General features: G+C 70.3%; 61 protein-coding genes (2 of these 61 cut by a window edge). 33 read left to right on the top strand and 28 right to left on the bottom strand.

The window, feature by feature from the left end:
- Window positions 1–5, top strand: the 3' end of a protein-coding gene (gene msrB, locus ACIPY8_RS19195; protein ID WP_400821606.1) for a peptide-methionine (R)-S-oxide reductase MsrB. 487 nt of this gene lie to the left of the window's left edge; only the last 5 of its 492 coding nucleotides appear in the window; its start codon lies off the left edge, out of view; its stop codon occupies window positions 3–5.
- Window positions 2–544, top strand: coding sequence for a peptide-methionine (S)-S-oxide reductase MsrA (gene msrA, locus ACIPY8_RS19190; RefSeq protein ID WP_400821605.1), 543 nt, complete (start codon window positions 2–4; stop codon window positions 542–544). The genes msrB and msrA overlap by 4 nt, the downstream gene beginning before the upstream one ends.
- Window positions 545–587: 43 nt before the next feature.
- Here the strand turns inward: msrA and ACIPY8_RS19185 are convergent, their stop codons facing one another.
- From ACIPY8_RS19185 to cycA, 13 genes are all read right to left on the bottom strand, one after another.
- Window positions 588–1397, bottom strand: coding sequence for an alpha/beta fold hydrolase (locus tag ACIPY8_RS19185; protein WP_400821603.1), 810 nt, complete (start codon window positions 1395–1397; stop codon window positions 588–590).
- 126 nt (window positions 1398–1523) lie between these two features.
- Complete coding sequence (locus tag ACIPY8_RS19180) at window positions 1524–2972, bottom strand: catalase (protein ID WP_400821602.1); 1449 nt, start codon at window positions 2970–2972, stop codon at window positions 1524–1526.
- 68 nt (window positions 2973–3040) lie between these two features.
- Window positions 3041–3460: a Fur family transcriptional regulator gene (locus tag ACIPY8_RS19175; RefSeq protein WP_400821601.1), complete on the bottom strand. Its 420-nt coding sequence runs from the start codon at window positions 3458–3460 to the stop codon at window positions 3041–3043.
- Between the two features lie 105 nt (window positions 3461–3565).
- A complete protein-coding gene (locus tag ACIPY8_RS19170) occupies window positions 3566–4531 on the bottom strand; it encodes a squalene cyclase (RefSeq protein WP_400821599.1) in 966 nt (321 codons plus the stop codon).
- Between the two features lie 42 nt (window positions 4532–4573).
- On the bottom strand, window positions 4574–5230 hold the full coding sequence (locus tag ACIPY8_RS19165) for a histidine phosphatase family protein (protein WP_400821597.1): 657 nt from the start codon (window positions 5228–5230) through the stop codon (window positions 4574–4576).
- A gap of 100 nt (window positions 5231–5330) precedes the next feature.
- On the bottom strand, window positions 5331–7373 hold the full coding sequence (locus tag ACIPY8_RS19160) for a hypothetical protein (protein WP_400821595.1): 2043 nt from the start codon (window positions 7371–7373) through the stop codon (window positions 5331–5333).
- Window positions 7370–8347, bottom strand: a complete 978-nt coding sequence (locus tag ACIPY8_RS19155) for a glycoside hydrolase family 130 protein (RefSeq protein WP_400821594.1) — start codon at window positions 8345–8347, stop codon at window positions 7370–7372. The genes ACIPY8_RS19160 and ACIPY8_RS19155 overlap by 4 nt, the downstream gene beginning before the upstream one ends.
- A gap of 50 nt (window positions 8348–8397) precedes the next feature.
- The gene (locus ACIPY8_RS19150) at window positions 8398–9240 is read right to left on the bottom strand and encodes a carbohydrate ABC transporter permease (RefSeq protein WP_400821592.1); all 843 of its coding nucleotides are present in this window, start codon (window positions 9238–9240) and stop codon (window positions 8398–8400) included.
- Window positions 9237–10199 carry a carbohydrate ABC transporter permease gene (locus tag ACIPY8_RS19145; RefSeq protein WP_400821590.1) on the bottom strand — a complete coding sequence of 321 codons (963 nt, stop codon included), beginning with the start codon at window positions 10197–10199 and terminating at the stop codon, window positions 9237–9239. Before ACIPY8_RS19145 ends, ACIPY8_RS19150 begins: the two co-directional genes overlap by 4 nt.
- A gap of 19 nt (window positions 10200–10218) precedes the next feature.
- A complete protein-coding gene (locus ACIPY8_RS19140) occupies window positions 10219–11484 on the bottom strand; it encodes an extracellular solute-binding protein (RefSeq protein ID WP_400821588.1) in 1266 nt (421 codons plus the stop codon).
- 55 nt (window positions 11485–11539) lie between these two features.
- Window positions 11540–12532, bottom strand: a complete 993-nt coding sequence (locus ACIPY8_RS19135) for a LacI family DNA-binding transcriptional regulator (RefSeq protein ID WP_400821587.1) — start codon at window positions 12530–12532, stop codon at window positions 11540–11542.
- Between the two features lie 213 nt (window positions 12533–12745).
- Entirely contained in the window at window positions 12746–13675 is a 930-nt protein-coding gene (locus tag ACIPY8_RS19130) for a J domain-containing protein (protein WP_400821585.1), read from the bottom strand.
- 62 nt (window positions 13676–13737) lie between these two features.
- Window positions 13738–15198 (bottom strand): D-serine/D-alanine/glycine transporter, encoded by a 1461-nt coding sequence (gene cycA / locus ACIPY8_RS19125; RefSeq protein ID WP_400821583.1) that lies wholly within the window; start codon window positions 15196–15198, stop codon window positions 13738–13740.
- 197 nt (window positions 15199–15395) lie between these two features.
- Here cycA and ACIPY8_RS19120 point away from each other — a divergent pair, with 197 nt between their 5' ends.
- Window positions 15396–16874, top strand: a complete 1479-nt coding sequence (locus ACIPY8_RS19120) for an MATE family efflux transporter (protein WP_400821582.1) — start codon at window positions 15396–15398, stop codon at window positions 16872–16874.
- A gap of 163 nt (window positions 16875–17037) precedes the next feature.
- Entirely contained in the window at window positions 17038–17391 is a 354-nt protein-coding gene (locus ACIPY8_RS19115; protein WP_400821581.1) for a hypothetical protein, read from the top strand.
- A 101-nt stretch (window positions 17392–17492) separates the two neighbouring features.
- Here the strand turns inward: ACIPY8_RS19115 and ACIPY8_RS19110 are convergent, their stop codons facing one another.
- The gene (locus tag ACIPY8_RS19110; RefSeq protein ID WP_400821580.1) at window positions 17493–17957 is read right to left on the bottom strand and encodes an Lrp/AsnC family transcriptional regulator; all 465 of its coding nucleotides are present in this window, start codon (window positions 17955–17957) and stop codon (window positions 17493–17495) included.
- A 112-nt stretch (window positions 17958–18069) separates the two neighbouring features.
- Here ACIPY8_RS19110 and ACIPY8_RS19105 point away from each other — a divergent pair, with 112 nt between their 5' ends.
- Window positions 18070–19326: a trans-sulfuration enzyme family protein gene (locus ACIPY8_RS19105; RefSeq protein ID WP_400821578.1), complete on the top strand. Its 1257-nt coding sequence runs from the start codon at window positions 18070–18072 to the stop codon at window positions 19324–19326.
- On the opposite strand, the gene ACIPY8_RS19100 is transcribed toward ACIPY8_RS19105, so the two are convergent.
- Window positions 19260–19736 carry an acyl-CoA thioesterase gene (locus tag ACIPY8_RS19100; protein ID WP_400821576.1) on the bottom strand — a complete coding sequence of 159 codons (477 nt, stop codon included), beginning with the start codon at window positions 19734–19736 and terminating at the stop codon, window positions 19260–19262. The genes ACIPY8_RS19105 and ACIPY8_RS19100 overlap by 67 nt on opposite strands.
- A gap of 57 nt (window positions 19737–19793) precedes the next feature.
- On the opposite strand from ACIPY8_RS19100, the gene ACIPY8_RS19095 reads away from it, so the two are divergent.
- The 3 genes from ACIPY8_RS19095 (at window position 19794) to ACIPY8_RS19085 (ending at window position 21628) form a co-directional block, all read left to right on the top strand.
- Entirely contained in the window at window positions 19794–20345 is a 552-nt protein-coding gene (locus ACIPY8_RS19095; protein WP_400821575.1) for a CbrC family protein, read from the top strand.
- A 78-nt stretch (window positions 20346–20423) separates the two neighbouring features.
- Window positions 20424–21038, top strand: a complete 615-nt coding sequence (locus ACIPY8_RS19090) for a ClpP family protease (protein WP_400821574.1) — start codon at window positions 20424–20426, stop codon at window positions 21036–21038.
- A complete protein-coding gene (locus tag ACIPY8_RS19085; RefSeq protein WP_400821573.1) occupies window positions 21035–21628 on the top strand; it encodes a ClpP family protease in 594 nt (197 codons plus the stop codon). The genes ACIPY8_RS19090 and ACIPY8_RS19085 overlap by 4 nt, the downstream gene beginning before the upstream one ends.
- 103 nt (window positions 21629–21731) lie before the next feature.
- Here ACIPY8_RS19085 and ACIPY8_RS19080 read toward each other — a convergent pair whose 3' ends face one another.
- The 3 genes from ACIPY8_RS19080 to ribA form a co-directional block, all read right to left on the bottom strand.
- Window positions 21732–22088 (bottom strand): helix-turn-helix domain-containing protein, encoded by a 357-nt coding sequence (locus tag ACIPY8_RS19080; RefSeq protein WP_400821572.1) that lies wholly within the window; start codon window positions 22086–22088, stop codon window positions 21732–21734.
- A gap of 85 nt (window positions 22089–22173) precedes the next feature.
- Entirely contained in the window at window positions 22174–22632 is a 459-nt protein-coding gene (locus ACIPY8_RS19075) for a MarR family winged helix-turn-helix transcriptional regulator (protein ID WP_400821570.1), read from the bottom strand.
- Window positions 22632–23294 (bottom strand): GTP cyclohydrolase II, encoded by a 663-nt coding sequence (gene ribA / locus ACIPY8_RS19070; RefSeq protein WP_400821569.1) that lies wholly within the window; start codon window positions 23292–23294, stop codon window positions 22632–22634. The genes ACIPY8_RS19075 and ribA overlap by 1 nt, the downstream gene beginning before the upstream one ends.
- Before the next feature lie 129 nt (window positions 23295–23423).
- On the opposite strand from ribA, the gene ACIPY8_RS19065 reads away from it, so the two are divergent.
- Window positions 23424–24260: a sulfurtransferase gene (locus tag ACIPY8_RS19065; RefSeq protein ID WP_400821567.1), complete on the top strand. Its 837-nt coding sequence runs from the start codon at window positions 23424–23426 to the stop codon at window positions 24258–24260.
- Between the two features lie 12 nt (window positions 24261–24272).
- Here the strand turns inward: ACIPY8_RS19065 and ACIPY8_RS19060 are convergent, their stop codons facing one another.
- Window positions 24273–25079 carry a hypothetical protein gene (locus ACIPY8_RS19060; RefSeq protein WP_400821565.1) on the bottom strand — a complete coding sequence of 269 codons (807 nt, stop codon included), beginning with the start codon at window positions 25077–25079 and terminating at the stop codon, window positions 24273–24275.
- A 429-nt stretch (window positions 25080–25508) separates the two neighbouring features.
- Here ACIPY8_RS19060 and ACIPY8_RS19055 point away from each other — a divergent pair, with 429 nt between their 5' ends.
- Genes ACIPY8_RS19055 through ACIPY8_RS19045 form a run of 3 tightly spaced genes read left to right on the top strand, consistent with a single transcriptional unit; the run spans window position 25509 to window position 27985 of the window.
- Window positions 25509–26147: an acyl-CoA synthetase gene (locus tag ACIPY8_RS19055; RefSeq protein ID WP_400821563.1), complete on the top strand. Its 639-nt coding sequence runs from the start codon at window positions 25509–25511 to the stop codon at window positions 26145–26147.
- Window positions 26144–26497, top strand: a complete 354-nt coding sequence (locus ACIPY8_RS19050) for a hypothetical protein (protein WP_400821562.1) — start codon at window positions 26144–26146, stop codon at window positions 26495–26497. The genes ACIPY8_RS19055 and ACIPY8_RS19050 overlap by 4 nt, the downstream gene beginning before the upstream one ends.
- 48 nt (window positions 26498–26545) lie before the next feature.
- Window positions 26546–27985, top strand: a complete 1440-nt coding sequence (locus ACIPY8_RS19045) for an MFS transporter (protein WP_400821560.1) — start codon at window positions 26546–26548, stop codon at window positions 27983–27985.
- A 3-nt stretch (window positions 27986–27988) separates the two neighbouring features.
- Here ACIPY8_RS19045 and ACIPY8_RS19040 read toward each other — a convergent pair whose 3' ends face one another.
- Genes ACIPY8_RS19040 through ACIPY8_RS19030 form a run of 3 tightly spaced genes read right to left on the bottom strand, consistent with a single transcriptional unit; the run spans window position 27989 to window position 30194 of the window.
- Window positions 27989–28279 carry a hypothetical protein gene (locus tag ACIPY8_RS19040; RefSeq protein WP_400821559.1) on the bottom strand — a complete coding sequence of 97 codons (291 nt, stop codon included), beginning with the start codon at window positions 28277–28279 and terminating at the stop codon, window positions 27989–27991.
- Window positions 28276–29658, bottom strand: a complete 1383-nt coding sequence (gene purB / locus ACIPY8_RS19035) for an adenylosuccinate lyase (RefSeq protein ID WP_400821612.1) — start codon at window positions 29656–29658, stop codon at window positions 28276–28278. Before purB ends, ACIPY8_RS19040 begins: the two co-directional genes overlap by 4 nt.
- A complete protein-coding gene (locus tag ACIPY8_RS19030) occupies window positions 29655–30194 on the bottom strand; it encodes a low molecular weight protein-tyrosine-phosphatase (RefSeq protein ID WP_400821557.1) in 540 nt (179 codons plus the stop codon). The genes purB and ACIPY8_RS19030 overlap by 4 nt, the downstream gene beginning before the upstream one ends.
- Before the next feature lie 42 nt (window positions 30195–30236).
- On the opposite strand from ACIPY8_RS19030, the gene ACIPY8_RS19025 reads away from it, so the two are divergent.
- The gene (locus tag ACIPY8_RS19025) at window positions 30237–30614 is read left to right on the top strand and encodes a hypothetical protein (RefSeq protein ID WP_400821555.1); all 378 of its coding nucleotides are present in this window, start codon (window positions 30237–30239) and stop codon (window positions 30612–30614) included.
- Window positions 30611–31897: a hypothetical protein gene (locus ACIPY8_RS19020; RefSeq protein WP_400821553.1), complete on the top strand. Its 1287-nt coding sequence runs from the start codon at window positions 30611–30613 to the stop codon at window positions 31895–31897. Before ACIPY8_RS19025 ends, ACIPY8_RS19020 begins: the two co-directional genes overlap by 4 nt.
- 19 nt (window positions 31898–31916) lie before the next feature.
- Here the strand turns inward: ACIPY8_RS19020 and ACIPY8_RS19015 are convergent, their stop codons facing one another.
- The 3 genes from ACIPY8_RS19015 to ACIPY8_RS19005 are packed head-to-tail and all read right to left on the bottom strand — an operon-like array spanning window position 31917 to window position 32947.
- Complete coding sequence (locus ACIPY8_RS19015; protein ID WP_400821552.1) at window positions 31917–32321, bottom strand: phage holin family protein; 405 nt, start codon at window positions 32319–32321, stop codon at window positions 31917–31919.
- Between the two features lie 60 nt (window positions 32322–32381).
- Window positions 32382–32744 (bottom strand): type II toxin-antitoxin system death-on-curing family toxin, encoded by a 363-nt coding sequence (locus ACIPY8_RS19010; RefSeq protein ID WP_400821550.1) that lies wholly within the window; start codon window positions 32742–32744, stop codon window positions 32382–32384.
- Window positions 32741–32947, bottom strand: a complete 207-nt coding sequence (locus tag ACIPY8_RS19005; RefSeq protein WP_400821548.1) for a ribbon-helix-helix protein, CopG family — start codon at window positions 32945–32947, stop codon at window positions 32741–32743. The genes ACIPY8_RS19010 and ACIPY8_RS19005 overlap by 4 nt, the downstream gene beginning before the upstream one ends.
- A 79-nt stretch (window positions 32948–33026) precedes the next feature.
- Between ACIPY8_RS19005 and ACIPY8_RS19000 the strand changes: the two genes are divergently transcribed.
- The 4 genes from ACIPY8_RS19000 to ACIPY8_RS18985 all read left to right on the top strand — a co-directional run bounded on the left by ACIPY8_RS19000 (window position 33027) and on the right by ACIPY8_RS18985 (window position 37680).
- A complete protein-coding gene (locus ACIPY8_RS19000; RefSeq protein ID WP_400821546.1) occupies window positions 33027–34094 on the top strand; it encodes a histidinol-phosphate transaminase in 1068 nt (355 codons plus the stop codon).
- A 106-nt stretch (window positions 34095–34200) separates the two neighbouring features.
- Entirely contained in the window at window positions 34201–35328 is a 1128-nt protein-coding gene (locus ACIPY8_RS18995) for a thiamine pyrophosphate-dependent dehydrogenase E1 component subunit alpha (protein WP_400821544.1), read from the top strand.
- Window positions 35325–36305, top strand: coding sequence for an alpha-ketoacid dehydrogenase subunit beta (locus ACIPY8_RS18990; protein WP_400821543.1), 981 nt, complete (start codon window positions 35325–35327; stop codon window positions 36303–36305). Before ACIPY8_RS18995 ends, ACIPY8_RS18990 begins: the two co-directional genes overlap by 4 nt.
- A gap of 22 nt (window positions 36306–36327) precedes the next feature.
- On the top strand, window positions 36328–37680 hold the full coding sequence (locus ACIPY8_RS18985) for a dihydrolipoamide acetyltransferase family protein (protein ID WP_400821542.1): 1353 nt from the start codon (window positions 36328–36330) through the stop codon (window positions 37678–37680).
- 24 nt (window positions 37681–37704) lie between these two features.
- Here the strand turns inward: ACIPY8_RS18985 and ACIPY8_RS18980 are convergent, their stop codons facing one another.
- A complete protein-coding gene (locus ACIPY8_RS18980) occupies window positions 37705–38244 on the bottom strand; it encodes a 2'-5' RNA ligase family protein (protein ID WP_400821540.1) in 540 nt (179 codons plus the stop codon).
- A gap of 58 nt (window positions 38245–38302) precedes the next feature.
- Here ACIPY8_RS18980 and ACIPY8_RS18975 point away from each other — a divergent pair, with 58 nt between their 5' ends.
- Entirely contained in the window at window positions 38303–39172 is an 870-nt protein-coding gene (locus ACIPY8_RS18975) for a LysR family transcriptional regulator (RefSeq protein ID WP_400821538.1), read from the top strand.
- 7 nt (window positions 39173–39179) lie between these two features.
- On the opposite strand, the gene ACIPY8_RS18970 is transcribed toward ACIPY8_RS18975, so the two are convergent.
- Window positions 39180–40604, bottom strand: coding sequence for an LCP family protein (locus tag ACIPY8_RS18970; protein ID WP_400821536.1), 1425 nt, complete (start codon window positions 40602–40604; stop codon window positions 39180–39182).
- 100 nt (window positions 40605–40704) lie between these two features.
- Window positions 40705–41925, bottom strand: coding sequence for an ROK family protein (locus tag ACIPY8_RS18965; protein ID WP_400821534.1), 1221 nt, complete (start codon window positions 41923–41925; stop codon window positions 40705–40707).
- Between the two features lie 101 nt (window positions 41926–42026).
- On the opposite strand from ACIPY8_RS18965, the gene ACIPY8_RS18960 reads away from it, so the two are divergent.
- The 14 genes from ACIPY8_RS18960 to rpmG all read left to right on the top strand — a co-directional run.
- Window positions 42027–43352, top strand: a complete 1326-nt coding sequence (locus ACIPY8_RS18960) for an ABC transporter substrate-binding protein (protein ID WP_400821533.1) — start codon at window positions 42027–42029, stop codon at window positions 43350–43352.
- Window positions 43349–44329 (top strand): carbohydrate ABC transporter permease, encoded by a 981-nt coding sequence (locus tag ACIPY8_RS18955; RefSeq protein ID WP_400821531.1) that lies wholly within the window; start codon window positions 43349–43351, stop codon window positions 44327–44329. Before ACIPY8_RS18960 ends, ACIPY8_RS18955 begins: the two co-directional genes overlap by 4 nt.
- Window positions 44329–45207 (top strand): carbohydrate ABC transporter permease, encoded by an 879-nt coding sequence (locus ACIPY8_RS18950; RefSeq protein WP_400821530.1) that lies wholly within the window; start codon window positions 44329–44331, stop codon window positions 45205–45207. Before ACIPY8_RS18955 ends, ACIPY8_RS18950 begins: the two co-directional genes overlap by 1 nt.
- 55 nt (window positions 45208–45262) lie before the next feature.
- Complete coding sequence (locus ACIPY8_RS18945) at window positions 45263–46954, top strand: glycoside hydrolase family 13 protein (protein WP_400821528.1); 1692 nt, start codon at window positions 45263–45265, stop codon at window positions 46952–46954.
- Between the two features lie 187 nt (window positions 46955–47141).
- Window positions 47142–48179, top strand: coding sequence for a metal ABC transporter solute-binding protein, Zn/Mn family (locus ACIPY8_RS18940; protein ID WP_400821526.1), 1038 nt, complete (start codon window positions 47142–47144; stop codon window positions 48177–48179).
- Window positions 48176–49018 (top strand): metal ABC transporter ATP-binding protein, encoded by an 843-nt coding sequence (locus tag ACIPY8_RS18935; RefSeq protein ID WP_400821524.1) that lies wholly within the window; start codon window positions 48176–48178, stop codon window positions 49016–49018. The genes ACIPY8_RS18940 and ACIPY8_RS18935 overlap by 4 nt, the downstream gene beginning before the upstream one ends.
- Before the next feature lie 133 nt (window positions 49019–49151).
- Window positions 49152–50030 (top strand): metal ABC transporter permease, encoded by an 879-nt coding sequence (locus tag ACIPY8_RS18930; RefSeq protein WP_400821523.1) that lies wholly within the window; start codon window positions 49152–49154, stop codon window positions 50028–50030.
- A gap of 64 nt (window positions 50031–50094) precedes the next feature.
- Entirely contained in the window at window positions 50095–50511 is a 417-nt protein-coding gene (locus ACIPY8_RS18925; protein ID WP_400821522.1) for a Fur family transcriptional regulator, read from the top strand.
- The gene (locus ACIPY8_RS18920) at window positions 50508–51542 is read left to right on the top strand and encodes a permease (protein ID WP_400821521.1); all 1035 of its coding nucleotides are present in this window, start codon (window positions 50508–50510) and stop codon (window positions 51540–51542) included. The genes ACIPY8_RS18925 and ACIPY8_RS18920 overlap by 4 nt, the downstream gene beginning before the upstream one ends.
- The gene (locus tag ACIPY8_RS18915; protein ID WP_400821520.1) at window positions 51535–52332 is read left to right on the top strand and encodes a TIGR03943 family putative permease subunit; all 798 of its coding nucleotides are present in this window, start codon (window positions 51535–51537) and stop codon (window positions 52330–52332) included. Before ACIPY8_RS18920 ends, ACIPY8_RS18915 begins: the two co-directional genes overlap by 8 nt.
- Complete coding sequence (locus ACIPY8_RS18910; protein ID WP_400821518.1) at window positions 52322–53995, top strand: hypothetical protein; 1674 nt, start codon at window positions 52322–52324, stop codon at window positions 53993–53995. The genes ACIPY8_RS18915 and ACIPY8_RS18910 overlap by 11 nt, the downstream gene beginning before the upstream one ends.
- 4 nt (window positions 53996–53999) lie before the next feature.
- Window positions 54000–54695 (top strand): DNA-3-methyladenine glycosylase, encoded by a 696-nt coding sequence (locus ACIPY8_RS18905; RefSeq protein WP_400821517.1) that lies wholly within the window; start codon window positions 54000–54002, stop codon window positions 54693–54695.
- Between the two features lie 155 nt (window positions 54696–54850).
- On the top strand, window positions 54851–55087 hold the full coding sequence (gene rpmB / locus ACIPY8_RS18900) for a 50S ribosomal protein L28 (RefSeq protein ID WP_025102729.1): 237 nt from the start codon (window positions 54851–54853) through the stop codon (window positions 55085–55087).
- A protein-coding gene (gene rpmG / locus ACIPY8_RS18895; RefSeq protein ID WP_017203558.1) for a 50S ribosomal protein L33 crosses the window boundary here: on the top strand, window positions 55087–55138 show its beginning. It continues 119 nt past the right edge of the window; only the first 52 of its 171 coding nucleotides appear in the window; the start codon lies at window positions 55087–55089; the stop codon falls past the right edge of the window. The genes rpmB and rpmG overlap by 1 nt, the downstream gene beginning before the upstream one ends.

Here is a 55138-nt window from a genome sequence, read left to right as displayed (position 1 = left end):
CATGACAGACACCGGCACCATCACCCGCACCCCCGGAACCGAGACCGCCGTCCTCGCCGGCGGCTGCTTCTGGGGCATGGAAGACCTCATCCGCCGCCAGCCCGGCGTGCTCGACACGCGCGTCGGCTACACCGGCGGAGAGAACGACCACGCGACCTACCGCAACCACCCCGGTCACGCCGAGGCCGTGGAGATCGTCTTCGACCCGACGAAGACGACGTACCGCGACATCCTCGCGTTCTTCTTCCAGATCCACGACCCGTCGACCCTGAACCGCCAGGGCAACGACATCGGGTCGAGCTACCGCTCGGCGATCTTCCCGCTCAGCCCCGAGCAGGAGACCGTCGCGCGAGACACGATCGCCGACGTCGACGCCTCCGGCCTGTGGCCCGCGAAGGCCGTCACGACGATCGAGCCCGAGGGTCCGTTCTGGCAGGCCGAGGAGGAGCACCAGGACTACCTGATCAAGTACCCCAACGGCTACACCTGCCACTTCCCGCGCGCGGGATGGGTGCTGCCGAAGCGGGAGACCAGCGCGGTCTGACCGTTCCGAAGCCCCTGCCCTCCGAGGCAGGGGCTTTTCGGGCCTACTCCTCGGCGAGGAAGGCCAGCGCCGCCTCCTTGAATGCCCGCGACCCCGGGGCGTTGAAGTGGTTGCGGTCGGGGATCTCGAAGAAACGCCCGTGGGGCGCGGCCTCGGCCAGCGCGCGCGACCCCTCGATGATCGCGTCCTTCGACCCCGTCGCGAACAGGATGGGCGCGGCGGGCGCGTTCGACGGATCGGGATCGATCGTCCGCGACGAGCGCAGCCCCTCGGCAAGCGCCATGAGCGCCCCCAGGTCGTTGCCCGGCACGCGCTCCGTCAGCGCGATGTAGTTCTGGGTGGTCGGATCCGCGACCGGGACGCCGTCGTCGAGATACGCCCGCACCTGGTCGAGATCGAGGCGCGCGAGCGGGATGCCGTCGGGCACGCCGCCCAGGACCGCCCGGCCGATCCGCTGCGGAAGGTCGCGCACGACCTCCCAGCCCACGCGCGCTCCGAGCGAGTAGCCGAGATAGAACGCGTCGTCGACGAGATACGCGTCCATGACGGTCTCGACGTCGGTCGCGAGCGTGCGGATGCCGTAGGCGTCGGCCTGGTGCGGCTTCTCACTGAGTCCGTGGCCGCGCTGGTCGAGGGCGAGCACACGATAGCCGGCCTGCGTCAGCTGGCGCACCCAGCCGGTCAGCACCCAGGTGTCACGGGCGCTCGACGCGAAACCGTGCACGACCACCACGACCGGATCGTCGAGCTCGCCCCACGTGTAGGTCGCGAGTCGGGTGCCGTCTGCGGCGTACACCTGCTGCGGTTCGGGCATCTGGGTCAGATCGGAGAGAGGCACGGCCACGGCATCCATTCTCCTCCCTCGTCCGACCACGGCCTCACACGCCGACGCCCACCTCTCGCGCCGAGACCCACCGTCCCGAGCGTGTGGGACGGTGGGTCTCGGCGCGAGAGGTGGGCCTCGGCAGGAGGATGCGGGTCAGAAGCGCGCGCGGAGCGCCTCGCCGAGCCCGGCATCCACGTTCGTCCAGTACTGGAAGAACCGCTCGCGGATCGCATCGATCGTGATGCCGTGACCCTGGCCCGTCAGCGTCTCGAGGAACCGGGCGCGCTGCTCGTCGTCGAAGACCTCGCGGTACAGCGTGCCCGCCTGACCGAAGTCGTCGTCATCGGCGCGGAGTGTCGCGGCGGCGCGCATCAGCTCGCCGTCGGACTCCCAGCTCGCCTCGACGCCCGCCTGCGGGTCGGCCTCGGGCCCGCCGGCCGCGCCGTACGAGTTCGGCGTGTAGACGCGGTGCTCGGCCGGGTTGAACCGGTACTGCATCTGGCCCTCGTGCATGTAGTTGCGGACCTCGGCGGCGTGCGGCTGATTGACCGGCAGCTGGTTGTAGTTCGCGCCGATGCGGTACCGCTGCGCGTCGGCATAGGCGAACGCCCGGGCCATGAGCATCTTGTCGGGCGAGATGCCGGTGCCGGGGACCTGGTTGCCGGGCGAGAACGCCGCCTGCTCGATCTCGGCGAAGAAGTTCTGCGGATTGCGGTCGAGCGTGAACGTGCCGACCTTGATGCGCGGGTAGTCCTTCTTCGACCAGGTCTTCGTCAGGTCGAACGGGTTGAACCGGTAGGTCTTGCCCTCCTCGTACGTCATGATCTGCACGTACACGTCCCACGAGGGGTTCTCGCCGCGCGCGATCGCGTCGAACAGGTCCCGACGGTAGTAGTCGGCGTCCGACCCGGCGAGCTTCTCGGCCTCATCGGCGCTCATCGCCTCGACGCCCTGCTTCGACAGGAAGTGGTACTGCACCCAGAAGCGCTCGCCGGCGGCGTTGACCCACTGGTAGGTGTGCGAGCCGTAGCCGTTCATGTGGCGCCAGCTGCGCGGCAGACCGCGGTCGCCCATGAGGTAGGTGACCTGGTGCGCGGTCTCGGGGGAGAGGGTCCAGAAGTCCCACTGCATGTCGGCGTCGCGCAGGCCCGAGTCGCCGAGGCGCTTCTGCGAGTGGATGAAGTCGGGGAACTTCATCGCATCGCGCAGGAAGAACGTCGGGGTGTTGTTGCCGACGATGTCGAGGTTGCCCTCGCCCGTGTAGAAGCGCAGCGCGAAGCCGCGCACGTCGCGCCAGGTGTCGGGGGATCCCTGCTCACCGGCCACCGAGGAGAAGCGCAGCAGTGTCTCGCTGACGGCACCCGGCTGGAAGGCCGCGGCCCGGGTGTAGGCCGAGACGTCCTCCGTGACGGTGAACGTGCCGAAGGCGCCGCCGCCCTTCGCGTGCGGGTTGCGCTCCGGCACCCGCTCGCGGTTGAACGAGGCGAGCTTCTCGACGAGGTAGCGGTCGTGCAGGACGGTGGGGCCGTCGGCGCCGACCGTGAGGGAGTGCGCGTCGCTGGCGACGGGCGTCCCGGTCTGTGTCGTGGTGGGCTCGGTCATGGTGTTCTCCTTCTGCGCGCGGGCGCGACGAATACCCCCGGGGTTCCGGGTGCGGTCGGCGGACACGCCTACGCGGCGTTCTGGCAACTGGGGCAGACGCCCCAGAAGGTGACTTCGGCTGTCTGGACGGTGAATCCCCCGGCCGAAGACGGGGTGAGACACGGCGCTTCGCCGACAACGCAGTCCACGTCGCCGATCGCACCGCACTGGGTGCAGACCACGTGGTGGTGGTTGTCGCCGGTTCGCCGCTCGTAGAGCGCCGCGGAACCTGCCGGTTCGATCCGGCGGAGCAGGCCCGCCGTCGTCAGGTCCGCGAGGATGTTGTGCACCGACTGGATCGACGTGGTCGGCAGCACCTCGGAGACCGCGCGGTACACGCGCTCCGCATCCGTATGGGCCATGGACGCCATCGCCTCGAGGACGGCGACGCGGCCCGCGGTCGCCTTCAGCCCGGCGCCGCGAAGCGCCGAGTCGGGGGTGGTGTCCATGTCCTCGACCCTACCCCGTATTTTGAATCATTCAAAAGAACGGCGTGTCGCATGCCGGGATCCCGAGAGTCGAATCACGAGCCGAATGCGGTCAGCCGGACATCGTCAGCCGCGGTCGGCCCAGTCCAGCACGCGCGCTCCGATGAGGGTGAGCCACCGTGACCGCTCGCCCTCGGGGGCGTCGACGTCGAACCAGGTGCGGCCCGGCAGGGGAGCTCCCTGGAGCCACGTCCCGTCGGGCCGCCGCGCCGCGCGCACGAGCTCGACGGCGTCCGCGATCCGCTCGTCGGGCGCCGTGCCGTCGACCGCCGCCGCCTCGCGGAAATGGTCGAGCGCGGTCAGTGCGCTGTACTGATGCCGCGCCGGATACACGAAGTGATCCACGAACTCGCCGACCCGCTCACCCGTCGACTCGCGGTACAGGAGCCTGCGGCGCAGAAGGTACTCCTCGCCCGCGTGACGGGCGTCGCGCAGCGAGGTGTCGCCTGTGAACACCTCGTAGGACAGCATCCCGCGCAGCGCGTTGAGCGTCGAGTGGAACGACGATCGCACGGAGTCGCCCTCCTCGGCCTCGCAGTTCCAGCCGCCGTCCTCGAGCCGATGCTCCGGGAACCAGGCGACCAGCCGAGACACGTCAGCACCGAGCCAGGCGCCGTTCGCGAGTGTGAACGCGTTGATGCACACGTCGACCTCGCCGCCCCAGAACGGCATGTCGTCGTACTCCCACCGGCAGTTCCGGTCCAGGCGCTCGGCCGTGTCGCCGAGCGCCGCCGCGTCCACGCCCCACTCCCGCAGCTGATTCAGCGACCAGGACGTCGCCGTCCACGGCTGCCCCGGCTCGGCCGGACGACCTCCATCGAACCATCCCGCCGGGAAATGCGCCCCGCCCGCCCACTGTCCGTCCGGGTCCTGCGCCGCGAGCAGCGCGGCGCCGAATCCCTCGGTCGCCACCCGTGCGCGGGTCGCCTGCCACACGGCGTCCGGGGCGTCGAGCACATCGCGCTCGACCTGCCAGCGCACCGCGGGGTCGCCGTCGAGCAGCCAGTCCGTCGTCTCCGTCGACATCGTCATGACCGGCACGCTACTCCGCGGGTGCGACAGCGACCAGAGGACTCAGGACTCGGACGGCGCGAGCGGCAGTTCGAGACCGTAGTTCCACGACAGGATCGCCGGCTGCTCGCGGTAGAAGCTCAGCACCGAGACCGACCCGGCGTCGAGGGAGATCTGTGCGCCGAAACGGGGAGCGAGCCGCAGATACACGGCGGTGAGGATGCGGAGGAAGTGGCCGTGCGCGACCAGGGCCACGTCGCCGTCGACGAGCGCGGGGAGCACTCGCGTGAGCACGCGCGACGCCCGCGCGGCAACCTCCTCCACGGTCTCGCCGGGAGTCTCGCCGCGCACGACGCCGTGCGTGAAGGCGCTCCAGTCGTACCCGAGCTCAGCGCGGATGTCCTTCGTCGTGCGACCCTCGTATCCGCCGTAGTCCCACTCGACGAGCAGCGGATCGACCTCGGCGTGCAGTCCTGCGAGCTCCGCCGTGCGCCGTGCCCTCTCGAGCGGAGACGTGAGCACGAGCGAGAACTCGTAGTCGGCGACCAGCCGCCCGGCGCCGCGGGCGAGGTCCTCTCCGCGCGCGGTCAGCGGGATGTCGGTGAGCCCTGTGTGACGGCCGGACTTCGACCACTCGGTCTCGCCGTGGCGCAGCAGCACCAGCTTGCCGGTGGGGTTGTCGGGGGCGGGGCGCTCGGGCAGCGGGTCGTTCGTCGGCACACGGCCAGGCTGTCACGATCTGCGGATGCTGTCACGAACGCCGGACGCATTCTCGAGAATCGTCCGCGAATCGTGCCGGCATCCGCGAATCGGGACAGCCTCAGCGCGTGACCGTGAACCCGCCGCCGCGCACGCGCACCTTCCCGCCGCCGACCGCCTGGCCGCGCTGCGACCCGTCGGCATCGTACGCGCGTCCCGAACCGGGGGCGAGCGCCGCGACCCGCTGATCGCGTCCGGTGCCCTCGGCGTAGAGCACGGCCGAGCCCGAGGTCGTCGCGTACACGGCCGACGCGACGGCCGGCTGGATCACGAGCGCGTCGAGCCGCACATCTCCGCGGCTCGTGCATCGCACGACGACCGCCTCGCGAGGCAGATCCCCGCCGAGGCGCTGCGGCACGAGCATCCCGTCGGCCTCCGTGAGGCCGCGATCGCCCGTTCCGCCGGCGGGCACGCGCGTCTTCCACACCCGCTTGCGCCCGCGGAACACCTCCCACACGGCATCCCCGGCCTCGGCCGCCTGCCGCCAGATCAGCGCATGCAGGATGCCGTCGGCCTCGGTCACGTCGAACTCCACGGTCTCGCCGGCCGGCACCCGCACGTACGCGCCGCCCGACAAGTTGCCCTCCCCGGTCCACGCACCCTCCGCCGGGCGCTCCACCACGCACCCCGCCGACAGTCGCGCGCTCTCGGCCTCGAGCACCCGCAGTCCCGAGAACGAGTTCAGTCCCGTGATCGAGGTCGCCAGCGCCGCGACGTCGCGGTTCGCGTCGAGCAGCAGCATCGTGAGCAGGCCGTGGATGGTCGACTCGGCGCCGGAGTTGCGGTTGATCCGCCCGTCGGTCTCCACGCCGTCGAACGTCACACCCGTCGCGGGGTCGTACACCGGCAGACCGGCGGTGTTCGCACCGAAGAACCATCCGGCCGCGAGGCCCGCGATCAGCCGCAGCCCCTCGCCGCCGACCCCCGCCGCAGCCAGCGCCCCGGCCACACGGCCGTGCGCGCCGTACGCGATCTGCGCTTCCGCGGGGAGCGGCGCCCAGGCGTTGTGCGGCCCGCCCGAGGCCAGCAACTGCGGAGTGAACGTGCCCGCGTCGGCGATCGCCGCCTTCGACCAGTCCCGCCGCCGCAGCAGCGCCCCTGCCCGGCCCAGCGCCTCCGGCGCCGCGGCGCCCCACGCGTGCCAGAACCCCAGCGATCCGGTCCACGGCAGCACCGCTCCGAACGGCCAGCCGCCGCGCGGGTCAGTCGCCATCGCGGCCACCGCCTCGCCGTACGTCGCAAGCGCGTCGCGACTGCGGGCATCGCCGACCTCGGCGGCCGCCGCGAGACCCAGCATGGCCTCGGCCGTCGCATCCGCCCCTCCCGCGATGAGCCAGGCGGGCAGGTCGCGGCCGTCGCTGCGCACGAACTGCCCTGCGCGTCCCAGCGACTCGGCGCCGAGCGCGTCGAGGCACAGGTGCAACCGCTCGAGCAGGAACGCCGCGAAGTCGGCATCCTCCGCCGCGAACGCCGCGTACCCCTCGCCGAACGCCCACACCGTGCGCGCGAGCCAGTACGACTCCGCCGAGTCCGAGGGGTCGGGCAGCTCGATCGGGATCGCGCTGGGGTTGAGCACGCCGTCCTCTTGCTGCCAGAGCACCACGCGTCCGGCATCCGGTCCCGAGGCCGTCTGCAGGAACGCGAGCGAGCGCAGCACATCGCGCGCCTCATCGCGGCTCTGCACATCGCCCGTGACCTTCCAGTCGCGCAGGAACACGACGGCCGCGCGGGCGATGTCGTCGGCGTTGTACGCGCCCTGGGTCCAGTGCCCGGTCGCCGCATCGCGCGTTCCACCGCCCACCGGTCGGTACCCGCCGGCCCCGTCGGTGTCGGCGTAGGTCCAGGGCGCGCGCACCACGGGGCGCACGTCGATCCCATAGGTCGTGTGCGTCGCGCTCGCCGCGACCGGCACCTCCGCGAGCAGGAACCGCAGATGCGCGAGGTTCGTGAGTCGCCGCCCGCGCGCGGCCTCCGCGGGCAGGGAGAAGGGCAGAGCGGATGCCGCGCCCGACCCGACCGCGGCGTCGGCCGGGCGCGCGGGGAGCAGGGTGAGCGCCGAGGCGGCCGCCGCCGCGGTGAGGAACGCGCGTCGCGAGATGCTCATGACTCCTCCCGAAGCGCCCGACCCCACGGCTGCGCGGGGTCGTGGATCGCGACCGCGAGCGTCGTGTCGGACTGCCCGTAATACGCGAACCACTTCCCGTGGAACTTCACGAGCCCCTCGACGAACGTCACGTTCGAGACGAGTCCGTGGAGGTCCTCGAACGTCTGAGGCCGCAGCCACGGCTCCTGCATCCGGGCGATGACCTTCGTGGGCTCGTCGGGATCGATCGCGATCTGCCCGCAGCGGTAGTCGACGTCGACCGTGCCATCGTCGTGCACCGTGCGCGTGGCGCCGTTCGTCAGCATCACGAGCAGGCCGTTGTCGGTCACGACCGGCGAGGTGCCGACCTCGACGAGGGCCTCGTCCCAGGTGCCCGGCGTCGGCGAGTACATGGGCTCGGTGTCGGGCGTGCCGGGCGTCCAGTGGATCAGGTCGTCGCTGGTCGCCCAGTAGATCCCGCCCTCGCCGAAGTACATCCACCACTTCCCGTGCATCCGCTGCGGCACGATGACCCCGGCCTTCGACCAGTTGAAGCCGCGCGGGTCCATGGTCTTGAAGGTGTCGAAGTCGTCGAAGAGCGGGCCGTGCTTGGTCCAGGTGCGCAGATCGGTCGAGGTCGCCAGGCACAGTTGGGCGCTGCGGCGGTCCCAGCCCGTGTAGGTGAGGTAGTAGGTGCCGTCGATCAGCGCGATGCGCGGATCCTCGCAGCCGTAGGTCTCGTAGTCCTCGGACGGCGACAGGATCGGCGCGTCCTCGCGCTCGAAGTTCACGCCGTCGCGCGACCGGGCGAGGCCGATGTGCGACACGATGTCGTCGGCGTGCGCGCGGTACAGCAGCAGCACCTCGTCGCCGTCGACGAGAGCCGCCGGGTTGTAGAGGTTGGCCGACTCCCAGCTGTCGCCGCGCGGGCGCAGGATCGGGTTGCCCTCGTAGGGGGTGAACGGACCGAGCGGGAAGGAAGCTCCGGAGAACATGGATGCCCTTTCTGGCGGGGGTCTGGTGGAGGGGGAGGGCCGGCCGGGCGTCAGCCCTTGACGGCCGCGCCCAGGTCGGTGGCGCGGAAGAACCGCTGGAACACGATGAACAGGATCACGACGGGGAACGCCAGTGCCGTGGCCCCGGCGAGGATCGCCCCGTTCGGGTTCGCGGTCGACTGCGCGACGTTCGAGATGTAGTTCGCGAGCGACACCGCGAGCGGCTGCAGCGCGGCATCCTTCGTGATGAGGAACGGCCACAGGAACTCGTTCCAGGGGCCGATGAACGTCACGAGCACGACCGTGACGAGCGCGGGGCGGATCAGCGGTATCGCGACCGAGGTGAGCAGGCGGATCTCGCCCGCGCCGTCGATCCGGGCGGCCTCGAAGATCTCGGCGGGCAGCGCCTTGAAGAACTGCACGAAGATGAACACCGCCGTGGTGTTGATGAGGAACGGCAGGATCATGCCGAGATACGAGTCGCCGAGCCCGTAGTTGCGCGTGATCTGCACGTACAGCGGGATCATGAGCAGCTGGAACGGCACCATCTGCACGAGCAGCATGAGCACCCACACGACCCCGCGACCGCGGAAGTCGAGCCGCGCGATCGCGTAGCCCGCGAGCAGGCCGAACACGACGGTGCCCAGCAGCACGCCGGCCGTGAAGATCAGCGAGTTGAGCAGTGACCCCATCAGGTCGATGCGCGAGTCGATCGCGAGGAAGTTTTCGATCGTCCAGCCGCTCGTCGGCAGCAGCTCGTCGGGCGAGTTCGTCGGGCTCTCCTGGAAGGCGCCCACGAGCATGAAGTAGAACGGGAACGCGAACCCGATCGCCGCGACCGTCAGCAGAACGATGCTGAGGATGCGGGGCAGTGAACGTCGGCGGGTCATCATCGCTCCCTCGTCGCGCGGTTGGCCATGAGCGACAGCATCCCGACGAGGATCACGAGGATCATGCCGATCGCGGCCGCGGTGTCGGGGTTCTGCTGCTGGATGCCCAGCTGGTAGATGAGCAGCACGGGCGTGGTCGACGCACCGTCGGGACCGCCGCCGTTCGTGAGGAGGTACGGCTCGGTGAAGAGGTTCGCGCCCGTGATGATCGACAGGATGAGCACGAGTGTCGTGGCGCTGCGGACGCCGGGGACGGTGACGTTCCAGAAGCGCGAGAACGCTCCGGCGCCGTCGGTCTCGGCCGACTCGTACAGCTCCTTCGGCACGTTCTGCAGAGCGGCGAGGTACAGCAGGATGTAGAAGCCCAGCTGCTTCCAGGTGACGTAGAACGCGATCATCGGCATCGCGAGACCGCTGTTCACGAGCCACGAGGGATCGGGTGCGAGCGGACCGAGGATCGTGTTGATCAGCCCGTTGCCCGAGAACAGCAGCATCCACACGCCCACGAGCGAGACGCTCGCCGTGAGGTACGGGACGTAGAACGCCACGCGGTAGGCGGCTGCCCAGCGGATGCCGGTGTTGAGCGCCGCCGCGAGCACGAGCGACAGCACGGCCGTGAGCGGGACGTTGATCACGAGGAAGATCAGCGTGTTGCGGAAAGCCCCGAGCACCCGCGGGTCGGTGAGCACGGTGACGAAGTTGTCGAAGCCGACGAAGGGCCGCTCGACCTCGGCGCCGGGTGCCGTGAAGAAGTAGTCGTGGAAGGCGATGTAGACCGCGAAGCCCAGCGGATACGCGAAGATCGCGATCACGAACACGAGGTATGGCAGCGCGAAGAGCCCGCCGATCGGCTGCCCGCCCAGCAGCCGGGTGCGCAGCGACCTCGATGACCGGGCCGGCGGGGTGGCCGGGGCGTGCGGTGCCCCGGCCACCTCCGTGACCGCGTCGTCTCGGAGAGTCATGACTCTGACGTCGCCGCCGTCACTCGGCGACGAGCTCGTCGATCTTCGTCGCGGCGTTCTTCAGGAAGTCGTCCGTCGACTCCTTGCCGAAGATCACCGCCGAGGAGTACTCGTCGCGGAACGCCTGCCACGCCTCCACCGAGTTCGCGATGCTGGGCACGTCGGCCGTGGCCTCGGCCTGCTCCGCGAACGCCATGTAGTCGGGGTTGGCCGAGAAGTAGTCGGCGTAGGTGTCGGCGAGGCCCGTGCGCATCGGCATCTGGCCGGTCGCCTCGAGCAGCTGGCCGTCGCTGTCCTGGCTCGTCGAGAACTGCAGGAACTCCCACGCGGTGCCCTGGTTCTCGCAGGCCGTGAACATCGAGACGCTCTTGGAGTCCGCGAACGTCGTGGGGTTCTCGCGTCCGTCGCTCGTCGGCACCGGCATGAAGCCCACGTCGACCGTGTCGGCGTACGACGGGATGGCCCACGGGCCGGCGAGCTGCATGGCGGTCGTACCGGCCGACATCGCGTCGTCGGTCGATGCCTCGTTCGGCGACAGCTTCTCGGTGTAGAAGGTCGACCAGAAGTCGGCAACGTCGCGTCCGGCATCCGAGTCGAACGTGGCCTTGCCGTCCTCCACGAGCATCGTGCCGTCGGTCTCGGCGAGGTACAGCGGGTAGAAGTCGAACCACGGCTGATAGAACTCGCTGGTCGGCGCCGGCCAGATCGCGCTCTGCACGCCCGAGGCGACGATCTCCTTCGACCCCTCGATGAACGCGTCGTACGTGTTCATCTGCGGGTTCTCCGGGTCGATGCCGGCGGCCTGGAACAGTGCCTTGTTGTACATGACCATGACGGGGTTCGACTTCCACGGCACCTGGTAGAAGTCGCCGTCGGTCGCGTAGGCGTCGACGTCGCCGCCGCGTTCGGTGATGTAGTCGGCACCGCCGTCGAGCTCGCTGAGGTTCACGAGGCCGCCCTGCTTGACCCAGCCCGACACCGCGGCCGGGGCCACGTTGTAGACCAGGCAGGGCGCGGTGCCGGCGGTGATCGCGGCGGTGATGGCCTCCTCCGACGAGGAGCCGGCGGGGATCTCCTGCGCCGTGACCTTCTCGTCCGGGTGCTCGGCGTTCCACGCCTCGACCACGGCCTTGCCCCATTCGAGCTCCTGCTCGTTGTTCGACAGCCAGATGTCGATGGGCCCGGTCGCGTCGGCCGAACCGCCGCCGCCACCCCCTCCCGCGGAGCATCCGGTGGCGACGAGGGCGACGGCCCCCAGCAGTGCTGCGGCTCGGATCTTCTTCATGATGTCCTCCTTGACGTGATGAACGGCGCGATACGGGTGATGCGGGTGGTTCGGGTCAGATGCCGGTGCTCTCCCGGAAGTGCACGGCGTTGCCGTCGACGACCTCGGTGCGCGGCTCCGCGCCGAGGATGTCGGCCTGCAGCAGACGGGCGGCGGCCCGTCCGCGGGCGGCGGGGCTCGACGAGACGCTGGTGAGCGCGGGGGAGAGGTGGGCCGACAGGTGGTCGTCGTCGAAGCCCGAGATCGCCAGGTCGCGGGGGATGTCGAGTCCCTGCGAGCGGGCGTACGAGAGTCCGGCGATCGCCATGGTGTCGTTCGAGTAGAGGATCGCGGTCGGCCGCTGGGGCAGGGCGAGCAGTTCGGCGGTGCGGGCGCGACCGCTGGATGCCGTGAAGTCGCCCTCCCGCAGCAGTTCGTCGTCGCCGATCGCGGCGATGTAGGCGTCGGCCCGGACGCGCGAGTGCACGTAGTCGAGCGGACCGGAGACGTGGGCGATGCGCTCGTGACCGGCGGCGCGCAGGTGCTCGATGATCTGCGTGACCGGGACGGCGTCGTCGGTGCGCACGCAGGAGAACCGGGTCGGCTGCTCGTAGGCGCCCACCAGCACGGTCGGCACGTCGAGCTCCTCGAGCAGCGGCACGCGCCAGTCGTCGGTGCGCAGGTCGAGCAGCAGGGCCCCGTCGGCGCGGCCGTGGCTGAGCGTGCGGTAGGCCCGCTCCTCGGCGGCACGATCGGGCACGACCTGCAGCAGCAGCGCCGTCTCGGTCTCGGCGAGCACGGACTCGACGCCCGCGATGAACGCCGGGAAGAACGAGTCGTTCGCGATGACCTCGGGGTCTCGGGCGAGGACGACGGCGACCGCGTTCGCACGCTGCGTCGCGAGGGCTCGGGCGCTCTGGCTCGGCACCCACTGCAGCCGCTCGGCCGCGGCGAGGACCTTGGCCCGCGTGTCGTCGGAGATCGGCCGCTTGCCGCTCATGGCGTGAGAGACGGTGGCCTTCGTGACGCCGGCCTCGCGGGCGACGTCGGCGATCGTCGTGCGGCTCATGCCACCTCCTCGTGGACTCTCTCGTGGTTCGTTCGCGCTGGAACTCCGGTTGAACCGGTTTGATGGGACGAGCGTAAACCGGTTTGACGCGCTGTGTCAACGGCATCCGCCGGCACGAATCTCGGACAACCGCACGAATTTCGGATGCTGCGGCCGAGATCGTCCGCAATTCATGCGGATCTCCGAAGTTCGTGTGCCGCGTGCGTCCGCGCCTCAGACGAAGCGGACGGTCTGCTGCAGCCGCGTGCGCACGTCGAACAGCTCGTTGCCGCCGATGGCCCGGGCTCCGGGCACGCCCTGACGGAGCACCATCGCGAGGGCGCTCCGGCGCACGACCACGACCGGCACGCCGCGACTGCTGCCGAGCGGCGTCACCGCCTGCGAGAGGTCGTCGTCGGGCAGCACCATGATCACGCCGCCGAACTTCACGCGCGCCGTCTTCGCGACTGCGCGCACCCGTGCCAGCGCCGCCGTGACGGGTGCCCTGGTGCCGAGGCTCGGGCCGGTGATCTCGCCGCGACGGAAGCCGACGACCCCGCCGAAGTCCTCCGACATCACGCCGTACAGACCGGAGGGGCTGAGGATCACGTGGTCGAGCTTGTCGTCGGCGTCCGCCGTGACCGCCACGTCGTGCCACACGGTGAAGCCCATGCCGAGAGCACTCACCGTGCGGGCCGTGGCCTCCTCAGCGAGGGCGTCGGCGAGCAGGCGTCGCACCTCGCGCGGGGCCGAGCGCACCAGCGCGGGGTCGTAGGGATCCGGCAGCTCGACGCCGAAGCCCGCCCATTCGCGGATCAGCGACAGATAGCGCTCGCGCCGCCATCCGCCGGGCTGTCCGTACGAGCGGGCCCGCGGCCGGGTGTCGGTGCGCGGTGCGGACTGCGGCCGCCATCCGCTCTGTGTCGAATCCGTGGGGATGCCGGGATGCACGCCCGACCGCCGGTCGTACGCCTCCCGGAGCTCGGGGGTGCCGACCAGCTCCCAGGCGCGCTGCACCTGGATGAACACGGCCGCGTCGCCGCCCGTGTCCGGATGCGTCTGGCGCAGGCGGAGTCGGTACGCCCGGCGCAGCTCGACGTGATCGACGTCGGGGTCGACGCCGAGGATCTCGTACGCCGAGGCCGAGAGCGGACTGTCGAACATCGCTCTCCTTCCGACCGCGGCGTCCAGGATATCCGGCGAGTCCTCTGCGCCCGCTGAGCCGCCTACTCCGAGTCGTCGCTGCGCAGGTACGCGATGTGCGCCGCGTGCCGCGTCAGGTGGTTCGACGACTTCCGCACGAACAGCCACGACACGAACAGCAGCGCGAACCAGATCGGCGTCACGGCCAGCGCGGTCAGCGTGTCGGGCTGGGTCGTCAGCGCCCAGAGGATGAACACGAAGAACGCGAGCACCACGAACACCATGACGCGCCCTCCCGGCATCCGGAACTTCGACGCGGCGACCTTCTCGGGGTGGCGCCGACGGTAGGCGAGGTAGCTGCACAGGAAGATCGTCCAGACGAACATGAAGCACACGGCCGACACGGTCGTGACCATCGAGAACGCCGTGCCGATGTCCTCGCCCGCGTACAGCAGCACGACGCCCGACAGCAGCAGGATGCAGGAGAGGAACAGGGCGTTCTGCGGCACGCGCCGCTTCGACAGGCGGCCGAACACCCGGGGAGCGTCGCCGTCCTGCGCGAGGCCGAACACCATGCGCGAGGTCGAGTAGATGCCGGAGTTCGCGCTCGACATGGCCGAGGTCAGCACCACGAGGTTCACGACCGTCGCGGCGATGCCGAGGCCGGCGAGGGCGAACATCGCGATGAACGGGCTCTCGTTCGCGACGTACTCGGTCCACGGGGTCACGGCCATGAGGATCACGAGCGCGCCCACGTAGAAGAGCAGGATGCGGATCGGGATGGCGTTGATCGCCTTGGGCAGGTTCTTCTCCGGGTCCTTGGTCTCCGCGGCGGCGGTGCCGACGAGCTCGACGCCCACGAAGGCGAAAACCGCGATCTGGAACCCGGCGACGAAGCCGAGGAACCCGTGCGGGAACATGCCGCCGTGCTCCCACAGGTTCGCGAAGCTCGCGGTGCCGGCCTCGTGCTGGAACCCGGTGACGATCATCACGAGACCCGTCACGATGAGCGCGACGATCGCGACGATCTTGATGAGCGCGAACCAGAACTCCATCTCGCCGAACGCGGCGACGGTGGGGAGGTTGAGTGCGAGCAGGATCACGACCACGAGCACACCGGGGATCCACAGCGGGATGCCGGGGAACAGCGCGTCCGTGTATCCGGCGATCGCGATGACGTCGGCGACCCCCGTGACGACCCAGCAGAACCAGTACGTCCAGCCGGTGAAGAACCCGGCCCACGGGCCGAGCAGGTCGCTCGCGAAGTCGCTGAACGACTTGTACTTGAGGTTCGAGAGCAGCAGCTCGCCCATCGCCCGCATGACGAAGAACAGCATGAAGCCGATGATCATGTAGACGAAGATGACCGAGGGGCCGGCGACCGAGATCGTCTTGCCGCTGCCCATGAACAGGCCGGTGCCGATCGCTCCGCCGATCGCGAGGAGCTGGATGTGGCGGTTGCTCAGCGCTCGCCGCAGGTGCTGCTCCTCGCCCGCGCCGGCATCCGTCGTGCGGTCGGTCCCTCCGGTGTATTCCTTCGTCACTGCGTGCCCCTCCGGTCTTCATCGACGTGCATGCCGCGAGGGCATGCTGAGGCAGGCTAACCCCGCACGCGGCCATCGTTGAAATCCCCTTCCGGTATGCCGGAATGCGCCACATCCGGATACCGCTTACCCGAATCGATTCGATAGGCTGGTGCCTCCCCCCGATCCGCCCCCTCAGTCCTGCGAGCCGCTTCCCCATGGCCACCTCCCTCACCACGGGCCGCCCGTGGCGTGTCATCCTCGCCTTCTCGATCCCCCTGCTCATCGGCAACGTCGTGCAGCAGATGTACCAGTTCGCCGACGCCGTCGTCGTCGGACGTCACCTCGGAGTCGAGTCGCTCGCCGCCGTCGGCGCCACCGGCAGCCTCCTGTTCCTGCTCATCGGCTTCGCCTGGGGTCTGACGAGCGGCTTCGCGATCCCGATCGCCCAGGCTTTCGGCGCGGGAGACGCCGCCGGCGTCCGCCGCTCGGTCGCGACGGGCGTGCTGCTGACCGGTGCGACCAGCATCGTCCTCACGGTGGTCGCGCCGCTCATCTCGCGCCCCGTCCTCGAACTGCTGCAGACGCCGCCCGAGCTCATGACCGAAGCCGTCGTCTTCACGCAGATCAGCTTCCTCGGTGCGAGCGCGACGATGTTCTTCAACTACCTGTCGGCGATCATCCGCGCGATCGGCGACTCCCGCACCCCGCTCGTCTTCCTCACGGTGTCGTGCGTCCTCAACGTGGGCCTCGTCGTGCTCATGGTCGGCCCGCTCGCATGGGGCGTGGGAGGCGCGGCGCTCGCGACGGTCGTGGCGCAGGCCGTCTCGGTGGTCCTCTGCCTCGAGTTCGTCCGCCGTCGTCTGCCGATGCTGCACCTCCGTCGTGTCGACTGGCGGGTCACGCGGGACGACGTCCGCGAGCACCTGCGCCTCGGACTCCCGATGGGGTTCCAGGCGTCGATCATCGCGATCGGCACGCTCACGGTGCAGGTCGCGTTGAACACGCTCGGCTCCGAGGCGGTCGCGGCGTACACGACGGCGTCGCGCGTCGACGGCCTCGCGGTCGCGTTCCTCTCGTCGCTCGGCCTCGCGGCGTCGATGTACGCGGCGCAGAACCTCGGCGGGCGCCGCCCCGACCGCATCCGCCGCGGCGTCATCGAGGGCACCTGGATGGCGGTGGCCGCTGGTCTGCTGCTCGGCGTGATCATCATCGCGTTCGGCGCCCCGCTCGTGCGCCTGTTCGTCGGGCACGGGACCGCCGCCGACGACGTCGTCGACCTCGCGCACCTCATGCTCGTCATCAACGGATGCGGATACTGGGCGCTCGGCATCCTGTTCGTGCTCCGCGGTGCGCTGCAGGGACTCGGCCACACGCTCGTGCCCACGGTGACCGGGGTGATCGAGCTCGTGATGCGCGTCGGCGCCGCGGTCGTGCTCGGCGCGATGATCGGCTTCGAGGGCGTCGCGCTCAGCAACCCGCTGGCGTGGCTCGGCGCGATCGTGCTGCTCGTGCCGGCGTACATCCGGGCGCATCGGGACCTCGCGCGCATGAAGGTCGATCCCGTCGAGGCGACGGAGACCTCCGCGATCGCGATCGTCGGACCGACGGACGGCTCCATGGTCGTCGACGCGGTCCTGACGCAGCCGGTGCGCGTCGTCCGCGGGTCGCGCTTCGCCTGGTTGAAGCGACGTTGAACGGCCAGTCAAGATTGCGCAACATCATCCTGCAGATGGATGCCGGGACGGGGTGCCCTTCGTACTCTTGATAGTGCGGAGGGTCCGCTGACCGGGGGGTCGAATGATGACATCATCGAGAGTCGCAAGCGAACTGGCATCGATTCTGGTGCCGTTGGGGATCGTGGGAGCCGTTCTGGCCGGGCTGTGCGCCCTGGTCGCGGCGGTGGCGATCATGCGGGGGGCCGGAGGCCTGGCCGGAGGGGCCGTCGGCGTGTGGATCCCGGCGGCGGTGCTGAGCCTGGTCGCGTCGTTCGCGAACCAGTGGACGCCGCTGTTCGTGTCCGTCGCCCTGCTGGTCGGCCTGCTCGTGATCGGCGTGGTCGTCCGCGGCATCGTCAACGCGGGAGAGCCGGCTCGAGCGGCGGCGCGCGAACGGAAGGCGGCGGCCATCGCCGCGGCTCCCCCCGTCACGACGCCTGCGCCTGCGGCGACGTCGTCGCCCGCCACGGGCAGCATCCCGGCGCTCGCGCGCTGACGCGGCTCTGCACGATCCGCAGGAGATCGCACGGTCCGCAGGAGCGGATGCCGCATCCGGCCCTGCAGATCGAGAGATCTCCTGCGATCCGGGAACGCTCCTCAGCCGAGGAGCCCGCGTCCGTCGCGCAGTTCGAACACGAGCTGGGTCTCGGTCGCGCGCACGACCGGGTGGATCGTGATGTGCTCCAGCACGATGTCGCGTAGCGCCGTGGCGTCGGGCACCGCGACGAGCACGAGGAAGTCGTCGACCCCGGCGACGTGGAACACCTGCAGCACGCGAGGGATGTCGGCGAGCGCATCGAACAGCGCCGTGACCTTGGGGCCGGTGTGATTCGCGAGACGCACCTTGATGATGGCCTGCAGCGGCAGCCCGAGTGCGGCGCCGTCGACGCGGATGCGGGTGTCGCGGATCACGCCGCGGTCGCGGAGTGCACGCACGCGATGGGCGCACGTCGACTCGGCGATACCCAGCCGGTGCGCGAGCGCTTTGTTCGTGACGGTCGCGTCACGGGTGAGGACGGCGAGGATCTCAAGATCGAGCTCGTCGAGTTGCGCATTCGCCAACAGGGACACCTCCTCGTGTCGGGATCTCGCTCAGAATAGCGAATCAGCGCTCTGTGTCGACGGATCCTGTCGAATCCCAGCGCATCCATCGCGTTCTCGGCAATGTGGAGGGATGACTGCAGCGCTGCATCCCGACACCCTCGCCGTGCACGGAGGCCGGTCCGACCTGGGCGAGCTCGGAGTCCACGCCCTGCCGATCGATCTGTCGACCACGAACCCGCTGCCCGACATCGAACGCGGCGGCGACTCCTACGAGGCGATGGCGACCGGTGGCCGGCCGCCCGCGGACGGCAGCATGGTCTACGCCCGGCTGTGGAACCCCACGGTCGCCCGCTTCGAGGAGGCGCTCGCCGAACTCGAGCACGCCGAGGCCTCCGTGGCCTTCGCCTCGGGCATGGCGGCGATGTCGGCCGTGATCCTCGCACACGGACCCGCGGCGGGGAAGCATCACGTCGTGGCGGTGCGCCCGTTGTACGGCGGCACCGACCACCTGCTCGGCTCGGGTCTCCTCGGCGTCGAGACCACGTACTGCGCGCCCCACGAGGTCGTCTCCGCGCTCCGCGCCGACACCGGCCTGGTCGTGGTCGAGACGCCGGCCAACCCCACGCTCGACATCGCCGACATCGCGGCGGTCGTCGCGCAGGCGGGGGAGGTGCCGGTCGTGGTGGACAACACCTTCGCGACGCCGGTGCTGCAGAACCCGATCGACCTCGGCGCCGCGATGTCGCTGCACAGTGCGACGAAGTACCTCGGCGGACACGGAGACGTGATCGCCGGTGTGGTGGCCTGCGACGAGCGCACGGCCGAGGCGCTGCGGCGGGTGCGGGCGGTGACCGGAGGGCTCCTGCACCCGCTCGGCGCCTATCTGCTGCACCGCGGCCTCACGACGTTGCCGGTGCGGATGCGTGCCCAGCAGGAGAGCGCCCGACGCATCGTGCAGTGGCTCATCGACCGCCCCGAGGTCGCCGAGGTGTTCTACCCCGGCCTCGATGGAGATCCCGAGGGCATCCTCGAGCGCCAGATGCGCGGCACGGGTGCCATGATCGCCCTGCGGATGCGGGGCGGCTACGCCGCGGCATCCGCCGTCACCTCTGCGACGAGTCTGTTCACGCACGCGGTCTCGCTCGGGGGTGTCGACTCGCTGATCCAGCACCCCGCCGCTCTCACGCACCGTCCCGTGCCGGCGGAGGCGCGGCCGGGCGCCGACGTGCTGCGGCTGTCGATCGGACTCGAGCATGTCGACGACCTGATCGCCGACCTCGCGCAGGCGTTCGCGACGCTGTCGCAGGAGGTCGAGGGCGATCAGAGCTTCGGCAGCGCGACCGTGCCCGTCGCGAGCCGCTCGGTGGGCATGCGGTCGCGGTTGTAGGTGATCTCGCGGTAGCCGTGCGGTGTGGGGCGGCCGTCCTCGCCGAGGCTGACGAACACGATCCGGTCGATCGTGAGGATGCGCTTGCGCGTGATCATGTTGCGCGCGACCGCCCGCATCGTGAGCGAGGTGACGCCGAAGTGCGTGGCCTGCAGGCCGAGCTCGATCAGATCGCCCTGCACCGCCGACGCCTCGAACGTGATCTCGGAGATGTGCTTCGTGACGGCGCGGTAGTTGCCGAGCTGCACGATCGCGTAGATCGCCGCCTCCTCGTCGATCCACTTGAGGAGACTGCCGCCGAACAGCGAGCCGTTCGCGTTGAGGTCTTCGGGGCGCACCCACTTGCGTGTCCGGAAGTTGAGGCCGTCCTCCGACCACTGCCACTCGGGCGCCTGCTGCTGCATCGTCATGCGGACGAGGCTACGACTGCCATGAGTCGGCGATGTTACGTGCGCGAGAATGATCGCGTGAGCGCTCTCCCCGTCTTCCGATTCCATCCGCACGCCTACGAACTCGGCCTCTTCGAGGAGGTCGACGGCGTGTGCGACGCGTGCGGAGAGCGCCGCGCCCTCCGCTACACCTCGTCCTTCTACTCGAGGACCTCCGTGTCGTACCTGTGCCCGTGGTGCATCGCCGACGGCACCGCCGCCCGCACCTTCGCCGGTCAGTTCAACGACTCCCTCGGCATCGAGGGCATCCCGATCGACCCCGACGAGGAGCCGACGGTCGATCTCGCGGAGGCCCGCGAGGTCTCCCGGCACACGCCGTCCTATCTGTCGTGGCAGCAGGAGCAGTGGCGGTCCCATTGCGGGCGGCCGTGTGCGTTCCTCGGATACGTCGACTCCGAGGAGCTCGGTCCGTATCTCGCGGAGCCCGCCTTCGCGGCGGATGTCGACGGGGGACTCGGATGGGACGCCGAGCTGATCCGCACCGCCCTCACGCGCGACGGCGATCTCGTCGGCTGTCTGTTCCGCTGCCTGACCTGCGGCGCGCACCGCCTCCACGTCGACGCGAGCTGAGCCGGCCCTCCGCTCACGGCGGATCCGCCGCAGGCGGATTCGCGCCCACCACCGACCGCGGCGGCGGATGCTGGGGCCATGAGCGAAGACAACCCCATCCCGCAGTTCGGGCCCGAGTCCCGCCGTGCACTGTTCCACGAGCGGGTGCTCGTGCTGGACGGCGCCCTCGACGACGACAACGGCACGCTGCTCATGACGCAGCTGCTCACGCTGTCGGCCGAGGACCCGACCACCGACATCTCGCTGTGGATCCACTCGCCGGGCGGCTCCGTGCCCGCCATGCTCGCGATCCGCGACCTCATGATGCTCGTGCCGAACGACGTGTCGACCCTGGCGCTCGGCCTCGCGTGCAGCGCCGGACAGTTCCTGCTGTCGGCCGGTGCGCGCGGCAAGCGACGGGCTCTGCCGCACGCGAGGATCCTCATGCACCAGGGGTCGGCCGGCATCGGCGGCTCCGCGGTCGAGATCGAGACGCAGGCCGACGACCTGCGGCACATGCGCGACACCGTGCTGGGCCTGATCGCGCACGACACCGGACAGCCGCGCGAGCGCATCTTCGAGGACTCGCTGCACGACCGCTGGTACACCGCCGCCCAGGCGCAGGACTACGGGTTCATCGACGGCATCGTCGACGGCGTGGCCGACCTCATGCCGCGACGACGGTCGCGTGTCGGACTGGGGGCGTCGTCATGAGCAGCTACACGATCCCGAACGTCATCGCGCAGCATCCGCGCGGAGAACGCGTCATGGACGTCTACTCGCACCTGCTCGCGGAGCGCGTGATCTACCTCGGCACGGGCATCGACGCCGGGGTCGCGAACGCCCTGATCGCGCAGTTGCTGCACCTCGACGCCGACAGCCCGGAGTCGGCCGTGCAGCTGTACGTCAACAGCGAGGGCGGCGACCCGGGCGCGGCGCTCGCGATCTACGACACCATGCAGCACGTGCGTCCGGTGATCGCCACGACGTGCGTGGGGCAGGCGATCGGTCCGGCGGCGCTGCTCGTGGCCGCCGGGGCCGCGGGGCAGCGGTCGGCGCTCACACACGCGCGGATCGTGCTGCACCAGCCCGCGGGTCAGTCGCGCGGCGCGATCCCGGACCTCATCCTCGCGGCCGACGAGGTCGTGCGGGTGCGCTCCGACATGGAGTCCATCCTCGCGCGGCACACCGGCCGCACGGTCGAGGTTCTGCGCGCCGACACCGACCGGGATCGCGTGTTCACCGCATCCGCTGCGCTCGATTACGGGCTGATCGACACCGTGCTGGGGGAGCGGACCGTCTGAACCCGGCACGTCTGCAGGATCGAAGGACGGATGCCGGACGCATCCGTCCTTCCGTGTCCTGCAGGCGCGCGTCGTTCCTGCCGACGAACCGCGCGGTGCGCGCTCAGGCGGCGAGGGCGAACGCGTCCCGGCTCACCGAGACCACGGCGGATGCCGGGGCGGTCGCCATGCGCAGCTCGTCGGCGACCGCGCTCGCGAGCTCGACCAACGAGGTGTCGAGCGCCCCGCCGATCGCGGCGATCATCTCGCTCGACGGCTCCTTCAGCCCGCGTTCCACCTCGGACAGGTACTGCGGGGACACGCCCGCCCTCTCGGACGTCTCGGCCAGGGTCTCGGAACGGTCGTGTCGTCGGCGGCGGAGCTGCTCGCCGAGGAGCTGGCGCCAGAGGGGCTCGGGGCTGCTCGAAGCGGGGTCCACGGAGGGACGGGGTGCACGCGGGAACGGGACGATCTCAGCCATGCCTCACGATAGGCCGGTGATCGCGGGGGATCCGAGCCTTTCTGCTGTGAGCAGAAACGCGATCGCCCCGGTGCCGCGCCGTGGATCAGAGTGCCGCGGCCAGGCCGGGGAGCAGCTTCGACGCGATCGCGCCCAGCTGCTCGCGCTCCTCGTCGTCCAGCGGACCGAGCACGAGATCGCGGATCTGGGCGACGTGCACGGGAGCGGCCGACCGCAGCACGTCCCGACCCTCCGGGGTGAGCGTCGCCGAGAGAGTGCGCTTGTCGCTGTGACAGCTCCCGCGCTCCACCCACCCGCGGTCTTCGAGCGAGTCCAGAGCGTGACTCAGCCGGGACTTGCTGAGTCCGGCGATGCGTGCCAGCTCGGTCATCGTGATCGTCGAGTCGCCCTGTCCCGCCAGAGACACGAGGATCGCGTAGTGGGCGTGGTTCACTCCGGTCTCGGCGCGCAGGGTGCGATCGAGGACCTGAGGCAGCAGCTGCACGAAGCGGATGGTGGGGAGCCACACCGCCATCTCGGCGTCGTCGAGCTGCCTCTCGGTCATCACGCGGCCGACAGGTCGAGAGTGTGCGAGGTGTGATCGCGCTTCGCCTCGAGGTACCGGGCGTTCGCGGTCGACAGATGGACTCCGGTCGGCACGCGCTCGGCGACGCGGATCCCCAGGGCCTCGAGCTGCACGGCCTTGTCGGGGTTGTTGCTGAGCAGACGGATGCCGTCCACGCCCACCGCGCGCAGCATCTGCGCCGCGGCCGTGTAGTCGCGCTCGTCCTCGGCGTGCCCGAGAGCCACGTTCGCCTCGTACGTGTCGAGGCCGGCGTCCTGCAGGGCGTAGGCGTCGAGCTTCGCGTACAGGCCGATCCCCCGACCTTCCTGGCGCAGGTACAGGAGGAAGCCGCCCTCGTCCGCGATGCGTTCGACGGCTTCGCGAAGCTGGGGGCCGCAGTCGCAGCGCTCCGACCCGAAGACGTCACCGGTCAGGCATTCGCTGTGCGGGCGGACGAGCGGAGCCGCCCCGCCGCTCGCCGATCGGTCGAGCGCCGCGCGCCAATCGCCGAGGCCGAGCAGGAGGTGCTCCTTCCCGTCGATGAGACCGTCGAAGGTGAGGACGTCAGCGGTGGTGGCGAAACCGTCGGCGAACCGCAGCGGGACACGGACGCGGGTGCGCTCCGACGCTGCCGGCACCGCGACGTGTGAAGTTTCAATCATGCGAGATGCAACACGCGACGGCATGCGCTATTCCCGATCCGGATCCGCGCGAAGGCCGGTGGACGCCCGTCCCTGTCCTCGCGTTACGTCACCGGGGTGGCGGGCGCGGTGACCGGCTAGCCTCGCGGTATGAGCGATCTCCTCACCGCCACCGAGCTCCACGACCTGCTGAACGGCGCGACGCCGGTCCGTCTGATCGACGTGCGCTGGAGACTCGACCGGCCCGATGGGCGGGCCGAGTATCTGAGCGGACACCTCCCGGGAGCGGTCTACGTCTCGCTGGACACCGAGCTCGCCTCGCACGGTGCGCCCTCGGACGGACGGCATCCCCTGCCGACGACGGCGGCGCTCGAGGCCGCCGCGCGCCGATGGGGTGTCAACGCCGGCGACGTCGTGGTCGCGTACGACGACGCGAAGGGCACCGCCGCCGCCCGCGCGTGGTGGCTGCTCCGTCAGGGCGGTGTCGACGTGCGAGTGCTCGAGGGCGGCGTCCGCTCCTGGACGGCGGCGGGTTACACCCTCGACACCGACGACGTCGCCGCGGAGTCCGGTGACGTGACGCTCGGCGAGATCGGCGGCGACGCCCTCACGATCGACGAGGCGGCGGTGTTCCCGGAGTCCGGGGTGCTCCTCGACGTCCGTGCGGGCGAGCGCTATCGCGGGGAGACGGAGCCGCTCGATCCGGTGGCCGGTCACATCCCCGGCGCCCGCAACGTCCCGACGATGCTCCATCTCGAGCAGAACGGCTCGCTCAAGGACCCGGACGTCATCCGCGCCACGTTCGCGGACGCGGGCGTGACCTCGACGACGTCCGTCGCCGCCTACTGCGGATCCGGGGTGACGGCGGCGCACACGGCTCTCATCCTCCACGAGATCGGGATCGACGCGAAGGTGTTCCCGGGCTCCTGGAGCCAGTGGTCGAACACCCCGGGGCGTCCGGTGGCCGTCGGCGATCAGCCCGGATGACCACCGCGACGCTCAGCGCCCGTCGTCGTAGCTCCAGCTGATGCCGAGCGCTCCGGGCCCGAAGGCGCGCCGCACCTGGTGGACGGAGTGTCGACCGCCGAGGTCGAGAGCCGTGGTGATCACGCCGTCGGGGGTGTCGACGCGCTCCTCGATGCGATCCGGCAGGGCGTCGGGATGGAAGCGCGTCCACACGAGCAGCTCGCGCGCCTTCATGGCCACAGCGTGACCGGAGTCCCGCTGCGCCGGGTAGCCGGGCGGGAAGTCCACCGACCACTCGACGATCGCGGTGTCCGGCGCCGCGAGCGGCACGTCGAGCTCGAAGAGCACCCCGTGGACCTCCCCGCTCGGGTGGGAGTAGCGCGCCGAGATGCGCCCGCCGGAGATGGCTTCGATGATCGGCGCCGGGGTGGACTCGCCGGGCGTGAGCTCGAGGAAGGGGATCGACCGGACGGTGCCGACGGTCGACTGGATGATGCTGCGGGTCGTACAGTGCGAGACGTTGCCGTGCTCGTCGACGTCGGTGATCGAGTGCGTCGTGAGCTCGCGCGAGGTGTCGGGGTATTCGGCGCCCATCGCATCGAACGCGTCGATCACGGCCAGTTCGAGTCCCTGCTCGTCGATCGGGAAGAGGTTCGGGCCGACAGGACCCGTCCTGTTCGTCGAACCGAGGAGCCCTGTGAGAGCGCCGGCGCGCAGGTCGAGGAGGATCTCGATGTCGGCCAGGGCAGTGAGGGACTGCACGCCCTCGGGGCGTCGACGGCCGGAGCGCCAGTAGCTGAGCGTGGTCATCGACACGCCGTTGCCGCGTGCGCGGAGCATCTCGTGGAGGCGTGCGAGCGTCAGTCCCCGGGCGTTGATCGCGTCCCTGAAGGCGCCATGGAACTCGTCCGATGCCGCTCTACGACTTTTTTCCAGACTCATCACACGTCCCCCTCCGGTATGTGAAGAACCGGCCCCTACAGTGAGCATACGACCACACCGGCATCGCGTAGGGGACGAGGTGCTATTTCTGGGGTCTACAGGGCTGTATCGAGACAAGCAGGGTGCCCGACCTTGTCCTCGCGCGGCTCGACGCAGTGCCGCCCCCGTCGCTGCGTGTTCTCGTGGGGCCTGACGATCGATCTGGGGAGATCCGTCAGGCCCCACGAACACGTTCAGCGCAGGTCCGCGCCGCCGACGGGTCCGCGTCCGAGCATCGCGCGCCCCCGCGTAGACTGGGGGGAACACCCCGGAGGACTCTGGATCGTCATGTCTGCCCCTGCACGCGCGTTCACCGCGCGCCACGTCCAGCTGCTGCGCGCTCTCTTCGCCGCCGCCGCAGCCGTGATGATCACCTTCTCTCCTGACCATTCGGCGGCCATCGGCCTCTCGGTGTTCAGCGGCTTCGTGCTGACGACGTCGCTCGTGATGATCCTCGCGGTCTGGCTCGTGTTCCCGGCCGGGCAGCGCTGGCCCTGGGTCGTGCTCGCCCTCCTCGGCGTCGCCGCCGGGATGGCGGCAGGGGTCCCGGCGTGGCGCACGGAGGACCTCTTCTTCATCGTCGTGATCGCCTGGGCGCTGACCACCGGCCTCGTCGAGCTCATCGTCGGCCTCCGCGCGCGCCGGGCGGCCGATCCGACGGCTCGCGACGCCATTACGGTGGGTGCCTTCGGCCTGCTCCTCGCCGTGCTGTTGATCGCGATCCCGGCCGGGTTCGTGCAGCCGTACGCCATCAAGGGCGCGGGCGAGTTCGAACTCACCGGCATCATCCTCGGCGTCGGGATGTTCGGGGGATACGCGGCGATCATCGCGGTCTTCCTCGGCATCGCCGGACTCACGCCGAAGCGCGCGGATGCCCCGGCGTCGGCATCCGAGACCGCATCCGTCGAGCAGGGAGGCGACCGATGAGCGACGACAAGCCCACGCGCCGGGACATCCTGCGACCTCTGCATCTGCTCGGCATCGCGCTGGGCTGTGGCGTCTTCGCGGCGATCGTGACCCTGGTGTCGACCGGTGCCTTCACCGCTCGCGTGAACACGGCGATTGCCAACGGCACCTACGACGGCCTCACGCCGATCGCGCTCGGCCTCGTGGTCGGTGGCGGCGCGTTCATCGTGACGCTGCTGATCCTCGCGATGCTGATCCTGGTGGTCGATCCCGCCGATGTCACGAAGACCGTCGATCGCCCGGTGCTCTACGATCCGGAGCCGGCCGACGACGCCGAGCCCGAGACGCCCGGCTCCGCCGCCACCCCCTGATCTCCGACCGCGCGGAATAGTCGCGCCGCCGAGCGGCTTGTCCTCAGGGTGACAGCTTCGATCGATCGCGCCTCCGTCGGACTCCGCTCGGAGCGCGGCCCGGTGCTCGGGGCGCTCATGCTGTCGACCGGGCTGATCGCGATCGACGCGACCATCCTCGCGACCGCGGTGCCGAGCATCGTGCGTGACCTCGGAAGTTACGAGCAGTTCCCCTGGCTGTTCTCGGTGTACCTGCTCGCTCAGGCCGTGAGCGTGCCGATCTATTCGCGCTTCGCCGACACGGTCGGACGCAAGCCCATCATCCTCCTCGGTATCGGGCTGTTCCTGCTCGGTTCCCTGCTCTCGGGTCTCGCGTGGAGCATGACCGCCCTCATCGTGTTCCGGGTGGTGCAGGGCCTCGGTGCCGGCGCCGTCGCCCCCATGTCGATGACGATCGTCGGAGACATCTACACGGTCGCCGAGCGCGCCAAGGTCCAGGGCTACATCGCGTCGGTCTGGGCGATCTCCTCGGTCGTCGGTCCCGCGCTCGGCGGGATCTTCGCGCAGCTCGACGCCTGGCGGTGGATCTTCTGGGTCAACATCCCGCTGTGTCTCATCGCGGCCTGGATGCTGCTGCGGAAGTACCACGAGAAGGTCGAGCCGCAGCGGCATCGGATCGACTACCTCGGGGCCGCGCTGCTCACGGTCGGCCTCACCGGACTGATCCTCGGGATGCTGGAGGGCGGCAACGCCTGGGACTGGATCTCGGTCCCGAGCGTCGTATGCTTCGGTCTCGGCGTCGCAGCGCTCGCGGTGTTCGCGGTGGTGGAGCGGCGGGCCGCCGAGCCCATCGTCGACCTGCGCCTGGCCGCGCGCCCGCTGATCCTCACCACGACGATCGTCTCCCTGGGGATCGGCGCCCTGTTGACCGGTGTCACGAGTTTCGCACCGGCCTACCTCGAGGGGTCGATCGGCATCGCCCCGCTGCTGTCAGGGCTGGCCGTCGCGGCGCTCACCCTCGGCTGGCCGCTCGCAGCGGCGAACGCCGGAAGGCTGTATCTGCGCATCGGGTTCCGGCGCACCGCGCTCACGGGGCTGCTGATCGCGACGCTCGCCGCCGTCGCCCTCGCGATCGTGTCGCCGTGGCCGAACCCCGTCGTGATCGCGGCCGTGGCCTTCGTGCTGGGCTTCGGGCTCGGCTGGAGCGCCGCGCCGACGCTGATCGCCGCTCAGGCCGCCGTCGGCTGGGGCGAGCGCGGCGCCGTCACCGGCATGAACGCCTTCGCCCGGTCGGCGGGCAGTGCGCTCGGCGTGGCCGTGTTCGGGGCGATCTCGAACGCGGTGATCGCCCGCGGCGCGGGTCCGCAGGACCCCGGGACCATCGTCGACGCGTCGTTCTGGGTGTTCGTCGCCGCCGCTGTCGTCGCCGTGCTCACGCTGATCGCAGCGGCCTTCATGCCGCGCGACGCGGCCGTCGCGCACGACTCCGGGACCGAGCCCCGGAGCTGACGGTCAGGCGCCGAGCTCCCGCATCCGGATCACGACGCGATCGAGCAGGTCGTCCACGGGGTCGGGGTCATAGCCGTGAGTGAACCCCCGCACGCCCCTGAACATGTGCACCACGATGTCGGTGGCGCTCAGGCTCGCCATCTCGCCGCGACCGTGCTCCCAGGCGTGCAGGGTCGACCGGCACGCGTCGAGGAAGGCGTCGACCTCGTCGATGTCGAAGCGGTGGCCGAAGCGGCGCAGCGGGATGCCGGACGCCGTGACCTCCGCGCTCGCGAGCGCCGGTTCGCCGGTCACTTCGCGAGCTGCTCGGCGATGCCGGTGTAGGTCGCGGGGGTGAGGGCGAGGAGGCGCTGCTTGGCGGCATCCCCGATCTCGAGGCCCTCGACGAAGGCGGCGAGATCCGCGGCGCCCACGCGGTGTCCGCGGGTGAGCTCCTTGAGCAGGGCGTACGGGTCCTGGATCGTCGAGCGACCGGCGGTGACCTCGGCGCGGATGACGGTCTGGATCGCCTCGGCGAGCACCTCCCAGTTCACGTCGAGGTCGGCGAGCAGCACGTCGCGACGCAGCGAGATCGCGTTCAGGCCGCGGCGCAGGTTGTCGAGCGCGAGCAGCGAGTGACCGAACGCGACGCCGATGTTGCGCTGCGTGGTCGAGTCGGTGAGGTCGCGCTGCAGACGGCTCGTGACCAGGGTCTGGCCGAGCGAGGCGAGCAGGGCGCCCGAGATCTCGAGGTTCGCCTCGGCGTTCTCGAACCGGATCGGGTTGATCTTGTGCGGCATGGTCGACGACCCGGTCGCCCCGGCCACGGGGATCTGCGCGAAGTAGCCGAGGGAGATGTAGGTCCAGATGTCGGTCGCGAGGTTGTGCAGGATGCCGCCGGCGTGGCGCACCCGGTCGTACAGCTCGACCTGCCAGTCGTGCGACTCGATCTGCGTCGTCAGCAGGTTGAAGCCCAGTCCCAGGCCCTCGATGTACTCGCGGGCGATCGTCGGCCAGTCGGCGTCGGGGTCGGCGGACAGGTGCGCCGACCAGGTGCCGGTCGCGCCCGAGAACTTCGCGAGGTAGTCGTTCGCGGCGATCTGGCCGCGCACGCGCTCCAGGCGCCACGCGAACACCGCGAGCTCCTTGCCCATGGTCGAGGGAGTGGCCGGCTGTCCGTGGGTGCGCGACAGCATCGCGGCGTCGGCGTGCTCGGCGGCGAGCTCGCGGAGCTTCGCGATCACGGTGTCGAGTGCGGGGAGCCACACCTCCTCGACGGCGCGCTTGACGGTGAGCGCGTACGAGGCGGAGTTGATGTCCTCGCTCGTGCAGGCGAAGTGCGTGAGCTCGGCGATGCGGTCGAGACCGAGCGTGCTCAGACGGTCGCGGACCAGGTACTCGATGGCCTTCACGTCATGCTGCGTGACGGCCTCCTTCTCGGCGAGCCAGTCGATCTCGGCCTGACCGAAGTCGCGGTAGAGGGCGCGCAGTCGCTCTTTGTCGGCATCCGTGAGCGGAGTCGTCTCGAAGAGCGAACGGTCGGTGAGGGCGATCAGCCACTCGACCTCGACCTCGACCCGTGCCCGGTTGAGCCCGGCCTCCGAGAGGAAGTCGGCGAGTCCGGTGACGGCGGTGCGGTAGCGGCCGTCGAGGGGGCTCAGGGGCTGCGGCGGGAGCGAGGGCGTGAAAGTCAGGGGAGTCCTCCTGATCGGGCCCCGATCCCTCGGGGCGAGCGGGGCTGGCGGAGAGCCGGCTCGAGCTGGCGGAACAGCCCGCGGGTGGCCGCCTCAATCATACCGAGCACGGAATCGAACATCTCGGGCCCGGCGTAGTACGGATCGGGGACGTCGAGCGAGGGGGCGGCGGGATCGAAGGCGAGCAGCAGCGCCACCTTCCCCTCCTCGTCCTCGTCGCGTGCCCACTCGCGGAGGTTGCGCTCGTGGGTGCGGTCCAACGCGACCACGAGATCGTTGTCCGTGAAGGAGGCGAAGGTGAACTGCTTGGCGCGGTGCTGGGATCCGTCGTACCCGCGACGGGCGAGGGCGTCGAGGGTTCGGTGGTCGGCGCGCTCGCCGAGGTGCCAGTCGCCGGTGCCGGCGCTGCGCGAGACGATCCGCGCGCCGAGTCCCTGCCGCTCGGCGAGATCGCGGAAGACGACCTCCGCCATCGGGGAGCGGCAGATGTTCCCCGTGCACACGAAGATCACGCGGAAGGGATCCGGGGATGTCACCTGACCATTCTGCCGGTAGGCGGCTGATCGCGCGATGCCGGGATGCCCGAGCCACTCGTCCTGCACATCCGAGAGCGACTCACCGGCGTGCACGGCATCCGGGGATCGGACCGTCCCCGTCGACGCGGCACCCTCCGAGCCGGGGATGCTGAGCGCATGCTGCTCCTCGTTCCGACCACCGATCCCGTGACCTCGCCGCCGGCCTGGGCCGTGCTCCATGCCCTCGCGCTCGTCCGCGCCGCGGGCGCCGACCTCGATGACGCCGTGCCGACCCTGGTCGCGCTCCGCGCCGACACGCGATGGCGGTCCGACGGTGTCGACGCGCTGCAGGAAGCGCTCCTCGGCCTCCTCGTGCGGACGCGTTCCACCAGGGCCGAGCTCGCCGACCGCGAGCGCGAGCTCGAGGGGGTGCCCGTATGAGCGAACTGAACATCGATCACGGAGGCGCGATCTCGGTCGACCCCGACGACCTCCGCCGTATCGGTCGGCGCCTGGACGCCGTCGCGGTCGACTACGCGCGTGCGAGCGCTGCGGTCGAGCGCGCCTACGCGCATGTCGTGGACACCCCGGGTTTGAGCGCCCACATCGACCTGGTCGGATTGTGGTCCCTCGTGGAGAGCATCTCTCGCATCCGTGACGACTGCCTGGACACCGTGGACGGCACGCTGCTGATGGCCGACGTGTTCGAGTACGTGGAGCTGCAGGTGGAGTCCCTGATGGGCGGACGGTCCGACGCGGCCGACGCGGCACGGGAGAGGATGCGGCGGCTCGAGGACGCGGACGGGCGCATCCCCGGAATGGCGGAGAAGCTGCTCGACGAGTGGCGAGGCGAGCGCTTCGACGGGCTGATGACGCAGGTGCTTCCCGCCGGGTTCTTCGCCCCGGTCTACCTGCTGTCCGCGCTCATCGGCGGGGGGTCGACGCTCGGCGTGGTCCCCCGGGGAGCGGTGCTGCACGGGTCCGCCGAGAAGGTGGCGGTCGCACCCGTCACGGCCTCGACGCCGTCCGGTGCTCCGAACGGCCTGGCCGGCGCGGTGTCACGCATCCCCGAGAAGCACGGCGCGCAGGTGGCCGTCGAGAAGTACTCGTTCGCCGGAGGCGCCACCACGTACGTCGTGTACATCAAAGGCACCCAGACCTTCGCGCCGGGTGACTGGGGCGGCCGCGACCCCTGGGACATGAAGTCCAACAGCGAGCTGTACTCGGGCCGGATGTCGGCGTCGTACGCGTCGACGATCGCCGCGCTCGAGACGGCCGGCGCGCGGCCCGGGGATCAGGTCGCGATCGTCGCCCACTCGCAGGGAGGCGCGATCGCGACCCACCTCGCGATGCAGAGCGGCTACGACGTGCCTCTCGTCATCACCGCGGGCAGCCCGCTCGACCCGACGCTGAGCGAGGAGCAGACCCTCGTGACCCTCGCACACACCGACGATCCGGTGCGGGCGCTCTCCGGGGGAGGGTCGCCGGGCGGCGCGGGAAGCCCCGAGAGCATCGCCATCACAGCGGAGGGCGATCCCGGCTTCACCTGGGGCGACGCCGGACGCCCGCACCTCCTCGAGTCCTACGTCGAGCTCGCTGAGGAGGCCGACTCCTCCGGCGACCCGAGGATCGCGGAGCTCGACGCCTTCTGGGCGCACCTCGACGAGGCGGCGGTGATCGAGCGGACAGCGTTCCGCGCCGAACGGATCGTCGACGCGGACTAGCGTCCGCGTGGTCCGAGAGTCAGTCGCGGCGGGAGCGCTTGTTCTGCGGACGCAGGATGAACCCGAAGATGCCGTTGATGATCGAGATGAGGAGGGCGGCAACCACACCCCACCAGAAGTGCCCGACGCTCAGACCCCAGCCGAAGCCGCTCGTGATCCAGGCGGTGAGCCACAGCAGGAACCCGTTGATCACGAAGCCGATCAGCCCGAACGTGATGATGTACAGCGGGAACGCGACGATCTTCACGATCGTGCCGATGATCGTGTTCACGAGGGCGAAGATCGCGGCCACCGCGAGCAGGGTCAGCACCAGCTGCAGGGTCTCGCCCGGCGGGAACGCCGTGATCGTGACCTGCAGGACGGGGATCAGCGTGACGACCCAGAGGGCGAACGCGTTGACGACGACACGGATGATGAAGCGCATGGTCAGGCCAGTCTCGCACGCGAGTGCGCGGATGTCAGGGAGTGCGGGCGGGGTGAGCCCTCACGACGAATGTGCGCGGAAGGCATCGGCGACCTCGTCGAGCGTGGTCTTGCTCTGAGCGGTGCTCAACACGAGAGAGAAAGCGGTGTCGATGTCCATATCGATGCGCACGCCGTTCAGTTCCAGGAACGTCAGAGTGGCGACCCAGGAGAATCTCTTGTTCCCGTCGAACAGCGGGTGGTTCTGGCTCAACGAGGACAGCAGTGATGCCGCCTTCACCTCGAGCTCGGGGTAGGCCTCGACGCCGAACATCGAACTCGACGGCCGTGCGAGGGCTGACGACAGCAGACCGATGTCGCGAACGTGAAGGCCCAGGTGCTGGAGTATCCCCATCGCCTGCGGGAGCTCGAGGTACCGGGTCACGCGTCTTCCAGCCGCCTCAGCAGCTCCGAGTACCGGTCGGCGACGTCGCGCGCGATTCCGACGGCCTGCTCCGTCGTCACCTCCTCTCGGAGGAAACGGTCGGCAGCCTCGATCAGCAAGGCGTGCTTCGAGGTGTGACGTCGATCGGCCAGCGCGCTGAGCTGTGCGTCGAGTTCCGGCGGCAGTCGCAGATTCATGGCCATACCACAATGGTACCGTCGACGTTCCGTCGACCACCAGCATCCTGGCCGCCGGAGCACTGCGGATCCTAGAGTGGGACCTGTGACCGACCCGATCCTCCCGCGCATCCGCCCAGCCATCGCCGCTCTCGCCCCGTATCGCCAGGGCAAGCAGGCCGGACCCGATGCGTTCAAGCTGTCGAGCAACGAGAACCCGTTCGACCCGCTGCCGTCGGTCGTCGAGGCGCTGCAGCACACGACGCCGATCAACCGGTACCCGGACGCGAGCGCCGGACGCCTGCGCGCACGACTCGGGGAGCGCTACGGGGTGTCGCCCGACGAGGTGCACGTCGCCGCTGGCAGCGTGTCGATCCTCCACCAGCTCATCCTCGCCACCGCCTCCGTCGGCGACGAGGTCGTCTACGCCTGGCGTTCCTTCGAGGCGTACCCGAGCCTGCCGCTCGTCGCGGGGGCCACCGGCGTCCAGGTGCCTCTCACGGCCGAGTTCCGCCACGACCTGTCCGCGATGGCGGATGCCGTGACCGAGCGCACGCGCGCCGTCATCCTGTGCACTCCGAACAACCCCACGGGTCCGATCATCACCTCCGCCGAGTTCGCGGAGTTCATCGCCCGGGTCCCGTCCGACGTGCTCGTGATCCTCGACGAGGCCTACGCCGAGTTCGTCACCGCCCCCGACGCGATCGACGGCCTCGCCGAGCGCGTGTTCGAGACCCACCCGAACGTGGTCGTGCTCCGCACGTTCTCCAAGGCCTACGGACTCGCCGGCCTGCGCGTCGGCTACGCGATCGGCAACGAGAAGGTCCTCGACGCGGCACGCACCACCGGCATCCCGCTCTCCGTCACGTCGGCGGCCGAGAACGCCGCGATCGCCAGCCTCGACGCCGAGGCCGAACTGCTCGAGCGCGTCGCCGTCATCGTCGAACGCCGTACCCGGCTCGTCGAGGGGCTCCGCGCGCAGGGCTGGGACGTCCCCGACTCCCAGGCCAACTTCGTGTGGCTGCCCACGGGAGCGCAGACCGAGGCGGCGGCATCCGTGTTCGTCGAGAACGATCTCGTCGTGCGGCCGTTCCCCGGCGACGGCATCCGCATCTCAGTCGGCGAGGAGCCGTCGGTGGATCGCGTGCTCTCGGTCGCCGCCGCTCTCCGCTGACGACCGCTGACGGCCGCTGACCGGGCTTTTCTCCGGAATCCCGGCAGATGCGAGGACGTCCTAGGTATACGTGACCTGGCATGCGGGCGCGGGTAGCGTGGAGCGCGTGAGTACCCCCGAGACCCCCCTCGTGCGTGTCCTGGACGCGGACGGCCGGTTCGCACCGAGCCCCGCAGCCGAGCTGTACCTGCCCCTGATCGAGACGATCAGCGACGCGGAGCTCGAGCAGTTCTACCGCGACATGGTCAGCATCCGTGCGATCGACACCCAGGCGACGAACCTCCAGCGGCAGGGCCAGCTCGCCCTGTGGCCGCCGAGCCGGGGACAGGAGGCCGCGCAGGTCGGCTCCGCTCGTGCCGCGCGCGCACAGGACACGATCTTCCCGTCGTACCGCGAGCACGTCGTGACGCGCATCCGCGGCGTCGACCCGCTCGACATCATCAAGCTCATGCGCGGTGTCTCGCACGGCGGCTGGGACCCGACCGATCCGAAGAACGGCAACACCCGCCTGTACACGCTCGTGCTCGGCTCGCAGACCCTGCACGCCGCGGGGTACGCGATGGGCCTGAACTTCGACGGACGCAGCGGCACCGGCGACCCCGAGCGCGATGAGGCCGTGATCGTCTACTACGGCGACGGCGCCTCCAGCCAGGGAGACGTGCACGAGGCCATGGTGTTCGCGGCGAGCTACCAGGCCCCGACCGTGTTCTTCCTGCAGAACAACCACTGGGCGATCTCGGTCCCGGTGGAGACGCAGTCGCGGGTGCCGCTCGTCGAGCGCAGCGCCGGCTACGGCATCCCCAGCGTCCGCGTCGACGGCAACGACGTGCTCGCGAGCTACGCGGTGTCCCGCGTCGCGCTCGACGAGGCACGCAGCGGCCGCGGCCCGCGCGCGATCGAGGCCGTGACCTACCGGCTCGGCGCGCACACCACGAGCGACGACCCCACGAAGTACCGCGGCTCCGACGAGGAGGAGTCCTGGGCGCTGCGCGATCCGATCGTGCGCCTGCGCGCGTTCCTCGAGAACCGCGGAGCGTCGGGGCAGTTCTTCGCCGACGCGGATGCCGAGGCCGCCGACGCCGCCGAGGACCTCCGCGCCCGCACGGTCGAGCTCGGACCGCCGACCGCCGACAAGATGTTCGACTTCGTCTACAGCGACCCGCATCCGCTGATCGACGAGCAGAAGGCGTGGCACGCCCGCTACGAGGCGTCGTTCGAGGAGGGCACGCGATGACTCTCGAGACGATGCCGTTCAGCAAGGCCCTCAACGCCGGTCTCCGCAAGGCCATGGAGGACGACGAGAAGGTCCTGCTCATGGGGGAGGACATCGGCAAGCTCGGTGGCGTGTTCCGCGTGACCGAGCACCTGCAGCGCGACTTCGGCGAGCAGCGCGTGCTCGACACCCCACTTGCGGAATCGGGGATCGTGGGTACGGCGATCGGGCTCGCGATGGCCGGGTTCCGTCCGGTGATCGAGATCCAGTTCGACGGCTTCGTGTTCCCGGCGTTCGACCAGATCACGACGCAGCTCGCGAAGCTCACGAACCGGCACGAGGGCGCGCTGAGCCTGCCGATCGTGATCCGCATCCCGTACGGCGGCCACATCGGCGCGGTCGAGCACCACCAGGAGAGCCCCGAGGCGTACTTCTCGCACACTCCGGGCCTGCGGGTGGTCTCGCCCTCGACGCCGAACGACGCGTACTGGATGATCCAGGAGGCGATCGCCTCGAACGACCCCGTGATCTTCATGGAGCCGAAGAGCCGCTACTGGCCCAAAGGTGAGGTCGAGCTCGACGCGTCCGCGCTGCCGCTGCACTCCTCGCGCGTCGTGCGCTCCGGATCCGACGTCACGCTCGTGGGGCACGGCGCCATGGTGACGACGCTGCTGCAGGCGGCCGCGCTCGCCGAGGCCGAGGGCACGAGCTGCGAGGTCGTCGACGTGCGGTCGCTGTCGCCGATCGACTACGAGCCGATCCTCAACTCGGTGCGCAAGACCGGACGCATGGTCTATGCGCAGGAGGCCCCCGGGCACACGAGCATCGGCAGCGAGGTGGCCGCCACCGTCATGGAGCGCGCCTTCTACGCGCTCGAGGCTCCGGTGCTGCGCGTCTCGGGATACGACACCCCGTTCCCGCCCGCGAAGCTCGAGGGCACCTACCTCCCGGATGCCGACCGCATCCTCGAGGCCGTCGACCGTTCCCTGGCCTACTGACCAGTCCCCGAGAGGACCGCAGATGAGCACTCAGAACTTCACCCTCCCCGACGTCGGCGAGGGTCTGACCGAGGCCGAGATCGTGGCCTGGAAGGTCGCGCCCGGCGACACGGTCGCGATCAACGACGTCATCTGCGAGATCGAGACGGCCAAGTCGCTCGTCGAGCTGCCGTCGCCGCACGCCGGCGTCGTCGGCGAGCTCCTGGTCGCCGAGGGGGCGACGGTGGAGGTCGGTGCGCCGATCATCACCTTCGTGACGGATGCTCGTGACGATGCCGGTCCCGGAGTCGTCGCGACCGCCGAGGCGCCCGCTCCCGAGGAGGGCGGCGGCTCCGTGCTCGTCGGCTACGGCACGGGCGGGGGAGCGACCTCTCGCCGCAAGCGCCCGGCCGAGCGCCCGGTCCGCTCGTCGGTCGGCGTGATCGCGAAGCCCCCGATCCGCAAGCTCGCTCGCGACCTCGGCGTCGACCTCACGACCGTCACCCCGACCGGCGCCGACGGCGAGGTCACGCGCGACGACGTCGTGAAGCACGCCGAGCAGGCCAGCGTGTTCCGCAACATCCAGACGCCCGAGTGGGGCGACGTGCGCGAGGAGACCGTGCCTGCCCCGCAGATCGCGCCGGTCGGCCTCGCCCGCGGTGTCGCGCCGGTCGCGGCATCCGCTTCCGACGACGACCGCACCGAGTCGATCCCGGTGAAGGGCGTGCGCAAGGCGACCTCGTCGGCGATGGTGCAGAGCGCGTACTCGGCCCCGCACGTCACGGTGTGGAAAGACGTCGACGCGACGCGCACGATGGAGCTGGTCAAGCGTCTGAAGGCCGCGCCGGAGTACGCCGACATCAAGGTGTCACCGCTGCTGATCGTGGCGCGCGCCGTGATCTGGGCGCTGCGGCGCACCCCCATGATCAACGCGGCGTGGATCGAGACCGGGGATGGCGCCGAGATCGCCGTGCGGCACTACGTGAACCTCGGCATCGCGGCGGCCACGCCCCGCGGCCTGCTCGTGCCGAACATCAAGGACGCGCAGGACCTCGGGATGAAGGACCTCGCTCGCGCCCTCAACCGCCTCACCCTCACGGCGCGCGACGGCAAGACCACGCCGGCCGACCAGCAGGGCGGCACGTTCACGATCACGAACATCGGTGTGTTCGGGATGGACGCAGGCACCCCGATCATCAATCCGGGTCAGGCGGGCATCCTCGCCATGGGAACGATCAGCCAGAAGCCCTGGGTCGTCGACGGCGAGGTACGCCCGCGCTGGGTCACCACGGTCGCCGGATCGTTCGACCACCGGGTCGTCGACGGCGACGCCATGAGCCGCTTCATCGCCGACGTCGCGAGCGTGCTGGAGGAGCCCGCGCTGCTCGTGGAGTGACCCACGGCAGTCCGGACGCCTGGGCTACGGCATCCGCAGTTCGGCGAGGGCGGTGACGATCCCCGCATCCGCGTCCCAGTGCCGCACGCTCGCGGCGTGACCGCGGATGTCGCCGCCGATCCGTTCAAACGCCGCCGGGAGATCGGCGACGCGGAGCCGACGGGCGAGGGCGACGTGCGGCATCCATTCGCCGGGAGCGGTGTGCGGAGCATCCTCGCCGGGCCCGGCCGCGGCGCGAACCCTCGCCCGGAGGTCGAGCAGATCCGCCGTGGGAACGACGCTGCGGGCGACCACCCGTCGGTCGCCGTCGCCGAAGAGCAGCGGAGCGCCCAGAACGATCGGGAACGAGGGGACCTCGGCGAGAACGGCCGAATCGAGCGCGGACAGACCGATGCGTGCGACCAGGGTGATGTGCGGGCGGTTGCTCGCCGCCGTGTGCGCGGCGAGACTCGACACCCCGAGCGCGGCGAGAGCATCCCACTCCGCGCGGATCGCCGAGTCCGTCGCCGGGTCGAGCAGCAGTTCGACCGCGGAGGCGGGGCGTCGGGGCTCGGGATCGGGCATGGATCGATTATCCCGCCGCGGCGAGAGAACCCGAGCCCGCTGGTAGCTTGGCTTACTGATGTCGCGCCTCTCCCTCGGTCAGATCGAAGCCCTGGTCGCCGTGTCGGATCACGTGTCCGTCACCGCCGCCGCCGATGAGCTGGGCGTCTCGCAGCCCTCGCTGAGCCGGCGTCTGCAGACCCTGGAGCACACGCTCGGCGTCACACTCCTGCGCCCCTCGGGCCGCGGTGTCGAACTGACTCCCGCGGGAGCCCTGGCCGCGTCCGCCGCACGTCGTGCACTCACCGAGGTGTCGGTGATCGACGCGCTCGCCGAATCGGTGCGCACGCTCGCCGCGGGCTCTCTGCGCCTGACCGGTCTCCCGTCGCTGGTCTCCTCGCTCGGCCACGACATCATCGGTCCCTTCCATCTCGCCCATCCCGGTGTGACGGTCAGCATGTCGACGGAGGAGGACCCCTGCGCCGTGGTCGCCTCGCTCCGCGAGGGCCGTGCCGATCTCGCGCTCTGCGCTCTCGACGGCGTCCCCGGCGACCTGGTCGCCCTCGAACTGCCCTCGCAGCGGTTCATCGCCGTCGTCCCGGATGCCGAGGTCGACCTCTCGCTGCGTGAGGTGCTGGCCGGCTCGACCCTGGTGACGCTCCCGACCGGCACGTCGATGCGAGCGACGACCGAGGAGGTGTGCCGTCGTGTCGGCGCGCGCCCGGCGCGGGTGATGACGACCACGCAGCGCGACGGTCTGGTGCGACTCGCCCTCGCCGTCGGCGGGGTCACGGTCGTGCCCGACGCGTTCGCCGACCTGGCCGTCGCTCTCGGTGGTCGATGCATCGCCCTCGACGACCAGCCCGCCCGCCCCATCGGCCTGCTGCACACCGTCGACGCGTTACGGAACCCTGCCGTCGAGGCGCTCGTTCAGAGCCTGCGCGGGTGACGCGCACTCACGACGCGCACAGGTCGGTGTCGGCGCTCCGGCTCACGGCATCCACGGGTCGCGGCGGCACCTGCACCTCCGCGGTGCGCCCTGGGAAGTCCGAACCCAGGATGACCTGCACGCCGGAGCCGCCGGTGCGGATCTCGATGCCGCCGCCCAGGTCGGCGGCCAGGCTCGCGGCGGTGGCCTGCGCCTCGGCGTCCTCGCCGGCGACGATCACGGTCGTCTCGGTGCGCTCCGCATTCGAGAGTCCCTGCACGGTGTAGCCGAGCGCGCGGGCGTCGTCGGCGACGCGGCCGGCGAGACCGCCGACGCCGGCGCCGTTCGACACGGTGATCGGGGTCGTCCGCACTGCGGCGTCCGGCTCCGACTCCTCGACGGGCGGGGCGTCCGTCGTCAGCTCGATCGGCACGTCGTCCCTGATCGCCTGGAACACGACGGCCGCATCGGGTGCGGGGACGACCCGATTCCGGTCCCGGGGCGCGGGCTCCCAGGGCATCGTCATGAAGGTGACATCGCTCAGGGGCACGGTCGCGAGCCGCGCGGCGAGTGCGGCGAGATCGGTGAGCGCGCCGAGGCCGGGATCGACGGTCATCGACGAGGTCGCGGCGTCGAGGAACGCGTAGAGGCGGTCGGGTCGCACCAGCACGTCGCTCTTCGTGGCCTTCTGCACGATCGCCGACAGCACCATCTGCTGATGGCCGAGGCGCGCGATGTCGCTCTCCTCGGCGAGGGCGTGCCGCGTGCGCGCGAGCGCCAGGGCCTGCGCGCCGTCGACGGACTGCGGACCCGCGGGGAGATCGAGCCGGGCGTGACCGTCCTGCAGCGGCTCGGGCAGGCAGACGTCGATGCCGCCGATCGCGTCGACCATCCCGATGAACCCCTCGAAGTCCATCTGCACGAAGTGGTCGATACGGACGCCCGCGAGCTTCTCCACCGACGCGACGGAGCACGCCGCGCCCACGTTCAGGGCCGAGTTCAGCATCCCCGTCCCGCCTCTCGACGATCCGCGACCGGTGTCCTCGCAGGCGGGCAGGTCCATGAGCGTGTCGCGGGGGAGCTGCACGGCGTCGATGCGGGAGTTGTCGCCGGCGATGTGCGCCAGCACCATGGCGTCACTGCGCTGCGTGCCGTCGTCGTCGCCAAACTCGTCGGAGTCCAGGGCGCGCGCGTCCGAGCCCAGGAGCAGGACGTTGACGGCTCCGGTGGCGGGCTTGTCCGCGGCGGGCTCGTCCTGCCCGCTCACGGTCGTCCGGATCGGCGCCGTCGTCACGTTGCCCTGCAGCTGCGCGATCGCGACGACCCCGGTCGTCACCAGGCCGACGACGACCACGCCCGCCGTGAGCGCGACCACACGGCGTCGCCGTCGGCGTCGGGGCAGGGGAGCGGGGGAGTCGGCGGCAACGGAGGGCGGGGTGGTGGGTCGTCTCACCGATCCACGTCATCATGCGCGCGATGCGATCACAAATAGCCCGGCCCGGCGCACTCACGCATGCTCGCTATGAGTTAGGCGAACCCCGGATGCCGCGGGGCTACGCGCGCGCGGCGAGCCGGCGCTCCGCCAACCGCGGCACGGCCAGCTCCCGCGCGGCACGGCGGGCGGTGGCGACGGCGCCGATCGACACGACCTCGGCGCCGAGGGTCGAGGCGAGGATCTCGGGCGCGGGGAGGTGCAGCTGCGTGGGCAGCACCTCGCGGGCGGCGGCGAGCACGGGTTCGATGCTCTCGGCGACGGCGCCGCACACGATCACACGCGCCGGATCGTACATGCTGCCGAGCACGCCGACCACGCGGGCGAGCGTCGCACCCACGCGCGAGGTGGCGAGCAGCGCATCCGCGTCGCCCGAGGCCGCGGCGGTGAGCACGAGCCGCGGATCGATGCGGTCGGCGTCGGCGAGGCGGCCGATCGCGCTGTCGCGGTCGATCTCCCCGCTGTCGAACGCTGCGCGCACCTGGGCCTGCAGGGTGTGGCTGAGGCCGAAGGCCGATCCGACGCCGATGATGTGGTCGAAGACGACGCCCTCGCCGACGCCGCCGTGGGCTCCGTGCAGCACGTGGCCGTCGACGACGACCCCGCCGCCGAAGCGCTCGCTCGCCAACAGGGCGACGTAGTCGCGGCATCCGATCGCCTCGCCCGCCGATCCCTCGGCGATCGCGGCGAGCTGGGCGTCGTTCTTGACCTCGACGATCGGCGCCCAGTCCGCGAGGGCGGCGGCGAGTCCGGGGTTCGTACGCTCCCAGAAGCCGTCGGGATGCGGGGGCGAGACGCCGTCGCGGTTCACGGGCGCCGCGACGCCCACGCAGATCGCGAGCACGTCGTCGCGCGTGGCACCGGCCTCGGCGAGTGCGTGCGCCATGCGGTCGAGGATCGTCGTGCGGCGAGCGTGGGCGGTCTGCGTCGGGTCGAGGTCGGTGCGGTGGTGCACGACGGTGCGATCGAGCGGGTCGGCGACCGAGACGGCGAGGTGCGTGTCACCGGCATCCACCCCGATCACGACGCCGAGGTCGTCGGCGAGGCGGAAGCGCCGAGCGGGGCGCCCTGACCGGTAGCTGCCGGCGGCGCGGGCGTTCGGCAGCTCGCGCAGCACGGTGGCGCCCACGAGCGTGTCGATCGCGTCGATCGCGGTCGAGCGCGTCAGGGAGGTGCCGGCCATGACCTCGGTGGCGGTGAACTCGCCCGCGGTCCAGGCGAAGTCGAGCACCGTGCTGACGCTCGCGCGCCCGGTGCCGAGACCGGCGGGGGATTCTGCCACGGGTCTTGACCTCACTCTCGTCCAGATGAGAGAGTACCCCTCATCGAAGTAAATTCGCTCACTAGATTTAGTCTTGCGATTTACAGGACGAAAGGACGACGGTGTCTGACAGATCCCCACGCCCGGCTCGTGTCGCAGCCGGAGTCGCGACGCTCGCCCTCGTCGGCGCAGCGCTCACGGCATGCTCCTCGGCCGGCGGCGCCGAGACCATCCGCTTCACGTTCAGCAAGCGCGAGGCCATCGAGTTCATGACCCAGCTGGTCGCGGACTACAACGCCTCGCAGAACGACGTGAAGGTCGAGATCGACACCTCGGGCGTCGACGTCGTCTCGGCGAGCTTCGTGCGCGGCAACCCGCCCGACATCATGCTCGCCAACTACAACTACGAGGTCGCCCGGTTCGTGCAGCGCTGCGCGCTCACCGACCTGTCCGGCACCGAGGCCGCGGCGGGGATCCGCGACGACCTCGGCGCGCTCATGGACCAGTACGGATCCTGCGAGGGGCGCACGAGCGCCCTCCCGTACTCCGTGATGGCGGCGTCCGTCATCTACAACAAGGACATCTTCGCCCAGCAGGGCCTCGAGGTCCCGACGACCTGGGACGAGCTGATCGCGGTGTGCGACCAGCTCAAGGCCGCGGGGATCGACCCGTTCTATGCGACCTTCAAGGACGACTGGACCGTCGCGCAGGGCTGGTACGACTACACGGCCGGCGGCTCCGTCGACGTGATCGACTTCTTCGACGCGATGGCGACCGAGGGGGCGGAGGTGGGCGCCGACTCGCCGGTCTCGTTCGAGAAGGACTTCGCCGAGCCCATGGACCGCATGATGCAGCTCGCGGACGACTACACGAACTCGGATGCCGCGAGCCGCGGCTACGGCGACGGCAACCTCGCGTTCTCGAAGGGCGAGGCTGCGATGTACCTGCAGGGACCGTGGGCCTTCAGCGAGATCGCGAAGACCGCGCCCGACCTCGAGCTCGGCACCTTCCCGCTGCCGATGACCGACGACCCCGCCGACCTCGGCGTGCGCGTCAACATGGACCTCGCGGCGATGATCCCCGAGGGGTCCCGCCACCAGGAGGCCGCCCGTGACTTCCTCGAGTACCTCTACCTGCCCGAGAACATCGAGGCCTACAACGCCTCGCAGCTCGGGTTCACGCCCACGACGGATGCTCCGGCCCCCGACGACCCGCGCATCGAGGGGATGATCGAGTACTACGACAACGGCCAGATCTACCAGGGCCCGTCGGTGCTCGTCCCCAAGACGCTGCCGCTGAACAACTACGTGCAGGCGATGGTGCTCGGCGCCTCGCCCTCCTCGACGCTCCGCACCATGGACGCCGACTGGGCGCGCATCGCGTTCCGCGCGCCGATCCCCACCACGCAGGACAACGCATCCGCCGAGGCAGAGGAGCCGAGGTCATGACGAACCCCACCCCGGCGCCGGCCGTCTCGAACCTCGCGGCGTCGAACATCACGAAGCCGAACACCCCCACGACCGACACGACCGCGATCGTCACGGGCTCTCCGCGGAAGCTCCACAAGCGCCGACGTGTCGAGCCGATCTACTACTTCTTCCTCGTGCCGACGCTGATCCTGTTCACTCTCGCGATCACGGTCCCCGGCGTGATGGGCATCTTCTTCAGCTTCACCGACTCGATCGGCATCGGCGAATGGAGCTTCAACGGCCTCACGAACTACATCGCGATGTTCAGCGACCCGTCGATCCTGCAGAGCTACCTCTTCACGTTCGGCTTCTCGATCGCGACGGTGATCGTCGTGAACGTGATCGCGTTCATGCTCGCGGTGGGACTCACCTCCCGCATCCGCTTCAAGACGGGGCTGCGCACGATCTTCGTGATCCCGATGGTGATCTCGGGCATCATCATCGCCTACGTCTTCAACTTCCTGTTCTCGAACTCGATCCCGGCTGCAGGCGCCGCGACCGGCATCCCGTGGCTCGAGACGAGCCTGCTCGCGAACCCCGACCTCGCATGGGTGGCGATCGTGATCGTGACGGCCTGGCAGGCGACGCCCGGCACGCTGCTGATCTACATCGCCGGCCTCCTGTCGGTGCCGGGCGACGTGTACGAGGCCGCGAGCATCGACGGCGCGAGCAAGACCCAGCAGCTGCTGCGCATCACGGTGCCGCTGGTCGCGGGCTACGTCGTGATCAACGTCATCCTCGGGTTCAAGGGCTTCCTCAACGCCTACGACATCATCGTCGGACTCACGAACGGCGGACCGGGCACCGCGACCCGCAGCGTCGCTATGACGATCATCGCCGGCTTCAACGGCGGCGACTACGCCTACCAGATGGCCAACGCCACGATCTTCTTCATCGTCGCGGTGCTCATCTCCCTGCTGCAGCTCTCGCTGACCCGCGGAAGGAACGCCCTCTGATGTCGACGCAGACACTCACCACCGTCACGCCCTCCGGCAAGAAGCCGCGCATCCGCATGGAGCGCGTCAACTGGTCGGGCACGATCATCCTCATCCTGTGCGCCGTCACCGTGCTGCTGCCGCTGTACGTGACGATCTCGATGGCGTTCAAGACGACCAACCAGGCCGTCGACGGCAACGCGTTCTCGTTCCCCGCGCCGTTCAGCTTCGACGGCTTCGTCGAGGCATGGAACCTGACGAAGTTCCCCGTCGGCGCCGGCATCTCGCTGCTCGTGACCGCGGGGACGGTCTGCGCGACCATCATCCTCGCGGCGTTCGCCTCGTACGCGATCGTGCGCAACTGGGACCGCAAGTTGTTCCGCTGGTCGTTCTTCTACCTGCTCGCGGCCATGTTCATCCCGTTCCCCGTCGTGGCGCTGCCGCAGATCCAGCTCACCGGACGCGTCGGCCTCGACAACCCGTTCGGCGTGATCATCCTCGCCACCATGTTCCAGCTGAGCTTCAGCGTGCTGCTGTTCACGGCGTTCCTGCGGTCGATCCCGATCGAGCTCGAGGAGAGCGCCCGCATCGACGGCGCCACGACCTGGCAGACGTTCTGGCGGCTCATCTTCCCGCTGCTCGCGCCCATGAGCGCCACGGTCGGCATCTTCGCGTTCCTCTACGCCTGGAACGACTTCATGATGCCGTCGCTCATCATCTCCGACCCGGCGATGCAGACGCTGCCCGTGCGGCAGAACCTGTTCCAGAACCAGTTCAGCAACAACTACAACGTCGCCTTCGCGTCGTACCTCATGGCCATGGCCCCGGCGATCCTCGCGTACCTGTTCACGCAGCGGTTCGTCATGGAGGGCGTGACGCAGGGTGCCGTCAAGGGCTGACATTCACCCGCACCACCGCACCACCGCAACAATGAAGAAGGAGCACCACCCCGCTATGACCGATGCGACTCTCACCGAGACCCGCAACGACCACACCTCGGATGCCGCCGCCTGGTGGCGTCAGGCGGCCGTCTACCAGATCTACCCGCGCAGCTTCGCCGACGCGAACGGCGACGGTCTCGGCGACATCCCGGGCATCGTCTCCCGCGCCGACTACCTCGCCGCGCTGGGCATCGACGCCGTGTGGCTGAGCCCGTTCTACCCCTCGGCGCTGGCCGACGGAGGCTACGACGTGGCCGACTACCGGAACGTCGACCCGCGGCTCGGCACGCTCGACGACTTCGACGACATGGTCGCGGCGCTGCACGCCCGCGGCATCCGCGTCGTGGTCGACATCGTGCCGAACCACTCGTCCGACCTGCACGAGTGGTTCCAGGAGGCGCTCGCCGCCGGCCGGGGTTCGGCGGCGCGCGAGCGGTACATCTTCCGCGAGGGATCGGGCCCGGACGGCTCCGAGCCGCCCACGGACTGGGGTGCCGCGTTCGGCGGGTCCGCGTGGGAGCGCGTCGAGGACGGGCAGTGGTACCTGCACAGCTTCGCCCCCGAGCAGCCCGACTTCAACTGGGATCACCCCGAGGTGCGAGAGGACTTCCTCACCACCCTGCGCTTCTGGTCGGACCGCGGGGTCGACGGGTTCCGCATCGACGTGGCGCACATGCTCACGAAGGACCTCAGCGAGCCGCTGCCCAGCCGCGCCGAGCTCGACGAGCTGCCGCACGACGGCACCCACCCGCTGCACGACCGCGACGACGTGCACGAGATCTACGCCGAGTGGCGGCAGGTCTTCAACGAGTACGACCCGCCCCGCACGGCCGTCGCCGAGGCGTGGGTCTCGACGCCCGAGCGCCGCGCGCGTTACGCCTCGGCCGAGGGGCTGGGGCAGGCGTTCAACTTCGACCTGCTCGTGGCCGACTTCGACGCGCCCTCCTTCCGTACGATCATCACCGACAACCTCGAACAGGCTCGCAGCACGGGCTCGTCGACGACGTGGGTGCTGTCGAACCACGACGTCACCCGGCACGCGACGCGGTACGGACTCGCGCCGCTCGCCGGACGTCAGGGCGTCAAGCAGGGCGTCGAGTGGGTGACGGCCGGCGGACCCGCGGATCAGCTCGACCGCGAGCTCGGCCTGCGCCGGGCGCACGCCGCGACGCTGCTGCTGCTCGGCCTCCCCGGCAGCACCTACCTGTACCAGGGCGAGGAGCTCGGGCTGCAGGAGGTCGCCGAGATCGCGCCGGACCAGCGCCAGGACCCGTCGTTCTTCCGCGGAGCCGACTTCGACGGACTCGGACGGGACGGATGCCGCGTGCCGCTGCCCTGGACCGCCTCCGGCCCCTCGTTCGGCTTCGGCGACGGCGAGGCGCATCTGCCCCAGCCGGCGTGGTTCGCGGAGTACGCGGTGGATGTCGAGGACGGCGACCCCGCTTCGACCCTCACGCTGTATCGCGAGGCGCTGCGCCTGCGCCACCTGCTGCAGACCGAGGAGAGCCTCGAGTGGATCGAGACGGGGCGCGCCGACGTGCTGCGCTTCGCTCGACCGAACGGCTGGCAGATCGTGACGAACTTCGGCTCAGACGCTTTCGACCTCGGCGCGGATGCCGGCGACGTCGTGCTCGGCACCGTCCTCGACGGCGCGGTGCCCGCGGATTCGACGGTGTGGATCGCGCCCGCGGGTCTCATGGCCTGACGTGATCCGGTCGCCGAGGCCCACCGCTGCGCGACCCGCCTGTCCCACGCCGAGACCCACCACTCCCGCCGAGACCCACCACCCCGTGCGTCGCGGCTGGTGGGTCTCGGCGGGCAGGGTGGGCCTCGGCGTCAGGGACACGTACCGCGATTTGATAATGGTTCTCATTAGCGCTTAGAGTGTGAGCATGAAGAAGCCCGTGCTCGCCCTCGCCCTCGCATCCGCCGCCGCTCTGACCCTGGCCGGATGCTCCTCCACCCCTGCTGCGGGAGAGGGCGGCGACGACGGCATCACCGTCGTCGCGAGCACCAATGTCTACGGCTCGCTCGCCGCGCAGATCGGCGGCGACCGCATCGACGTCGAGTCGATCATCACCTCCGTCACGCAGGACCCGCACTCGTACGAGGCCACGGCCCGCGACCGGCTCACGGTGCAGAAGGCCGACCTCGTGATCGAGAACGGCGGCGGGTACGACGCGTTCATCGACACACTGCTGCAGGATGCGGACGACCCGCACGTCGTCACGGCGGTCGAGTTCTCGCACGACTACCCCGGCAACGAGGGGCATGACCACGCCGAGGGCGACGACCACGACCACGCGGACGAGACCGCGGCGCCCGATGCGGAGTCCACCGAGGAGGCCCACGACCACGACCACGCCGAGGGCGAGGACGGTCACGAGGGACACGACCACATCGAGGGCTTCAACGAGCACGTCTGGTTCGACCCGCACACCATGATCCACGTGGTCGAGGCGATCGCCGACGAGCTGAGCGAACTCGACCCCGACGGAAAGGCCGACTTCACCGCGAACGCCGAGAAGATCGTCGCCGACCTCGAGGGCTTCGAGACCGACCTCGAGACCATCGGCACCACCGCGGCCGGCGCGAACGTCATCATCACCGAGCCCGTGCCCGGCTACCTCGCGGCGGCCGCCGGTCTCACCGATGTGACGCCCGAGGGCTTCGCGGAGTCCGTCGAGGAGGGCACGGACGTCGCCCCCGCGACGCTACTCGCCACCCTCGACGTGATCTCGAGCGGCGACGTCACGGCCGTGCTCACCAACGCCCAGACCGGCGGCGCCGAGACGCAGCGCGTCGAGGATGCCGCGAAGGATGCGGGCATCCCGGTCGTCGCCTTCACGGAGCTGCTCCCCGACGGATCGTCGTACTCTGAGTGGATGAGTGACGCGATCCAGAGCCTCGCCGACGCGCTCGAGTCGTGAGCGGCGCCGCCGACACGAACGCAGGCACCCCGCCGCGCACCCCCGTCCTGGAGGTGCGCGGCGCCGCCCTGCAGCGCGGCGACCGCGAACTGTGGTCCGGTCTCGACCTGACCGTCGAGGCCGGGGAATTCATCGCCGTGCTCGGTCCGTCCGGCTCGGGCAAGACCACGCTGCTGCGCAGCATCCTCGGCCTGCAGCCGCTCTCGTCAGGGGAGATCCGCGTCGCCGGTGGGGCCGTGCGCAAGGGCAACCGGCGCATCGGATACGTGCCGCAGCAGCGCTCCCTCGCCCCCGACACGAGCATGCGCGCGCGCGACCTCGTCGCTCTGGGCGTGCAGGGCAGCCGTTTCGGGTTCCCGGTCCCGCACCGCGGCGACCGCGCGAAGGTCGACGAGCTGCTCGCCTCGGTCGGCGCGTCGCACTTCGCCGACCGCCGCGTCGGCCTGCTGTCCGGCGGCGAGCAGCAGCGTCTCCGCGTGGGGCAGGCCCTCGCCGACGAGCCGTCCCTGCTGCTGTGCGACGAGCCGCTGTCGAACCTCGACCTCGCGAACCAGGTCGCCGTGACCGACATCATCGACCGACAGCGGCGCGAACGCGACGCCGCGGTGCTGTTCGTCACCCACGACATCAACCCGATCCTGGGCCGCGTCGACCGCATCCTCTACATCGCCGGCGGCCGGTTCGTGCTCGGCACTCCGGAGGAGGTGCTGCAGACTCGTGTGCTGACCGAGCTGTACGGCACCCCGGTGTTCGTCCTCCGCGCGGGGGACCGTCTCGTCGTCGTCGGAGTGCCCGACGCCGAGCCCCATCACGACCACGACCACGAGGGCGCCGCATGATCGCCGGCCCGCAGCATCCGCATCCCCCGCGCTCGGTGCACGAATCTCGGATGCCCGCACGTTCTGCGGCCTTCCGCGCGGTTCCTCGCCGAAGTTCCTGCACCTCTCCGAAGTTCGTGAAGGGCGGCGCCGCATGACCGCCGTGACCGGCATCGTCTCCGCCGTCGACTGGAGCGACGTCTTCTCGTTCCAGGACTACGGCGACCTCGTCGCCCTGCTCGCGAACTCGATCGTCGCGGGTGCCGTGCTGGGCATCGTCGGCGGGCTCATCGGTGTCTTCGTGATGCAGCGCGACCTCGCGTTCGCGGTGCACGGCGTGAGCGAGCTGTCCTTCGCCGGTGCCGCAGCGGCCCTGCTGTTCGGCGGGAGCGTCGTCGCGGGGTCCCTCGGCGGCGCTCTCGTCGCGGCGATCCTCATCGGCGTGCTCGGCGCGAAGGCGCGCGACCGCAACTCGATCGTCGGGGTACTGATGCCGTTCGGCCTCGGCCTCGGCATCCTGTTCCTGTCGCTCTACGAGGGGCGCAGCGCCAACCGCTTCAGCCTTCTCACCGGGCAGATCGTCTCGGTCTCGAGCCCCGATCTCGGCTGGCTGCTCGGCATCAGCATCGTCGTGCTGCTCGGGCTGCTGCTCATGTGGAACCCGCTGCGCTTCGACTCCCTCGACCCGGAGTCCGCGGCCGCGCGCGGCGTGCCCACCCGTGCGGTGAGCCTGCTGTTCATGGTGCTGCTCGGCCTCATCGTGGCGGTGAGCGTGCACATCATCGGCGCGCTGCTCGTCATGGCGCTGCTCGTCACCCCTGCCGCCGCCGCGATGCGCGTGACCGCCGGACCCGTGGCCGTCCCGCTGCTGGCGGCGCTGTTCGGATTCGTGTCGGCCGTCGGCGGCATCCTGCTCGCGCTCGCAGGAACGCTCCCGGTCAGCCCGTACATCACGACGCTCTCGTTCACGATCTACGTCGTGTGCTGGATCGTGCAGCGGGTGCGCGGCGGAGTCCGACGCGTGCGCGCCTGACGCCCCGACCGGGGCGGCGGTCCTCCCAGCCCCCGACAAGGCCGACGCGCCTAGAATCGTGGGTATGGCTCAGCGGAACACCTGGCAGCGCGAACGCGTGCGCGAAGCACTCGCCGACGCGCGCGGATTCGTCAGCGCTCAGAGCCTCCACGCGTCCCTGCGCGACGACAACACGGGCATCGGGCTCGCGACGGTCTACCGCGCCCTGTCGGGTCTCGCCGCGTCCGGTGACGCCGACTCGCTGCAGAGCCCCGAGGGTGAGGCGCTGTACCGCGCCTGCACGACCCAGGGGCACCACCACCACCTGATCTGCCGCAACTGCGGACTCACGGTCGAGATCGAGGCCACCGACGTCGAGCAGTGGGCGCATCGCACCGCCGCTCTGCACGGATTCACGGATGCCGCACACGTGGTGGACATCTTCGGACTCTGCGCTCCGTGCACCAACAAGCGCGACGCGGAACGGGCTGCGACGGCGTGAGCTCGCAGACCGCGACCCGGCCGGGGCACTCGCACCGGCCCGTCCGACCGCCGCGATCGCCCTGGATCGGGGTCGGTCTCGGCGCGGCGATCGTCGCGGCGCTGTTCCTCGTCGACCGGTTCCTGCCGTCGCTGTACCAGGCCGCCCTGCCGAGCCGTGCGCAGGACGGCCTGACGCTCGCGATGAGCGTGCTCATCGAGGCGCTGCCCTTCGTGATCCTCGGCGTGCTGCTCTCGATCGTCGTGCAGGTGTGGCTGCCGTCCGACGTGATCCACCGCTGGCTGCCGAAGCGTGCCTGGGCGCGGCGGGCCGTGCTGTCGCTGCTCGGGATGCTGATCCCCGTGTGCGAGTGCGGCAACGTGCCCTTCGCGCGCGGCCTCATGATGCGCGGGCTCGTGCCCTCGGAGGCGCTGACGTTCCTCATCGCGGCGCCGATCGTGAACCCGATCGTGATCCTCACGACGCACGCCGCGTTCGGGTTCGACGACGGCATCCTCGTCGCCCGCCTCCTCGGCGGCTACCTCATCGCCAACGTGATCGGCTGGATCTACAGCCTGCACCCGAACCCGGATGCGCTGCTGACGCAGAAGTTCATCGACACGTGCGACCGCGTGACGCACGAACCCGGTACTCCGGTGCGCCGTAGCCTCACGCAGTTCCTCATCGAGCTGCGTGCCGTGATGCCGGCGCTCGTGATCGGGTCGGCGCTGGCCGGCGCCGTGCAGGTGCTCGTCCCGCGCGACCTCCTGCTCGCGATCGGCTCGAACCCGGTGCTGTCGATCGTCGCGATGATGGCGCTCGCGATGACGGTCGCGATCTGCTCGAACGTCGATGCGTTCTTCGCGCTGTCGTTCGCGTCGACCTTCTCGTCCGGCGCGATCGTCGCGTTCCTGCTCGTCGGCCCGCTGGTCGACGTCAAGATGCTCGCGCTCATGCGCACGACCTTCACGACCCGCACGCTCGTCGGCATCGTCGGCGTGGTGGTGTTCGCGGCCTTCGCGATCGGGATCGGGGTGAACGTCCTTGTCTGAGCCCGTCTCCGCACGCATCACCCGTCGCCGCGCTCTCGTGACACGGTGGCTCGGCGTCGGCCTCGCCTCCGTCGTCTCGATCGTCACGCTCGGCCTCGGCCTCACCGGTCGCCTCACGCTCTACATCAGCCCCGAGTCGGTCTGGTTCGCGTGCGCCGCGGCCGTCGTGACCCTCGCTGTCGCGATCTGGTCGTTCGCGCTCCCGCTCGGCGCGGAGGAGGATCACGGGCACGACCACGGTCACGGCGACGACCACGGTCACGGGGTTCCCGGTGTGTCGTCGCCCCGGGAGGTCCTCGCGACGGCGGGCACGGTGACCGGAGGCGTGGTGGCGTCCGGCGTCGTCGTCGCCGCGCTCGTGCTGCCGCCGGCCTCGCTCTCAGTCGAGCTCGCGATGTCGCGGGCCGGCGAGCAGACCGCGCTGTTCGTCGGCGCGGACGACGTGACGCTCGGCGTCGCCGACACCGCGACGTTCGGGGTCGGCGACTGGGCGAGCGTGTTCGCGACCGCGACCGACACCGCCGCCTACGACGGCAAGGCGGTGTCGCTCACCGGCTTCGTGACCCCCGCGGATGCCGACGGCATCAACCTCACACGGCTCGTCATCACGCACTGCGTGATCGACGCGCAGACCGCGACGCTCCCCGTGACGATCGACGCGGGCGAGTTCTCGACCGGCCAGTGGGTCAAGGTCGAGGGCACGGTCACGGCGGATGCGGACGGCAAGCTGCACGTCGACCCGACCAGCGTGACGCCGATCGACGAGCCCGGGGATCCGTATGAGTACTGACGACGCGCGCCCCGAGGTGCCTGCCGTCCCCCGCACCCGCGCCGAACTGCGGGCAGCCCGCGAGGCGGAGGCCCGTGCGGCCGAGGCCCGTACGGCCGAAGTCCCTGAGCCTGAGGTCGTCCCTCCCCGGTCGTCGAGCGAGGACGGCGCAGCCGACCGAGACGAAACGCGTCAGGAACCGCAGAACGCCGCGCCCGAGCCGACGTCGACAGATGCTCCGATGCACGAGGAGCGTTTCGTCCCACCTGCGTCTCGCTCGAGGATCGGGGAGGGGAGCACATCCCCGAAGGCGCCCCGCGACCGGCGCTTCCTGATCGCGATCGGCGCGGTGCTCGGCATCCTCGTGCTGGTCGGCGCGGGACTCGGAGTCGTGAGCCTCACACAAGGGCCTCGCATCACCGAGGTCCAGGTCGATCCGTCGCACGCGATCGAGTCGTCGGGCAGCCGGGTCATCCTCACGACGAACCAGTCGCTCGCGGCGGTCGACGAATCCCAGGTGACGGTCGAGCCCGCGGTGCCGTTCACGCTCGACGCGGCCGGCCGCGGCGTCGGCATCCGGTTCACCGTGCCGCTCGACGACGACACGGAGTACACGGTGAAGATCGCCGATGCGACGGGCGCGGGCGGAGGGCCGTCGACGACCCTCGAGACGAGCTTCACGACCCCGCCCTCGAGCATCTTCCTGCTGCGCCGCGACGCCTCGAAGAAGGACACGATCTTCCGCACGGACCTCACCGGTGAGAAAGCGGTGCCGGTGTTCTCCGCCGACAGGATCAACGACTTCCGCGCGACGTCGACGCAGCTCGTGGTGTCGGTCGAGGACGACGACAGCTCGAGGCTGCTCGTGATGGACCGCGACGGCTCGGACGAACGCGAGCTCCCGCTTCCCGGCGACGGCTACGTGGGGGCGATCCAGGTCTCCGAGCGCGGCGGGTACGTCGGCTACAGCTATTCCGACAAGAAGCTGAGCGACACCGAAGGCCGTGCGAGCGTGCTGGTCACGCAATCGCTGAGCGGCGACGACGAACCCGTCGTGACGGAGGTCGGCGGCAAGGAGGCGAACATCTTCGTCTGGCAGTTCGTGCCCGACAGCGCCGCCGTGCTCTTCATCGACTTCGACGGAGCGCTGTCGCTCGTCGACCGCTCCACGGATGCCGGTGTGCAGTCCCTCGGACTCGCGACCACCATCCAGGGCATCTCGCGCGGCACCTACACCGCGATCGTCGAGCGCCTTGACGGCACGGTCGTCGAGCTCAACCTCGCGGACGGGTCGGAGCAGCCGCTCGCCGCCTCGGACCCCGACTACGGCAGCGCCATGACGATCACCCCCTATCCGGGCGGAACGCTGCGCCATGTGGTCGCACGCGACGCGGGCGGCGTGCCGCAGGGGCAGGCGATCGTCACCGTCGACGACGACGGCGCAGCGACCCCGCTCGTCGAGGTCGGGCCTTCGGACTCGATCCTGCAGGCGTGCGCCTCGCCCAGCGGCCAGTACGCGGCGGTCGTGATCGCCCCCGACATGACCGACAACCCCTACGACCAGATGCTGCTGCCGCTGCCCACGAACATGGAGACGCACCTGATCGACCTCCGGACGGGCGACGAGATCGTGGCGCTCACCGGCTTCGACGCGTCGTGGTGCCAGACGGCGCCGCAGTTCTGAGCGCATGGTCTCCGAGGAGCTGCACCGCGCCACCCGCGCCGAGCTCGCGGGACTCCCGGTCGAGGTCGCGCCGCGCCTGCTCGGCGCCGAGCTGCGCACGCTCGTGGCCGGGTCGGCCGTGCACCTGCGACTCACGGAGGTCGAGGCCTACCACGGGCAGGGCACGGGCCCCGAGCCGGATCCGGGCTCGCATGCGCGGATGGGGCGCACCGCGCGCAACGCGACGATGTGGGGCGAGGCCGGCCACCTGTACGTGTACCTGAGCCACGGCATCCACTCGTGCGTGAACGTCGTGAGCGGTGCTGAGGGACAGGCGGGCGGGATCCTGCTGCGCGCGGGGGAGATCGTGCAGGGTGCCGACGCCGCGGCCGTGCGACGAGGCGTCACCGCTCCGCTGACCGGCCGGGTCGTGCGGGACCTCGCGCGCGGACCCGGCCGCTTCGGGCAGGCGGCGGGGCTGCGGCATCCGCTCCATGACGGCATCGACGCGATCACGGGCGCCGAGCTCGACGGGGCGACGGCCGAGCTGTGGCTGCGCGACGTGCCGGTCTCCGAGGTCGCGAGGGGGCCGCGGGTCGGCGTCGCGGGCATCGCCGGGACGGATGCCTTCCCGTGGCGCTTCTGGATCGCCGGCGACCCGACGGTGTCGCCGTTCCGCTGGGGGAGGGGCGCTCAGGAGGCGTCCGGCTCCGCGCGGTGACCGTGCTAGACTGACTCTTTGTCTGCGCACACTCCTGTGCGTAGTTCGTGTGCTTCCCCTTCTTTCTCGCCGAGGAATCGGCGGTTCGGGGTTGCGCGCAGACAAGGGATCTTGGGTGGGGCCGTCCGGCCCCACGGTAGAGAAGGAGTCACATCATGGCAGCAGTGTGCCAGGTGACCGGAGCAGTTCCCGGCTTCGGTCACAACGTCTCGCACTCGCACCGCCGGACGAAGCGCCGCTTCGACCCGAACGTGCAGAAGAAGACCTATTTCGTTCCGTCGCTCGGTCGTAAGATCACGCTCAACGTGTCCGCCAAGGGCATCAAGGTGATCGACGCCCGCGGCATCGAGAACGTGGTCAAGGACCTCCAGGCGAAGGGTGTGAAGCTCTAATGGCCAAGAAGGCACAGGACGTCCGTCCGATCATCAAGCTGCGTTCGACGG

It is taken from the genome of Microbacterium sp. NPDC089696 (assembly GCF_044749125.1).
Classification (GTDB): Bacteria; Actinomycetota; Actinomycetes; order Actinomycetales; family Microbacteriaceae; genus Microbacterium.
Note: the sequence above shows the minus strand (reverse complement) of the source record. Positions and strands in the feature narration are given on the sequence as shown.

Coding starts and splice junctions, on each gene's coding strand:
- ribA (WP_400821569.1), bottom strand. CDS start 23,294: ATGATTGAAACTTCACACGTCGCGGTGCCGGCAGCGTCGGAGCGCACC.
- ACIPY8_RS19185 (WP_400821603.1), bottom strand. CDS start 1,397: ATGGATGCCGTGGCCGTGCCTCTCTCCGATCTGACCCAGATGCCCGAA.
- ACIPY8_RS18925 (WP_400821522.1), top strand. CDS start 50,095: ATGGCTCAGCGGAACACCTGGCAGCGCGAACGCGTGCGCGAAGCACTC.
- ACIPY8_RS18990 (WP_400821543.1), top strand. CDS start 35,325: ATGACTCTCGAGACGATGCCGTTCAGCAAGGCCCTCAACGCCGGTCTC.
- ACIPY8_RS19065 (WP_400821567.1), top strand. CDS start 23,424: ATGAGCGATCTCCTCACCGCCACCGAGCTCCACGACCTGCTGAACGGC.
- rpmB (WP_025102729.1), top strand. CDS start 54,851: ATGGCAGCAGTGTGCCAGGTGACCGGAGCAGTTCCCGGCTTCGGTCAC.
- msrA (WP_400821605.1), top strand. CDS start 2: ATGACAGACACCGGCACCATCACCCGCACCCCCGGAACCGAGACCGCC.
- ACIPY8_RS19075 (WP_400821570.1), bottom strand. CDS start 22,632: ATGACCGAGAGGCAGCTCGACGACGCCGAGATGGCGGTGTGGCTCCCC.
- ACIPY8_RS19100 (WP_400821576.1), bottom strand. CDS start 19,736: ATGACGATGCAGCAGCAGGCGCCCGAGTGGCAGTGGTCGGAGGACGGC.
- ACIPY8_RS18975 (WP_400821538.1), top strand. CDS start 38,303: ATGTCGCGCCTCTCCCTCGGTCAGATCGAAGCCCTGGTCGCCGTGTCG.
- ACIPY8_RS19180 (WP_400821602.1), bottom strand. CDS start 2,972: ATGACCGAGCCCACCACGACACAGACCGGGACGCCCGTCGCCAGCGAC.
- ACIPY8_RS18910 (WP_400821518.1), top strand. CDS start 52,322: ATGAGTACTGACGACGCGCGCCCCGAGGTGCCTGCCGTCCCCCGCACC.
- ACIPY8_RS19020 (WP_400821553.1), top strand. CDS start 30,611: ATGAGCGAACTGAACATCGATCACGGAGGCGCGATCTCGGTCGACCCC.
- ACIPY8_RS18955 (WP_400821531.1), top strand. CDS start 43,349: ATGACGAACCCCACCCCGGCGCCGGCCGTCTCGAACCTCGCGGCGTCG.
- ACIPY8_RS19160 (WP_400821595.1), bottom strand. CDS start 7,373: ATGAGCATCTCGCGACGCGCGTTCCTCACCGCGGCGGCGGCCGCCTCG.
- ACIPY8_RS18905 (WP_400821517.1), top strand. CDS start 54,000: ATGGTCTCCGAGGAGCTGCACCGCGCCACCCGCGCCGAGCTCGCGGGA.
- ACIPY8_RS19015 (WP_400821552.1), bottom strand. CDS start 32,321: ATGCGCTTCATCATCCGTGTCGTCGTCAACGCGTTCGCCCTCTGGGTC.
- ACIPY8_RS18985 (WP_400821542.1), top strand. CDS start 36,328: ATGAGCACTCAGAACTTCACCCTCCCCGACGTCGGCGAGGGTCTGACC.
- ACIPY8_RS19170 (WP_400821599.1), bottom strand. CDS start 4,531: ATGACGATGTCGACGGAGACGACGGACTGGCTGCTCGACGGCGACCCC.
- ACIPY8_RS19055 (WP_400821563.1), top strand. CDS start 25,509: ATGTCTGCCCCTGCACGCGCGTTCACCGCGCGCCACGTCCAGCTGCTG.
- ACIPY8_RS19060 (WP_400821565.1), bottom strand. CDS start 25,079: ATGCTCCGCGCACGCGGCAACGGCGTGTCGATGACCACGCTCAGCTAC.
- ACIPY8_RS19145 (WP_400821590.1), bottom strand. CDS start 10,199: ATGACTCTCCGAGACGACGCGGTCACGGAGGTGGCCGGGGCACCGCAC.
- ACIPY8_RS18950 (WP_400821530.1), top strand. CDS start 44,329: ATGTCGACGCAGACACTCACCACCGTCACGCCCTCCGGCAAGAAGCCG.
- ACIPY8_RS19140 (WP_400821588.1), bottom strand. CDS start 11,484: ATGAAGAAGATCCGAGCCGCAGCACTGCTGGGGGCCGTCGCCCTCGTC.
- ACIPY8_RS19025 (WP_400821555.1), top strand. CDS start 30,237: ATGCCCGAGCCACTCGTCCTGCACATCCGAGAGCGACTCACCGGCGTG.
- ACIPY8_RS19175 (WP_400821601.1), bottom strand. CDS start 3,460: ATGGACACCACCCCCGACTCGGCGCTTCGCGGCGCCGGGCTGAAGGCG.
- ACIPY8_RS19135 (WP_400821587.1), bottom strand. CDS start 12,532: ATGAGCCGCACGACGATCGCCGACGTCGCCCGCGAGGCCGGCGTCACG.
- ACIPY8_RS19105 (WP_400821578.1), top strand. CDS start 18,070: ATGACTGCAGCGCTGCATCCCGACACCCTCGCCGTGCACGGAGGCCGG.
- ACIPY8_RS19155 (WP_400821594.1), bottom strand. CDS start 8,347: ATGTTCTCCGGAGCTTCCTTCCCGCTCGGTCCGTTCACCCCCTACGAG.
- ACIPY8_RS19080 (WP_400821572.1), bottom strand. CDS start 22,088: ATGGCTGAGATCGTCCCGTTCCCGCGTGCACCCCGTCCCTCCGTGGAC.
- ACIPY8_RS18930 (WP_400821523.1), top strand. CDS start 49,152: ATGACCGCCGTGACCGGCATCGTCTCCGCCGTCGACTGGAGCGACGTC.
- ACIPY8_RS19085 (WP_400821573.1), top strand. CDS start 21,035: ATGAGCAGCTACACGATCCCGAACGTCATCGCGCAGCATCCGCGCGGA.
- ACIPY8_RS18940 (WP_400821526.1), top strand. CDS start 47,142: ATGAAGAAGCCCGTGCTCGCCCTCGCCCTCGCATCCGCCGCCGCTCTG.
- ACIPY8_RS18980 (WP_400821540.1), bottom strand. CDS start 38,244: ATGCCCGATCCCGAGCCCCGACGCCCCGCCTCCGCGGTCGAACTGCTG.
- ACIPY8_RS19090 (WP_400821574.1), top strand. CDS start 20,424: ATGAGCGAAGACAACCCCATCCCGCAGTTCGGGCCCGAGTCCCGCCGT.
- ACIPY8_RS19005 (WP_400821548.1), bottom strand. CDS start 32,947: ATGGCCATGAATCTGCGACTGCCGCCGGAACTCGACGCACAGCTCAGC.
- ACIPY8_RS18945 (WP_400821528.1), top strand. CDS start 45,263: ATGACCGATGCGACTCTCACCGAGACCCGCAACGACCACACCTCGGAT.
- ACIPY8_RS19120 (WP_400821582.1), top strand. CDS start 15,396: ATGGCCACCTCCCTCACCACGGGCCGCCCGTGGCGTGTCATCCTCGCC.
- ACIPY8_RS19150 (WP_400821592.1), bottom strand. CDS start 9,240: ATGATGACCCGCCGACGTTCACTGCCCCGCATCCTCAGCATCGTTCTG.
- ACIPY8_RS19050 (WP_400821562.1), top strand. CDS start 26,144: ATGAGCGACGACAAGCCCACGCGCCGGGACATCCTGCGACCTCTGCAT.
- ACIPY8_RS19130 (WP_400821585.1), bottom strand. CDS start 13,675: ATGTTCGACAGTCCGCTCTCGGCCTCGGCGTACGAGATCCTCGGCGTC.